The 44,054-nt window shown below is 37.4% G+C and carries 35 protein-coding genes, 10 tRNA genes, 3 rRNA genes and 1 other annotated feature (1 of these 49 cut by a window edge); of the genes, 8 read left to right on the plus strand and 40 right to left on the minus strand.

The window, feature by feature from the left end; translation table 11 throughout:
* Both AC4BD1_RS11975 and AC4BD1_RS11980 read left to right on the plus strand, forming a co-directional pair.
* Positions 1-214, plus strand: the 3' end of a protein-coding gene (locus AC4BD1_RS11975; protein WP_071869254.1) for a Gx transporter family protein. Its footprint begins 353 nt before the window's first position; the window shows 214 of its 567 coding nt (coding positions 354-567); the start codon falls outside the window, past its left edge; its stop codon occupies positions 212-214.
* A 21-nt stretch (positions 215-235) separates the two neighbouring features.
* Positions 236-1,222: a polyprenyl synthetase family protein gene (locus AC4BD1_RS11980; protein ID WP_490466648.1), complete on the plus strand. Its 987-nt coding sequence runs from the start codon at positions 236-238 to the stop codon at positions 1,220-1,222.
* A gap of 64 nt (positions 1,223-1,286) precedes the next feature.
* Here the strand turns inward: AC4BD1_RS11980 and gor are convergent, their stop codons facing one another.
* The 18 genes from gor to AC4BD1_RS12070 all read right to left on the minus strand — a co-directional run bounded on the left by gor (position 1,287) and on the right by AC4BD1_RS12070 (position 13,978).
* Entirely contained in the window at positions 1,287-2,633 is a 1,347-nt protein-coding gene (gor, locus tag AC4BD1_RS11985) for a glutathione-disulfide reductase (protein WP_490485651.1), read from the minus strand.
* Between the two features lie 36 nt (positions 2,634-2,669).
* Positions 2,670-3,914, minus strand: a complete 1,245-nt coding sequence (locus AC4BD1_RS11990; protein ID WP_490466650.1) for a peptidase U32 family protein — start codon at positions 3,912-3,914, stop codon at positions 2,670-2,672.
* Positions 3,915-3,933: 19 nt separating this feature from the next.
* Positions 3,934-4,857, minus strand: a complete 924-nt coding sequence (locus AC4BD1_RS11995; protein ID WP_206911219.1) for a peptidase U32 family protein — start codon at positions 4,855-4,857, stop codon at positions 3,934-3,936.
* A gap of 167 nt (positions 4,858-5,024) precedes the next feature.
* The gene (locus AC4BD1_RS12000) at positions 5,025-7,511 is read right to left on the minus strand and encodes an ATP-dependent Clp protease ATP-binding subunit (RefSeq protein WP_206911217.1); all 2,487 of its coding nucleotides are present in this window, start codon (positions 7,509-7,511) and stop codon (positions 5,025-5,027) included.
* A 6-nt stretch (positions 7,512-7,517) separates the two neighbouring features.
* Positions 7,518-7,985 (minus strand): CtsR family transcriptional regulator, encoded by a 468-nt coding sequence (locus AC4BD1_RS12005; RefSeq protein WP_206911215.1) that lies wholly within the window; start codon positions 7,983-7,985, stop codon positions 7,518-7,520.
* A gap of 145 nt (positions 7,986-8,130) precedes the next feature.
* Positions 8,131-8,204, minus strand: a tRNA-Arg gene (locus tag AC4BD1_RS12010).
* 54 nt (positions 8,205-8,258) lie between these two features.
* Positions 8,259-8,332, minus strand: a tRNA-Pro gene (locus tag AC4BD1_RS12015).
* A gap of 17 nt (positions 8,333-8,349) precedes the next feature.
* Positions 8,350-8,423: transfer RNA gene (locus AC4BD1_RS12020), tRNA-Arg, on the minus strand.
* An 11-nt stretch (positions 8,424-8,434) separates the two neighbouring features.
* Positions 8,435-8,520 (minus strand) — tRNA-Leu (locus AC4BD1_RS12025).
* Between the two features lie 16 nt (positions 8,521-8,536).
* A tRNA-Gly gene (locus tag AC4BD1_RS12030) sits at positions 8,537-8,608 on the minus strand.
* Positions 8,609-8,618: 10 nt separating this feature from the next.
* Positions 8,619-8,691: transfer RNA gene (locus tag AC4BD1_RS12035), tRNA-Thr, on the minus strand.
* 22 nt (positions 8,692-8,713) lie between these two features.
* Positions 8,714-8,795, minus strand: a tRNA-Leu gene (locus AC4BD1_RS12040).
* Between the two features lie 7 nt (positions 8,796-8,802).
* A tRNA-Lys gene (locus tag AC4BD1_RS12045) sits at positions 8,803-8,875 on the minus strand.
* Positions 8,876-8,878: 3 nt separating this feature from the next.
* Positions 8,879-8,951 (minus strand) — tRNA-Val (locus AC4BD1_RS12050).
* A 13-nt stretch (positions 8,952-8,964) separates the two neighbouring features.
* Positions 8,965-9,080: ribosomal RNA gene (gene rrf / locus AC4BD1_RS12055) — 5S ribosomal RNA — on the minus strand.
* Positions 9,081-9,172: 92 nt separating this feature from the next.
* A 23S ribosomal RNA gene (locus tag AC4BD1_RS12060) occupies positions 9,173-12,086 on the minus strand.
* 173 nt (positions 12,087-12,259) lie between these two features.
* Positions 12,260-12,332 (minus strand) — tRNA-Ala (locus tag AC4BD1_RS12065).
* Between the two features lie 86 nt (positions 12,333-12,418).
* Positions 12,419-13,978 (minus strand): 16S ribosomal RNA (locus tag AC4BD1_RS12070).
* The 16S, 23S and 5S rRNA genes sit together here with 10 tRNA genes alongside, the layout of an rRNA operon.
* A gap of 720 nt (positions 13,979-14,698) precedes the next feature.
* Between AC4BD1_RS12070 and croR the strand changes: the two genes are divergently transcribed.
* The 3 genes from croR (at position 14,699) to serS (ending at position 18,146) form a co-directional block, all read left to right on the plus strand.
* Positions 14,699-15,388: a response regulator transcription factor CroR gene (gene croR / locus AC4BD1_RS12075; protein WP_067483692.1), complete on the plus strand. Its 690-nt coding sequence runs from the start codon at positions 14,699-14,701 to the stop codon at positions 15,386-15,388.
* Positions 15,375-16,565 carry a sensor histidine kinase gene (locus AC4BD1_RS12080; RefSeq protein WP_206909715.1) on the plus strand — a complete coding sequence of 397 codons (1,191 nt, stop codon included), beginning with the start codon at positions 15,375-15,377 and terminating at the stop codon, positions 16,563-16,565. The genes croR and AC4BD1_RS12080 overlap by 14 nt, the downstream gene beginning before the upstream one ends.
* Before the next feature lie 51 nt (positions 16,566-16,616).
* Positions 16,617-16,825 (plus strand) — a binding site (T-box leader).
* A gap of 49 nt (positions 16,826-16,874) precedes the next feature.
* A complete protein-coding gene (gene serS, locus AC4BD1_RS12085) occupies positions 16,875-18,146 on the plus strand; it encodes a serine--tRNA ligase (RefSeq protein WP_206909714.1) in 1,272 nt (423 codons plus the stop codon).
* 69 nt (positions 18,147-18,215) lie between these two features.
* On the opposite strand, the gene guaB is transcribed toward serS, so the two are convergent.
* The 14 genes from guaB to AC4BD1_RS12155 all read right to left on the minus strand — a co-directional run bounded on the left by guaB (position 18,216) and on the right by AC4BD1_RS12155 (position 33,594).
* Positions 18,216-19,700 (minus strand): IMP dehydrogenase, encoded by a 1,485-nt coding sequence (gene guaB, locus AC4BD1_RS12090; protein WP_490466652.1) that lies wholly within the window; start codon positions 19,698-19,700, stop codon positions 18,216-18,218.
* A 188-nt stretch (positions 19,701-19,888) separates the two neighbouring features.
* Positions 19,889-20,584: a DUF1129 domain-containing protein gene (locus tag AC4BD1_RS12095; RefSeq protein WP_206907839.1), complete on the minus strand. Its 696-nt coding sequence runs from the start codon at positions 20,582-20,584 to the stop codon at positions 19,889-19,891.
* Positions 20,585-20,673: 89 nt separating this feature from the next.
* Positions 20,674-21,774, minus strand: a complete 1,101-nt coding sequence (gene ychF / locus AC4BD1_RS12100; protein WP_067483682.1) for a redox-regulated ATPase YchF — start codon at positions 21,772-21,774, stop codon at positions 20,674-20,676.
* An 8-nt stretch (positions 21,775-21,782) separates the two neighbouring features.
* Positions 21,783-21,974 (minus strand): DUF951 domain-containing protein, encoded by a 192-nt coding sequence (locus AC4BD1_RS12105; protein ID WP_067483680.1) that lies wholly within the window; start codon positions 21,972-21,974, stop codon positions 21,783-21,785.
* 17 nt (positions 21,975-21,991) lie between these two features.
* On the minus strand, positions 21,992-22,882 hold the full coding sequence (locus tag AC4BD1_RS12110; RefSeq protein ID WP_206907836.1) for a ParB/RepB/Spo0J family partition protein: 891 nt from the start codon (positions 22,880-22,882) through the stop codon (positions 21,992-21,994).
* Positions 22,869-23,636: a ParA family protein gene (locus AC4BD1_RS12115; RefSeq protein WP_206907835.1), complete on the minus strand. Its 768-nt coding sequence runs from the start codon at positions 23,634-23,636 to the stop codon at positions 22,869-22,871. The genes AC4BD1_RS12110 and AC4BD1_RS12115 overlap by 14 nt, the downstream gene beginning before the upstream one ends.
* A gap of 11 nt (positions 23,637-23,647) precedes the next feature.
* Positions 23,648-24,361: a 16S rRNA (guanine(527)-N(7))-methyltransferase RsmG gene (gene rsmG / locus AC4BD1_RS12120; protein ID WP_490466653.1), complete on the minus strand. Its 714-nt coding sequence runs from the start codon at positions 24,359-24,361 to the stop codon at positions 23,648-23,650.
* A gap of 879 nt (positions 24,362-25,240) precedes the next feature.
* Entirely contained in the window at positions 25,241-28,390 is a 3,150-nt protein-coding gene (locus tag AC4BD1_RS12125; RefSeq protein ID WP_490485652.1) for a type I restriction endonuclease subunit R, read from the minus strand.
* 12 nt (positions 28,391-28,402) lie between these two features.
* The gene (locus AC4BD1_RS12130) at positions 28,403-29,656 is read right to left on the minus strand and encodes a restriction endonuclease subunit S (protein WP_490485653.1); all 1,254 of its coding nucleotides are present in this window, start codon (positions 29,654-29,656) and stop codon (positions 28,403-28,405) included.
* Entirely contained in the window at positions 29,646-31,241 is a 1,596-nt protein-coding gene (locus tag AC4BD1_RS12135) for a type I restriction-modification system subunit M (protein ID WP_490485654.1), read from the minus strand. The genes AC4BD1_RS12130 and AC4BD1_RS12135 overlap by 11 nt, the downstream gene beginning before the upstream one ends.
* Positions 31,242-31,738: 497 nt before the next feature.
* Positions 31,739-32,464, minus strand: coding sequence for a hypothetical protein (locus AC4BD1_RS12140; RefSeq protein WP_104760330.1), 726 nt, complete (start codon positions 32,462-32,464; stop codon positions 31,739-31,741).
* 153 nt (positions 32,465-32,617) lie between these two features.
* Positions 32,618-32,944: a hypothetical protein gene (locus tag AC4BD1_RS12145; protein ID WP_002287730.1), complete on the minus strand. Its 327-nt coding sequence runs from the start codon at positions 32,942-32,944 to the stop codon at positions 32,618-32,620.
* 36 nt (positions 32,945-32,980) lie between these two features.
* Positions 32,981-33,343 carry a zinc ribbon domain-containing protein gene (locus AC4BD1_RS12150; protein WP_104760332.1) on the minus strand — a complete coding sequence of 121 codons (363 nt, stop codon included), beginning with the start codon at positions 33,341-33,343 and terminating at the stop codon, positions 32,981-32,983.
* A 38-nt stretch (positions 33,344-33,381) separates the two neighbouring features.
* A complete protein-coding gene (locus AC4BD1_RS12155) occupies positions 33,382-33,594 on the minus strand; it encodes a helix-turn-helix transcriptional regulator (RefSeq protein ID WP_104760333.1) in 213 nt (70 codons plus the stop codon).
* 129 nt (positions 33,595-33,723) lie between these two features.
* Here AC4BD1_RS12155 and AC4BD1_RS12160 point away from each other — a divergent pair, with 129 nt between their 5' ends.
* Positions 33,724-34,053 carry a helix-turn-helix domain-containing protein gene (locus AC4BD1_RS12160; RefSeq protein WP_104760334.1) on the plus strand — a complete coding sequence of 110 codons (330 nt, stop codon included), beginning with the start codon at positions 33,724-33,726 and terminating at the stop codon, positions 34,051-34,053.
* A gap of 22 nt (positions 34,054-34,075) precedes the next feature.
* Here AC4BD1_RS12160 and AC4BD1_RS12165 read toward each other — a convergent pair whose 3' ends face one another.
* Together AC4BD1_RS12165 and AC4BD1_RS12170 are read right to left on the minus strand one after the other, a co-directional pair.
* Positions 34,076-34,795 carry a hypothetical protein gene (locus AC4BD1_RS12165; protein WP_174124822.1) on the minus strand — a complete coding sequence of 240 codons (720 nt, stop codon included), beginning with the start codon at positions 34,793-34,795 and terminating at the stop codon, positions 34,076-34,078.
* A gap of 336 nt (positions 34,796-35,131) precedes the next feature.
* Positions 35,132-35,392, minus strand: coding sequence for a helix-turn-helix domain-containing protein (locus tag AC4BD1_RS12170; RefSeq protein WP_002341121.1), 261 nt, complete (start codon positions 35,390-35,392; stop codon positions 35,132-35,134).
* Between the two features lie 254 nt (positions 35,393-35,646).
* Between AC4BD1_RS12170 and AC4BD1_RS12175 the strand changes: the two genes are divergently transcribed.
* Both AC4BD1_RS12175 and AC4BD1_RS12180 read left to right on the plus strand, forming a co-directional pair.
* A complete protein-coding gene (locus AC4BD1_RS12175) occupies positions 35,647-36,249 on the plus strand; it encodes a helix-turn-helix domain-containing protein (protein ID WP_131774668.1) in 603 nt (200 codons plus the stop codon).
* A gap of 88 nt (positions 36,250-36,337) precedes the next feature.
* Positions 36,338-37,501 (plus strand): site-specific integrase, encoded by a 1,164-nt coding sequence (locus tag AC4BD1_RS12180; RefSeq protein ID WP_490485655.1) that lies wholly within the window; start codon positions 36,338-36,340, stop codon positions 37,499-37,501.
* 76 nt (positions 37,502-37,577) lie between these two features.
* Here the strand turns inward: AC4BD1_RS12180 and mnmG are convergent, their stop codons facing one another.
* From mnmG to rpmH, 6 genes are all read right to left on the minus strand, one after another.
* Positions 37,578-39,473, minus strand: coding sequence for a tRNA uridine-5-carboxymethylaminomethyl(34) synthesis enzyme MnmG (gene mnmG / locus AC4BD1_RS12185; RefSeq protein WP_490485656.1), 1,896 nt, complete (start codon positions 39,471-39,473; stop codon positions 37,578-37,580).
* A 14-nt stretch (positions 39,474-39,487) separates the two neighbouring features.
* Positions 39,488-40,885 carry a tRNA uridine-5-carboxymethylaminomethyl(34) synthesis GTPase MnmE gene (gene mnmE, locus AC4BD1_RS12190; protein WP_490466655.1) on the minus strand — a complete coding sequence of 466 codons (1,398 nt, stop codon included), beginning with the start codon at positions 40,883-40,885 and terminating at the stop codon, positions 39,488-39,490.
* Between the two features lie 445 nt (positions 40,886-41,330).
* Positions 41,331-42,095: an RNA-binding cell elongation regulator Jag/EloR gene (jag, locus tag AC4BD1_RS12195; protein WP_206907826.1), complete on the minus strand. Its 765-nt coding sequence runs from the start codon at positions 42,093-42,095 to the stop codon at positions 41,331-41,333.
* A gap of 14 nt (positions 42,096-42,109) precedes the next feature.
* Positions 42,110-42,931, minus strand: a complete 822-nt coding sequence (locus AC4BD1_RS12200) for a membrane protein insertase YidC (protein WP_206907825.1) — start codon at positions 42,929-42,931, stop codon at positions 42,110-42,112.
* Positions 42,928-43,284 carry a ribonuclease P protein component gene (rnpA, locus tag AC4BD1_RS12205; RefSeq protein ID WP_067483666.1) on the minus strand — a complete coding sequence of 119 codons (357 nt, stop codon included), beginning with the start codon at positions 43,282-43,284 and terminating at the stop codon, positions 42,928-42,930. The genes AC4BD1_RS12200 and rnpA overlap by 4 nt, the downstream gene beginning before the upstream one ends.
* A 117-nt stretch (positions 43,285-43,401) precedes the next feature.
* Complete coding sequence (rpmH, locus tag AC4BD1_RS12210) at positions 43,402-43,536, minus strand: 50S ribosomal protein L34 (RefSeq protein WP_002293121.1); 135 nt, start codon at positions 43,534-43,536, stop codon at positions 43,402-43,404.
* Positions 43,537-44,054 lie beyond the last annotated feature (518 nt).

The raw sequence follows: 44,054 nt of genomic DNA on the forward strand, positions 1-44,054 counted from the left end.
TGTAGGCCAATTAGTCACTGCGTCCTTTATTGCTCAATCTTGGACAGTTATGCTGTACCTACCTGTCCTTTCAATTTTTGGCATTTTATCTGGAATCGCAATTGGTATTGCCGCAAATTATTTATTACAGCATGTCCAAACACTTCAACGATTCCAACTGGATTATGAACGGGAAACCAAACAAAAATGGAGTCCAGTGTTTTTAAAAAAATAATCGTTATACGAGGAGTTTTTTATGAATCTACATCCAATGTGGAAAAATTACCCAACTTTAGCTTTAGAACTAGAAGCTACATTAACCAAAATGGAAAAAATCATCAATCTTAAAAATAAACCTGTCGAACAAGCAATTCGCGAAACAATTCATGCTGGTGGAAAATTATTACGACCAGCTTATCAATTACTTTTTTCACAATTTGGATCAGAACGTGATCGTGACAAAGCAATCTCACTTGCTGCGTCAATTGAAATGTTACACACAGCGACACTCATTCACGATGATATCGTTGATGAATCAGATTTACGCCGGGGAAAGCCCACTTTACGTAATCAATTTGGGAACACCGTTGCCGTATATGCAGGCGATTATTTATTTGTTTGTTGTTTCAAGTTATTATCAGACTACTCAACATCACTTAAAAGTTTACAACTTAACTCAAGAAGTATGGAAAAAGTCCTTGATGGTGAACTTGGCCAAATGGATGATCGTTATCAATACAATTTATCTGTAAAAGAGTATTTAGAAAATATCTCGGGAAAAACAGCTGAACTCTTTAAATTAAGTTGTTTTATTGGTGCCTATGAAAGTGGTACATCTGAATATTTTGCTAAAAAAGCAGGTGAAATTGGCAAAAATATCGGCATTGCCTTTCAAATCATTGATGATATCTTAGATTACACACAGGACAGTGAGGAAATTGGTAAACCCGTTTTGGAAGACATGCGTCAAGGTGTCTACTCGCTACCATTGATTTATTCTTTGCAAAAGGAACAGGCTGCTTTACTCCCTTATTTAGAAAAAAGAACGAATATGACCCTTGAAGATGTCAATAAAGTTCGACAACTAGTTCATGAATTTGGTGGTGTCAAACAAGCGCAACAACTAGCTACTAAATATACAGAGGCTGCTTTGAAAGACATTCAAAAATTACCTCAAACAACCGAGCAAACCAAAGAAAATTTATTAACTTTAACACAAACCATCTTGACTAGAACAAATTAAAAACGTTCAAGCAAAAAATCAATAAAGATTTTTTTGCTTGAACGTTTTTAATTTTGTAAATTTTCTAACGCATAGTCACAAATTCTTCTGCACCAGTAGGATGAATAGCTACTGTGTTATCAAAATCCGCTTTTGTTGCGCCCATTTTGATAGCAACAGCAAAACCTTGTAACATTTCATCTACACCTACACCAATCGCATGTAACCCAACAATTTTCTCTTCTTTTCCAGCACAAATCAGTTTCATTTCACATTTTTGACGATAGTCACTTAAGGCAAAGTACATTGGCGTAAAACGTGAGCGATAAACTTTGATTTCTTTTTCGCCATATTTTTCTAGCGCCTGTTCTTCTGTCAAGCCAATCGTAGCAATCGGTGGATGTGTAAAGATAACTGTTGGAACCAAGTTATAATCTAAATACTCATCTTTCTTGCCATTAAACAAACGCTCTGACAAGCGACGACCTGCAGCAATCGCTACTGGTGTTAGATCGATTTTTCCAATGACATCCCCTACAGCAAAAATATGTTCATCTGTTGTATTTTGATATTTGTCGACTTGAACAAAACCTTTTTTTGTAAGTGTCACATTTGTATTTTCTAGTCCAAGATTTTTAGTATTAGGTACGCGACCACCAGCAAATAGTACACAATCACCCGTTAATGTATTACCATTATCAAAAATAACAGTATAGTCTTCATTATTTTTGATAATCTCAACAGCTGTATGGTTAGCAAAAGTTTTCATTCCTGCTGCTTGGTATATTTCAATCAAGTTATCTGATAGCATCTTATCAAATGTTCGTAGAGGCCTTTCTTTACGATAGGCCCACATTACTTCGCTGCCAAAACCTTGTAATACGCCAGAAAGCTCTGCAGCAATATATCCTGCACCAAGCACAATTGTTCGCGCTGGTAACTCAGTCAATTCAAAGAATCCGTTAGAATCGATCGCGTATTCACCACCAGGGATTGTCATTTGACTCGCACGACCGCCTGTCGCAATTAAAATTCTAGGTGCTTGATATCGTTGACCATTTACTTCAACTGTTTGACTATCAATAAATGTTGCATATCCTTTAACTGCATCTACTTGATTACTATCTAATCCTCGTTGATAAGCTCCATGTAAAAAGTCGATATATTTTTGACGTTTTTCTACTAATTCGGAAAAGTCGACCTTCATTACATCTGCTTGAATCCCATAGCTTGATGCATCTCGTTCAATTGTTTCTAAAATCGTGCTTGCTTGCCACATCACTTTTTTAGGTACACAACCAACATTTACGCAAGTCCCACCAAGTTCATTACTTTCAATCAATAAAACTTTCGCGCCATACATACCCGCACGGTTTGCAGAAGCAATCCCTCCGGATCCTCCACCAACCACGATATAATCATAGGTTTTCATTTCGTTCCTCCTAGAAAAGACGAGTTTCCCCGGTCATTATTCTTTCTTTTTACGAATCATATCACCTGGTTTAACTGGTTGCTCAACCGGCATTGTTAAAATCATCATTGGATTTGGTGCACGGTCAATTGATTCGCCGTCCTCATTATACATAACTTCTACCGTTTGATAGAAATGATTGAACCCAGGACCATAAAACTCGATTTCATCATCAATAGAAAATAAGTTTCTTTGACGAATTGTTGCCATCTTCGTTTCATCGTCATAAGCTAAAACTTCTCCAACGAATTTATAAACAGGGATTTTACGTCGTGCACCAAATAATTGTTCATTCTCACTTGGTGTATCATAATAAAAACCAGTTGCTAATTCTCTTTGTGCAACTTTCCACAATTCATCAATCCACTCTTGCTTGCATACATAATTTTCTGGATCAGCCATATAGCTATCTACTGCTGCCTTGTAAACATTTGAAACCGTAGAAACGTAATGAATTGATTTCATTCTACCTTCGATTTTAAAGCTATCTACCCCGTTTTCGATTAGTTCAGGGATATGCTCAATCATAGACATATCTACAGCACTCATTGAAAACTCTTCTTCAATTTCTCCGGAATCTGTCAAACTATTACGCTCTTGCCCAAACGGCATATCAAACAACCCATATTTCCAACGACATGATTGTGAACATCCACCACGGTTGGCGTCACGCATCGACATGTGATTAGAGAGCGTACAACGACCAGAATACGAAATACACATGGCGCCATGGATGAATGCTTCTATTTCAATGTCCGTGTTTTCACGAATAACTGCAACTTCTTCCATTGATACTTCACGAGCCAAGACAACGCGTTCTAACCCTTCTTCTTTCCAGAATTCCAAAGTTTCAAAATTGGTGGCAGAAGCTTGTGTTGATAAATGTATTGGTAAACCGGGTGCTTCTGTCGCACAAATTTCAATTAATGCTGGATCAGAAACAATCACAGCAGAAATACCCACATCACGTAAACTGCGGAAAAATTCTCCTGCTCCTTCTTCATTTCCTTCATGTGTCACCATATTTGCAGCTACATAAACTTTTGCTTGATGTTCTTTTGCAAAAGCAACACCTTCAGCCATTTCTTCATAAGTGAAGTTACCCGCACGACTCCTTAATCCATAAGCATTTCCACCGATATATACAGCATCAGCACCATAATGAATAGCAGTTTTTAATTTTTCTAATGTTCCAGCCGGAGCTAGGACTTCCGGACGTTTTAATTTCTTTTTGGTTGTCATTTTTCTTTCGTCATACTCCTTATTTGATTGAAGTAGGATCAATATAAAAGAATCCTGTATCCAATTCTCGATTTTCTGGATGCAATTTACGAACCTTCTCTGTTAATTCGATTGCTATTTCTTCGTTCCAACTTCCTGCTAAAATATAATTTTTTGCTTCGACAAATAACTCAGCAATTTCAACGAAAGCATCTCCTGAAGTAAATAAACCATCTAATTTCCAAGTTCGATAATGATAAGTATTTAATTGTTCCAACTCATTCATTAAATTCAAATCATTACTTGCAAAGATATGTGTACCGTGACTATCCTCATAAATCGAATAGTGAGTTTCTTCTTTTTTAGGTTCAGAAATGAAAAGACCTCTTTCACGTCCAACTTCCTCTGTTTGTTGTGTGTAATTATAATAATTTTGTAATAATGGTCGTTTGGATTGATGGATACAAGTTGCTCCGTATACTAAAATTTCTGTTGGAACTACTAGTGATTCTGCCATCGATTTCATTTCATCAAAAGGAACTTCCCTCGATAAAACTGCACCAACTGCTCCTTTTTTACTCCAAAAATTGATTTGGCGTGAGCTCGTTACAAGTGTTTCGCCATCATAGACAAATGGCAAACGTAACTCTGGATTTTTCTTCATCGTATAAATAATTCCAGTGTCGCCTACTGTAATGACATCTGTTCCAATTTCTTTTAAAAATTGAAGATATTCTGGCACTTTCTTCATTTTTTCAGGATGAATAATGCCGTTGACAGCGATATTCGCTTTTTTTCCATATTTATGTGCTAATTCAACTAATTCGCGCTGTTCATTTCTAGTAAATGAAGCGGGCAAACGTAAACCGAATTGTTCTTCTCCAAAATATAAAGTGTCAACTCCAGCGTTTAATAATTCTTCTGCTTGATTAAATGATTCAACAGTAGTTATGATTTCGATCATAGTTACCTCCTTCTACAACCTCATAATAGTAGCATAGGTCTAAAAACTTTCCAATAGTCCTTATATTTAAAGTTGGATTTTCGAAAATATATTTTGGTCTTTAGTTAAACAGTAAAAAATGGCACAAAAATCAAAATTGATTTTTGTGCCATTTATCAAAGTTAAATTCAGACAGAAACGATTTCCTTTTTAATTTTTGGTTCTCTAACATTCAAAGTGATTTTTCCTTTTGAACCACCAATAGTTACTCGATCACCTAGATGAATTTCTCCACTAAGCAAAGCTTCACTTAATCGATCTTCAACTTCTTTTTGAAGTGCACGACGGATTGGACGAGCACCATACTCTGGATCAAAACCAGCTTTACCAATGATATCAATCGCTGCTTGGGTAATTTTCACTTCAATGTCTTGGTCTGCTAAACGTTTTACAATCGCTTTGCTCATAATTTGAACAATTTCACGAATTTCTTCTTTGTTCAGAGAGTGGAAGACTACTGTTTCATCAATTCTGTTCAAGAATTCGGGGCGAAAAGCTTTCTTTAATTCTTCTAAGATTCTTTTTTGCATTGCTTTATGATCTTTCGTTACATCTTGGACATTAAATCCGACATTTTTTTCTTCTCTAATTTGTGTCGCACCAATGTTCGATGTCATAATTAGAATTGTATTTCTAAAATCAACTTTTCTTCCCTTAGAATCTGTCAAATGACCATCATCAAGTACTTGCAATAGTAAATTAAAAACATCTGGATGTGCTTTTTCAACTTCATCTAACAAGATAACTGAATAGGGTTTTTGACGAATTTTTTCTGTTAATTGTCCACCTTCATCATAACCAACATATCCTGGAGGCGAGCCAATCAAACGACTAGTACTATATTTTTCCATAAATTCAGACATATCTACACGAATTAATGATTCTTCGCTACCAAACATCACTTCAGATAATGCTTTTGCAAGTTCTGTTTTCCCGACACCTGTTGGCCCAAGAAACATGAATGAACCAATCGGTCGTTGTGGATCTTTCAAACCACTTCGTGCACGACGGATTGCTCTAGAAACTGCTTTAACCGCTTCATCTTGTCCTACTACTCGTTCATGTAATAATGCTTCTAATTCTAATAAACGTTCGCTTTCTTTTTTCTCCAGTTGCTGTAATGGAACGCCTGTCCATTCAGAAACTACTGTTGCGACATCTTCATCAGTCACTCGATTGGCATAACCATTCGTATTTTTTTCTTCAATCAATAAAAGTTTTTCAAGTTTTTGTGTAGCTTTCTTTTCTTTATTACGCAAAAGGGCCGCGGTTTCAAAATCTTGTTTCTGAATGGCTCTTTCTTTCTCAATAACCAAACGCTCAATCTCAGCTTTAACTACTGTAGTCTCGCTTACATCACTTGTTTGATCTAACCGAACTTTTGCTGCAGATTCATCAATCAAATCAATTGCCTTATCTGGAAGTTGCCTTGAATTGATGTAGCGAACAGAAAGAGTAACGGCGGCACGCAAAGCTTCGTCTGTAATTGCTACACCATGATGCTCTTCATAACGTGAACGTAGACCTCGCAAAATTTCTTCTGCTTCTTCAGTTGAAGGTTCATCGACTTGAATACGCGCAAAACGTCTTTCTAAAGCAGAATCTTTTTCAATATATTTTTGGTATTCATCTAAAGTTGTCGCGCCAATTGTTTGAAGCTCACCACGCGCTAACGCTGGTTTTAAAATATTTGATGCATCAATTGCGCCTTCCGCACCACCTGCACCTATCAGTGTATGCAACTCATCAATGAACAAAATAACTTGACCATCATTGTAAATTTCATCAATTACTTTCTTCATACGATCTTCAAATTCACCACGATATTTTGTTCCTGCTACTAAAGAACCCATATCTAACATCATCAAACGTTTTGAACGCATTTCTTCAGGTACTTCACCTAGAATAATTTTCTGAGCCAATCCTTCGGCGATAGCTGTTTTACCTACACCTGGTTCCCCAACAAGGACTGGATTATTTTTTGTTCGTCGACTTAATACTTGGATTACTCTTTTTACTTCTTTTGAACGACCTACAACAGGATCTAATTTATTTTCTTTAGCTAGTTTGGTTAAATCGCGAGCTAACGAGTCTAAAGTTGGTGTTCCTTTAACAGTTTGGCGCTTGTCTTGTGGATTTCTGCGACGACTAGCATTATTTTTAAGACCTTCATTCATGCCCATTTTTCGTTTAAGCATTTGACGAACAGTAGCAACATCTACTCCTAAGTTAATAAGAATACGTGTAGCCATAATACTCTCATCTTTCAACAAACTAGATAAAATTTGTTCTGTACCTATTTTTTGAATATTCATTTTTTTTGCTTCGCTATTTGCTAGTGCAAAAACTTGTTTCATTCGTGGTGAGTATGGAAGATAAATTCCTTCTACATACTTATTTACGCCACCATAACCAATTAAATGTTCAATTTCTTCATAAATATCTGTTTCATTTACGCCTAACTCACGTAAAACTTTCCCAGCAATTCCATTAGGTTCTAAAACTAAAGCTAATAAAATATGCTCAGAACTAACAGATTGGTGTTTTAATCTTTTTGCTTCATCTTGTGCGATTTCCAAGACTACTTGGGCCCGTTCATTAAAAAGTTCTTCCATCAATCTTCACTTCCCATCTTCATAACTTAACCGTTCTAAAAAAGCTCGTAGAATTCTAGCACGAATATGACCTTCCAGGTCACTGTAATTTAGAGTGCTTTTTGCAATAGCACTAAGCATTAAATTTCCTTCTTTTTTTGTAATCATTTTATCCTCATATAATTTTTGGATAATTGAAAATGAATCTTTTTCACTGATTGTTTCATCAAATAGCTGATTAATTTGGTCTAACATATGTCTCTTGTCAGAAATTCGAACTTTTGCAATTCTAATATAGCCACCACCGCCGCGTTTACTTTCTACTAAATAACCGCGTTGAATAGTAAAGCGAGTGTTTATAACATAATTTATTTGCGAAGGAACGCAGTTAAAGAGGTCTGCCATTTCAATCCTTCGAATCTCAATCATTTCATTTTCTTCTAAAATTTTTTTTATATATGACTCAATTAAATCCGAGGTATTTTGATGTGCCATCTTCTTCATTCCCTTTGACTAATATTGACCTTAATTATAGCTAATTTAAACAAAGAATGAAAGGAGAATGCCTTTAGTTAATAAAAGTTTCAATAAAATACCATTTTAAACCAAAAAAAATACGGAATAAACTATTCCGTATTAACGCGCCCAAGAGGAGTCGAACCCCTAACCTTTTGATCCGTAGTCAAACACTCTATCCAGTTGAGCTATGGGCGCATATTCAATTTATAAAAATTATAAAACGAATTCAACAAAAAATCAATAAAAAAATCGGGAAGACAGGATTCGAACCTGCGACCCCTTGGTCCCAAACCAAGTGCTCTACCAAGCTGAGCTACTTCCCGAAAAAATAAAAAGACTACGCGCCCAAGAGGAGTCGAACCCCTAACCTTTTGATCCGTAGTCAAACACTCTATCCAGTTGAGCTATGGGCGCATATGTGTTAATGCCGAGGACCGGAATCGAACCGGTACGGTGATCACTCACCGCAGGATTTTAAGTCCTGTGCGTCTGCCAGTTCCGCCACCCCGGCGTTTTGATAATGGCAAAGCGGAAAACGGGGTTCGAACCCGCGACCCCCACCTTGGCAAGGTGGTGCTCTACCACTGAGCTATTTCCGCATAAACTTGATGCCGGCTAAAGGATTTGAACCCTCGACCCTCTGATTACAAATCAGATGCTCTACCAACTGAGCTAAGCCGGCTTGAATAGATATATTCATATAATGCGGGTGAAGGGACTTGAACCCCCACGCCGTAAGGCGCTAGATCCTAAATCTAGTGCGTCTGCCAATTCCGCCACACCCGCAAAAATATGAGCCGTACAGGGCTCGAACCTGTGACCCTCTGATTAAAAGTCAGATGCTCTACCAACTGAGCTAACGGCTCATATGGAGGTTAACGGGTTCGAACCGCTGACCCTCTGCTTGTAAGGCAGATGCTCTCCCAGCTGAGCTAAACCTCCATTGATAACTTAAGCGTGGCGACGTCCTACTCTCACAAGGGGCAACCCCTCACTACAATCGGCGCTAAGAAGCTTAACTTCTGTGTTCGGCATGGTTACAGGTGTATCCTTCTCGCTATCGCCACCACACTGTGGTGTTATCTTATTGAGTTTGCTTTTGCTCACTCAAAACTGGATTTGAAGTAATCTCAAACTCTTCCGAGTTTTTTCTTTTACCATTCTTGGTTAAGTCCTCGATCGATTAGTATCAGTCCGCTCCATACATCACTGTACTTCCACTTCTGACCTATCTACCTGATCATCTCTCAGGGATCTTACTTTCTTAAAGAAATGGGAAATCTCATCTTGAGGTGGGCTTCACACTTAGATGCTTTCAGCGTTTATCCCTTCCCTACATAGCTACCCAGCAATGCCCTTGGCAGAACAACTGGTACACCAGCGGTAAGTCCATCCCGGTCCTCTCGTACTAAGGACAGCTCCTCTCAAATTTCCAACGCCCGCGACGGATAGGGACCGAACTGTCTCACGACGTTCTGAACCCAGCTCGCGTGCCGCTTTAATGGGCGAACAGCCCAACCCTTGGGACCGACTACAGCCCCAGGATGCGACGAGCCGACATCGAGGTGCCAAACCTCCCCGTCGATGTGGACTCTTGGGGGAGATAAGCCTGTTATCCCCAGGGTAGCTTTTATCCGTTGAGCGATGGCCCTTCCATGCGGAACCACCGGATCACTAAGCCCGACTTTCGTCCCTGCTCGACTTGTTGGTCTCGCAGTCAAGCTCCCTTCTGCCTTTACACTCTTCGAATGATTTCCAACCATTCTGAGGGAACCTTTGGGCGCCTCCGTTACCTTTTAGGAGGCGACCGCCCCAGTCAAACTGCCCATCTGACACTGTCTCCCACCACGATTAGTGGTGCGGGTTAGAGTGGCCATAACGCAGGGGTAGTATCCCACCAGCGCCTCCATCGAAACTAGCGTTCCGATTTCTACGGCTCCTACCTATCCTGTACATGCGGTACAGACACTCAATATCAAACTACAGTAAAGCTCCATGGGGTCTTTCCGTCCTGTCGCGGGTAACCTGCATCTTCACAGGTACTAAAATTTCACCGAGTCTCTCGTTGAGACAGTGCCCAAATCGTTACGCCTTTCGTGCGGGTCGGAACTTACCCGACAAGGAATTTCGCTACCTTAGGACCGTTATAGTTACGGCCGCCGTTTACTGGGGCTTCAATTCGTACCTTCGCTTACGCTAAGCACTCCTCTTAACCTTCCAGCACCGGGCAGGCGTCAGCCCCTATACTTCATCTTACGATTTTGCAGAGACCTGTGTTTTTGATAAACAGTCGCTTGGGCCTATTCACTGCGGCTGATCTGACGATCAGCACCCCTTCTCCCGAAGTTACGGGGTCATTTTGCCGAGTTCCTTAACGAGAGTTCTCTCGCTCACCTTAGGATTCTCTCCTCGACTACCTGTGTCGGTTTGCGGTACGGGCCATTGTTTTCTCACTAGAAGCTTTTCTTGGCAGTGTGACATCAGGAACTTCGGTACTATTATTTCCCTCCCCATCACAGCTTGTCCTTAAAAGATTAAGCATTTGACTCAACCTAAGACTTACTGCTTGGACAGACATTTCCAATCGTCTGCTTTCCTTAGCCTCCTGCGTCCCTCCATTGCTCAAACAAAAACAACGGGTACAGGAATATCAACCTGTTATCCATCGCCTACGCCTTTCGGCCTCGGCTTAGGTCCCGACTAACCCTGGGCGGACGAGCCTTCCCCAGGAAACCTTAGTCATTCGGTGGACAGGATTCTCACCTGTCTTTCGCTACTCATACCGGCATTCTCACTTCTAAGCGCTCCAGTAGTCCTCACGATCTACCTTCAACGCCCTTAGAACGCTCTCCTACCATAACACCATAGGTGTTATCCACAGCTTCGGTAATATGTTTAGCCCCGGTACATTTTCGGCGCAGGGTCACTCGACTAGTGAGCTATTACGCACTCTTTAAATGGTGGCTGCTTCTGAGCCAACATCCTAGTTGTCTGTGCAACCCCACATCCTTTTCCACTTAACATATATTTTGGGACCTTAGCTGGTGGTCTGGGCTGTTTCCCTTTCGACTATGGATCTTATCACTCACAGTCTGACTCCCGGATATGAATGAATGGCATTCGGAGTTTATCTGAATTCGGTAACCCGAGATGGGCCCCTAGTCCAAACAGTGCTCTACCTCCATCATTCTCAATTCCGAGGCTAGCCCTAAAGCTATTTCGGAGAGAACCAGCTATCTCCAAGTTCGTTTGGAATTTCTCCGCTACCCACACCTCATCCCCGCACTTTTCAACGTACGTGGGTTCGGTCCTCCAGTGCGTTTTACCGCACCTTCAACCTGGACATGGGTAGATCACATGGTTTCGGGTCTACGACTACATACTCAAACGCCCTATTCAGACTCGCTTTCGCTACGGCTCCGTCTCTTCGACTTAACCTCGCATGCAATCGTAACTCGCCGGTTCATTCTACAAAAGGCACGCCATCACCCATTAACGGGCTTTGACTTGTTGTAGGCACACGGTTTCAGGTTCTATTTCACTCCCCTTCCGGGGTGCTTTTCACCTTTCCCTCACGGTACTGGTTCACTATCGGTCACTAGGGAGTATTTAGCCTTGGGAGATGGTCCTCCCGGATTCCGACGGAATTCCTCGTGTTCCGCCGTACTCAGGATCCTCCTAGGTGCTTTCCAAATTTCATCTACGGGGTTTTTACCCTCTTTGACTGACTTTTCCAAGTCATTCGATTATCTGAAAAAACTACCATATCGGAGTCCTACAACCCCAACAAGCAAGCTTGTTGGTTTGGGCTTTTCCCGTTTCGCTCGCCGCTACTCAGGGAATCGAATTTTCTTTCTCTTCCTGCAGGTACTTAGATGTTTCAGTTCTCTGCGTCTACCTCAAATATGCTATGTATTCACATATTTGTAACATCCTATAAAAGATGCTGGGTTCCCCCATTCGGAAATCTCTGGATCATAGCTTACGTACAGCTCCCCAAAGCATATCGGTGTTAGTCCCGTCCTTCATCGGCTCCTAGTGCCAAGGCATCCACCGTGCGCCCTTATTCACTTAACCTTATCAACCTTACGGTTGGGTTTTGACTTCATTTCTAGCGATAGAAACGTGTCAAGAAAAATAAGCAATTGAACTTATTAAAAAACTCATTCAACGCGGTGTTCTCGGTTTGTTTTGATCTTACTTCAAATATCCAGTTTTCAATGAACAAAATTAACAACTAATGTTGTTAATGGAGCCTAGCGGGATCGAACCGCTGACCTCCTGCGTGCAAAGCAGGCGCTCTCCCAGCTGAGCTAAGGCCCCAAGTATTAAAAATAATAAGAGTAAACCTCTCAAAACTGAACAAAGTAATAATGACAAACCTGTGTAGTCTCCGTAATATTCCTTAGAAAGGAGGTGATCCAGCCGCACCTTCCGATACGGCTACCTTGTTACGACTTCACCCCAATCATCTATCCCACCTTAGGCGGCTGGCTCCAAAAGGTTACCTCACCGACTTCGGGTGTTACAAACTTTCGTGGTGTGACGGGCGGTGTGTACAAGGCCCGGGAACGTATTCACCGCGGCGTGCTGATCCGCGATTACTAGCGATTCCGGCTTCATGTAGGCGAGTTGCAGCCTACAATCCGAACTGAGAGAAGCTTTAAGAGATTAGCTTAGCCTCGCGACTTCGCGACTCGTTGTACTTCCCATTGTAGCACGTGTGTAGCCCAGGTCATAAGGGGCATGATGATTTGACGTCATCCCCACCTTCCTCCGGTTTGTCACCGGCAGTCTTGCTAGAGTGCCCAACTTAATGATGGCAACTAACAATAAGGGTTGCGCTCGTTGCGGGACTTAACCCAACATCTCACGACACGAGCTGACGACAACCATGCACCACCTGTCACTTTGCCCCCGAAGGGGAAGCTCTATCTCTAGAGTGGTCAAAGGATGTCAAGACCTGGTAAGGTTCTTCGCGTTGCTTCGAATTAAACCACATGCTCCACCGCTTGTGCGGGCCCCCGTCAATTCCTTTGAGTTTCAACCTTGCGGTCGTACTCCCCAGGCGGAGTGCTTAATGCGTTAGCTGCAGCACTGAAGGGCGGAAACCCTCCAACACTTAGCACTCATCGTTTACGGCGTGGACTACCAGGGTATCTAATCCTGTTTGCTCCCCACGCTTTCGAGCCTCAGCGTCAGTTACAGACCAGAGAGTCGCCTTCGCCACTGGTGTTCCTCCATATATCTACGCATTTCACCGCTACACATGGAATTCCACTCTCCTCTTCTGCACTCAAGTCTCCCAGTTTCCAATGACCCTCCCCGGTTGAGCCGGGGGCTTTCACATCAGACTTAAGAAACCGCCTGCGCTCGCTTTACGCCCAATAAATCCGGACAACGCTTGCCACCTACGTATTACCGCGGCTGCTGGCACGTAGTTAGCCGTGGCTTTCTGGTTAGATACCGTCAAGGGATGAACAGTTACTCTCATCCTTGTTCTTCTCTAACAACAGAGTTTTACGATCCGAAAACCTTCTTCACTCACGCGGCGTTGCTCGGTCAGACTTTCGTCCATTGCCGAAGATTCCCTACTGCTGCCTCCCGTAGGAGTTTGGGCCGTGTCTCAGTCCCAATGTGGCCGATCACCCTCTCAGGTCGGCTATGCATCGTGGCCTTGGTGAGCCGTTACCTCACCAACTAGCTAATGCACCGCGGGTCCATCCATCAGCGACACCCGAAAGCGCCTTTCAAATCAAAACCATGCGGTTTCGATTGTTATACGGTATTAGCACCTGTTTCCAAGTGTTATCCCCTTCTGATGGGCAGGTTACCCACGTGTTACTCACCCGTTCGCCACTCCTTTTCTTTCAGTGGAGCAAGCTCCGGTGAAAGAAAAAGCGTACGACTTGCATGTATTAGGCACGCCGCCAGCGTTCGTCCTGAGCCAGGATCAAACTCTCATAATAAAAGTTAGAACAATCTTTCGATTGTTAAGCTCAATTTGTTTGCTAGCATATTGCTTGCTGTTTAAAAATGTTTGTTGTCTTGAATTGAATCAAGACGCCCTACACATTTGGTTTGTCTTACTTTGTTCAGTTTTCAAAGGTCTACTTGAATTGCCGTAGCAACTTTTATATCATATCAGAGCGACGTTTAAATGTCAACTCTTTTTTGAAAAAGTTTTTCCGATTTCGTTTAAGAAATCTTTCGGCAACTCATTTATCATATCGCATCGTTTGTTATTTGTCAAGAATTTTTTTGAAGTTTTTCTTGATGAAATCAAGCTTCATAAGAGGTTCTTTCTAAACGACTCAGTTATCTTATCACGTGACAATTCACATGTCAATAACTTATTTAACAATTGCTCAACAAAATTACGACAACTCTGTTGAACAAATAATAATATACCAACTTAAAATTCTAAAGTCAACAAGAAAAAAGCTGTTTTGACAACATTTATAGCAAGATCGATTATTCTTTAATTCTGTTTTAAATTCATTCGCTTTTTACACTATTTTTGCTCAATTATATGTTATATCTGAAAAAATTGTTCAGTTTTTTTTATTATATTTGATTTACAGTGATTTCTTCTAAATTTTTTGTTAACAAAGTGTTGCTTTTATCTATTTCTGCTTTTTTTTGCTAGAATAATGGTAAACATACTTATATTCTGGAGGATTCACTATATGAAAATTTTAATTGCAGATGACGATAAAGAAATTGTAGAGTTATTGAGTATCTATGTACACAATGAAGGATACGAAGCGGTAAAAGCTTATGATGGAAAAGAAGCACTATCAAAAATCAGAACCATTCCAGATATTGAACTACTTATTTTAGATATCATGATGCCTGAAATGGACGGGATGCAAGTTGTGAAAGAATTACGGAAAGAATCTCAAATTCCAATTATCATGTTAACAGCAAAAACAACTGATATGGATAAAATCAAAGGATTGGTTGCTGGTGCAGATGATTACGTAACTAAACCATTTAATCCATTGGAAGTTATGGCGCGTGTAAAATCTTTACTACGTCGTACAAAAATGCAAATAACTGCTGAACAACCAGATGTACTAGAAGTAAACTCGTTGATAATCAATAAAGACTCTCATGAGGTAAAAACAATTGACGGGAAAGAAATCCAATTAACTGCTCTAGAATTTGGAATTTTATATCTTTTAGCAAGTCATCCAAATCGTGTTTTTAGTGCGGATGAAATTTTTGAACGTGTTTGGAAACAAGAAAGTATTGTCTCAGCAAAAACAGTTATGGTACATGTGAGCCATTTACGGGATAAGATTGAAGAAGCTACAGGTGGAGAAAAAGTCATTCAAACTGTTTGGGGGGTTGGATATAAAATTGACGCAAGATAAGAGCGTAGGAAAAGAAAAGCGCCGACGTATCATTTTAACCTCCAAAGAAATTAGTGAACTTTTAGCAGAAGGAATCATCACAGTTATTCTTTTACTTCTATTAAATGTTGCTATTTTAGTAGTAATTAGTTCTGTCATTAACAGCTCCCCTTCTCTCACAAATGCAATTTGGGACTCCAAAAATATTTTTGCTCAACGACTTGGATCTGACCTTTTTTGGAATGGTAGGAATTTTATTATTCCGCTTTTCTTACTATTAGATATAGCAGTTTTATACTGGCGCTTGATTCGTCGCTATCGGCAAATGCAGTTACGTCATATTATTAGTGAACTGCATTTCATTGCTAATGGCAACTATGATCACCGAATCCCTTTTGAACTCAGTGGAGATCTTAGTAGAGTTGTCACTAGTATCAATGGATTAGTAGATAGTACTGTCGCCGCTATTGAAGATGAACGAAAAATTGAAAAATCAAAGGATGAACTAATTACAAATGTAAGCCATGATATTCGTACCCCACTAACATCCATTATTGGCTACTTAGGTTTGATTGAAGATGGACAATATCATTCTCAAGAAGATCTTTTGAAGTACACACATACTGCTTATGTAAAGGCGAAACAAATGAAGTCTTTAGTTGAAGATCTTTTTGAATATACAAAAGTACGACAGCCTGCTGTACCTGTTAACTTTTCAGCATTTGATTTAATTCAATTAATCGAACAACTTGCTGCTGACTTTGAGTTGGAAGCGGCAAAAAAAAATATCCAAATACTTGTCCAATCTAAAGAGTCTTCTTTGATTATGGATGGAGACACAGAAAAATTGGTTCGTGTCTTTAATAATTTAATTACAAATGCTTTGAAGTACGGTAAAGGAGCTACAAAGATTATTATTGAAGTCGAGCGTATTGGAACAGAAGTTGTAGCTGTCGTCAAAAATAATGGTGCAATGATTCCAAAACAATCGCTTGATAATTTGTTTGACCGTTTTTATCGAGTGGAAGAATCTCGATCACAAGCAACTGGTGGAACAGGACTTGGGCTAGCAATTGCTCAAAGTATCGTTGCATTACATGGCGGCTACATTTATGCAAAATCAGATCAAAGTTGGACTTCATTTATTATGCACCTACCTTTGAAAAAAAATAGTAAACTTCCTCAAGACAAAAAATAATCAGTTGACGAACATCCTATTTTTCGATATTCTTAAGTCAATTAGTGAATACTAAACACTGAACCCAGTACACTTTATTTTTTTTACAGAGAGCTGATGGTCGCTGCAAATCAGTAAAAAATAATTTGGAAGTTCCAGTTCTATAATGTGTGCTTTTTGAAATAAAAAAAGCCGGTTAGCAGCCGTTATCTGTAAACAAGAGCAGCCGTTGATGCTGAACTCGGGTGGTACCGCGAATACAAGACTATTTCGTCCCAAGATTTTTTGGGAACAAATAGTCTTTTTTTATTTATAAAGGAGGAATTAGTAATGTTAGATGTGAAAATGATGCGTCAGAACTTTGACTCAGTCCAAGAAAAATTAATGACACGTGGCGTAAAAAAAGAAACTTTGGCTGAATTTATGGAATTAGATGAAAGTCGTCGTAATTTGCTTGTAAAAAGTGAGGAATTAAAAAAATATCGAAATGATGTTTCTGCAGAAATTGCGCAACTAAAACGTAATAAAGAAGATGCTTCTGCAAAAATTTCAGAAATGAAAGAAGTTGGTGGTAACATCAAAGCCTTAGATACAGAAATTGCTGATGTTGATGAAAAACTTACTCAGATTGCTACTACCTTACCAAATTTACCTAATGAATCAGTCCCAATTGGAAAAGATGAAGAGGATAATGTCGAAGTTCGTCGTTGGAGCAATCCACGAAACTTTTCTTTTGAACCTAAACCACACTGGGAAATCGCAGAAAATCTTGATATTTTAGATTTTGAACGTGGCGCGAAAGTTTCAGGAAGTCGTTTTGTTTATTACAAAGGGTTAGGCGCGCGTCTAGAACGTGCGGTATATAATTTTATGCTAGACCAACATATTTATGAGCACGGCTATACTGAAATGATTACTCCATACATCGTTAACAGTCGTGCAATGTTTGGGACAGGTCAATTTCCAAAATTTAAAGAAGATGTATTCCAATTGGAAAATACTGATTTAACATTGATTCCTACTGCAGAGGTTCCTTTAACTAACTATTACAATGATGAAATTTTAAATGGAAAAGATTTGCCAATTCGCTTTACCGCTCTTAGCCCTGCTTTTCGTTCAGAAGCTGGCAGTGCTGGTAGAGATACTCGTGGTTTGATTCGCTTGCATCAATTTAACAAAGTCGAAATGGTTAAGTTTTCTGATGCTGAACATTCTTATGAAGAACTAGAAAAAATGACTAATGATGCTGAAGATATTTTGCAAAAATTGAACTTACCCTATCGTGTCGTTGCTTTATCAACAGGGGACATGGGCTTCTCTGCTGCTAAAACTTATGATTTAGAAGTTTGGATTCCTGCACAAGATACTTTCCGTGAAATCAGTTCATGTTCAAATTGTGAAGATTTCCAAGCACGTCGAGCAATGATTCGCTACCGCGATGAAGATGGAAAAATTCATTATGCACATACATTGAATGGTTCTGGTTTAGCTGTTGGCCGCACAGTCGCAGCAATCTTAGAAAATTATCAAAATGAAGATGGCTCAGTAACTATTCCTGAAGTCTTAGTGCCATATATGGGAAATTTAAGAGTAATCAAATAAATTTACTTTATAAAACAAAAAACCATCCACCAAAATCATAATTGATTTTGGTGGATGGTTTTTTGTTGTTTATGATTCAACTGAATAGTTTGGTGCTTCTTTAGTGATTTGAACATCATGTGGATGTGATTCTTTTAGTCCACTGCCACTCATTTGGATGAATTGTGCATCATCTCTTAATTGTTGTAAGTTTGCAGCACCAACATAGCCCATTCCAGATTTTAATCCGCCAATCATTTGGAAGATGATATCTGCTACGCTTCCTTTATAAGCTACACGGCCTTCAATACCTTCAGGAACTAATTTATTTGCTTCATTAATGCTACCTTGGAAATAGCGATCTTTTGATCCTTTTTCCATTGCACCTAATGAACCCATTCCACGATATGTTTTGAAACGACGACCTTGGAAAATTTCAAATTCACCTGGTGATTCATCTGTCCCGGCTAGCATACTACCTAACATAACCGCATGTCCTCCAGCAGCTAAAGCTTTAACAATATCACCTGAATATTTGATCCCACCATCGGCAATAATTGTTTTACCATATTGACGTGCAACGGAAGCTGCATCATAAATGGCTGTTAATTGAGGAACACCGACACCTGCAACAACCCGAGTTGTACAAATCGAACCAGGTCCAATCCCAACTTTAACAACATCAACACCAACATCATAAAGTGCTTTGGTTGCTTCAGCAGTTGCTACGTTACCAGCAATCAATGTTGCTTCTGGGAAAGTTTCACGAATTTCTTTAATCTTACGAATCACACCTGCACTGTGACCGTGAGCTGTATCAATGATGATTGCATCTACACCAGCAGCTAATAAAGCATCCGCGCGCTCAAAAGTATCACTTGTTACACCTACTGCAGCGGCAACGAGTAAACGACCATGTTCATCTTTCGCAGCATTAGGAAATTCGATTACTTTTTCAATATCTTTAATGGTAATCAAACCACTTAAGCGACCATCTTCATCAACGATTGGTAATTTCTCAATCTTGTGTTTCTGTAAAATTTTCTCTGCATCTTTTAGAGAAGTTCCTTCTGGGGCAACAACTAAGTTATCCTTTGTCATCACATCGTCAATCGGAATATGATAATTTGTTACAAAACGCATATCACGGTTAGTGATGATTCCTACTAATTTTCTATTTTCTAAAGTTTCAACAATTGGAACACCACTAATGCGATATTTACTCATTAGTTCTTCGGCATCAGCAACTAGATGTTGTGGTGTTAAAAAGAATGGATCAATGATAACGCCACTTTCTGAACGTTTCACTTTGCGAACTTCTTCCGCTTGCTGGTCAATTGTCATGTTTTTATGAATAACACCTAGACCACCTTGACGAGCCATTGCAATTGCCATTTTACTATCAGTTACCGTATCCATACTTGCGCTCATAATTGGAATGTTTAACTTAATATTTTTTGCTAGTTGTATGCTCATATCCACTTCGTTTGGTAACACGTGACTTTCTGCTGGTATCAATAAGACATCATCAAAAGTAAACCCTTTTTTCGTGAACTTTGTTTCCCAGTTGGACATTGTTAGTACCACTCCTCTAATTTAGTTTATCTATTAAAATAAGCGATTTTAACCTTTAAGTCAATAACCAAGCAGAAACTGCTGCTTTATTTCTCATAAAACAACGATTTTCTTTCGATTATTCTCATTGTTACGAAAGAAAACAAAAAAAAACAACGCACAAATAAATTCGTGCGTTGTTCGTTCATTTATCTTCTTGGAACAGATAAGCTGCCTACAATTTCATATTTTTTCTTCAAATAGTAACGTAGTGCTAATGCCCCGGCACCAATAACAATTACTATAATTGGATTCAATACAGGATTAAGAACAGGTGGAAGTAAAGTTGTCGCTGAAAATGCGATTACCCACACAAGTGTTGAGCCACCTAAAATCAATAAAGTTTTTAACATTCCTGGTTTCTTACTTCTATCTGCACCTGGATATTCATATTGATAAATATATTTATACATCATATAAAACACCCAACCACCAATTGCTGACCCGAATAGAAGCGTAGAAATTCCATAAGCTGGAGCTGTTTCACGTGAAAAGAAACCTGTAATTGCAATCATGATGCTCAGTAGACCTAGTAACAATAATGTATTATCTAGCCACATCAAAACTGGTGTAGAAGATTTCTTTGGCGCTACTGGCTTACTAATAATTGATTCTGTTCGCTCAGAAACCGTTCCAAAAAGTTGACGTGCAGTTTTACCGCCTTTTTGTTCTTTCACCAAGACTGGTAGCATATCATGAAGCGCATTAACTTTTTCTGCCTCAGATAAGTTTGCCGCCTCTAAAGATTTCTTCAAATCAAAAATATACTGTTGGTTTCGCTTCGTTAATTGTGTTTCTAAATGATTATTTTCTTTCACCATTTCACGTAATTGCTCTGGTTCCATGATCTAGTAGTCCTCCTTAGCCGTTAGTTTGCTTAACGGTTGTCACAAAAAATATTTTAACATATTTTTAGCAAACTATGATAGCCCTTTTATACATTAAAACGGAACAACATAACATCTCCATCTTGCACAATGTACTCTTTACCTTCTAAACGAACACGACCAGCTTCTTTAGCTGCGTGCATATTTCCATATTTATTCAAATCATCAAATGAAACTGTTTCTGCACGAATAAAACCACGCTCGAAGTCCGTATGGATAATTCCAGCTGCTTGTGGTGCTTTGATTCCCTTTCTGAAAGTCCAAGCACGCACTTCTTGTTCGCCTGCTGTGAAATAAGTTGCTAGTCCAAGCAATCCGTAAGCTGCACGAATCAATTGATCTAAACCAGATTCTTCAATCCCTAAAGCTTCTAAGAATTCTGCTTTGTCTTCTTCATCTAGTTCGGCAATTTCTTCTTCTGCTCGGGCACAAACTACGATAACTTCTGCATTTTCTTCAGCTGCAAAATTACGGACTTCTTGAACATAATGATTTGATTCTGCATCCGCAACATCATCTTCTGATACATTTGCAACATATAAAATAGGTTTAGTTGTTAGTAAAAACAGACTTTTAACGATTTTTTGTTCTTCTTCAGTGAATTCGATTGATCGAGCAGAACGACCTTCTTCTAAAACTGGTTTGATTTTATCCAATACAGCTAGCTCTGCTACGGCTTCTTTGTCTTTTGTTTTTGCTACTTTAGCCACACGTGTATAACGTTTAGTAATCGACTCTAAATCAGCTAAGACCAATTCTAAGTTGATTGTGTCAATGTCCCCTAAAGGATCCACTCGACCTTCAACGTGAGTGATATTGTCATCATCAAAGCAACGAACAACATGACAAATCGCATCTACTTGGCGAATGTGGCTTAAAAATTTATTTCCTAATCCCTCACCTTTACTTGCACCTTTAACAATACCCGCAATATCGGTAAATTCAAATGTCGTTGGTACGGTTTTTTTCGGTTGTACAAGCTCTGTTAAACGTTGTAAACGCCAGTCTGGTACTTCTACCATTCCAATATTTGGATCAATTGTTGCAAAAGGATAGTTCGCTGCTTCTGCTCCAGCTTTGGTAATTGCATTAAATAAAGTTGATTTTCCTACGTTGGGTAACCCAACGATTCCAGCAGTCAATGCCATAAATTAATTCACTCTTTCTTTGCCTTTTTTTCAAGTATTTTTTTTAATTTTTTTTCAAAATCGCGACGTGTCATCATCACGATATGGCCACAGTTTACACACTTGATTTTGATATCTGCTCCCATACGAATGATTTCCCAACGATTTGTTTGACAAGCATGAGGTTTTTTCATTTCAACAATATCGCCTAAATCATACATAAAATAGCCTCCTGTTTCTATTCTTCATCAAATTGAATGTTAAGAATATCAAGAATCCTTGTTAAATCTTTTTGTGAAAGATATTCGATTTCAATTTTCCCTTTGCCATCTTTTTCTTGAATTGCAACACTCGTACCAAATTTATCCATCAAGCGATCTTCACTTTCTCGAATATAATAAGGTTTTTCTTTTGCCAAACGTGGAATTTTTTTCTTTTCTTTTCCATCATTTTGATTCAATTCAGATACTATTTGTTCTAATTGACGAACAGTTAAGTTCTCCGATACTACACGATTGGCTAATTTCAAAATAAGATCTTTATTTTTTAGACCTAATAATGTTCTAGCTTGCCCCATTGACAAACGATGATCTTGGACCATTTCCTTCACCAAATCTGGTAAAGATAACAATCGTAAGTAGTTCGCAATGTAAGGACGACTTTTACCCAAACGATTAGCTACTTCTGCTTGTGTCAAATTCAAATTCTTCATCAACATTTCGTAAGCTTCTGCTTCTTCTAATGGATTTAAGTCTTCTCGTTGCAAGTTTTCTAAAACAGCAACTTGCATCATAGCTTCTTCATTGAATTCTCGTACAATTGCTGGAATTGTTTCTTTTTCAGCTAATTTTGAAGCACGAAAACGTCGCTCACCAGCGATGATCTCATATCCTTTTACTGCAGATCTTCTTACAATAATTGGTTGGAACACACCAGATTGTTCAATTGAATTAGCTAATTCCTGTAAAGATACTTCTTCAAATGTTTTTCGTGGTTGATAAGGATTCGGACGTAGCTCATTCAAAGGTAATTGAATAACTACTTCGTCTTTCACATCAACACTTTCTAAATTTTCTAAATCTTGAAATAGTGCGTTGATTCCTCGACCTAAGCCTTTATTTTTCTTCACGATCAACCACTTCCTTTGCCAATGCTTGATAAACTTCTGCTCCTCGAGAACGTGGATCATAGTCAATAATTGGTAGACCATGACTTGGAGCTTCTGATAAACGAATATTTCTTGGAATAATCGTATCATATACTTTTTCTCGGAAATACTTACGGACTTCTTCCACAACTTCTGTTCCAAGATTTGTTCTTGCATCATACATTGTCAATAAAACACCAGCAATTTCTAAATCAGGATTGAAATGTTTTTGTACCAAACGAACGGTATTAAGTAGTTGGCTCAGTCCTTCTAAAGCATAATACTCACATTGAACAGGTATTAAAATTGCATCACTGGCAGTAAAAGAATTGATTGTTAAGTGACCTAAAGAAGGTGGACAATCAATCAAAATATAGTCATATTGATCTTTCACTTCTGCTAAAGAACCCTTTAATCGAGACTCTCTAGCCATCATAGAAGTTAATTCAATTTCTGCTCCAGCTAATTGGAGAGTAGCAGGCACGATATTTAAATTTTCATGTTCTGTTACAATTGTTGCTTCTTCAATTGGCAATTCGTTCACCAATACATCGTAAATATCTTGCTTGACATCCGGTTTTCGGACACCCACACCACTGGTAGCATTTCCTTGTGCGTCCATATCAACTAAGAGTACTTTTTTTCCTAGGCTAGCAAGACAAGCACCTAGATTAACTGTAGTTGTCGTTTTACCAACTCCACCTTTTTGGTTTGCAACAGATATAATTTGTGCCATCTCTTCTCCTCCTACTTAATGGGTTGCTTATTAGGCAATCCAGGTTTTCTTGGATATTTTTTGGGTGTGATTTTTTTCTTTTCTATAATAAGAATATGACGTTGATCCGAAATTTTTGGTAAATCAACTGCTGCCTCTTTGATAAATTTACCACCTAAGAGTGCAATTGCATGTTTCGCTTCAGTCAGTTCTTCTTCACTTTTAGCAGCCTTTAGTGCATAAAAATGTCCACCTAACTTCACTAGTGGCATACATAATTCTGCCAGTACATTTAACCTAGCGACAGCTCTTGCAGTAACTAAATCAAAAGATTCACGAAACTCCATGTTTTGACCAAACGTTTCTGCACGATCATGGTATAAAGAAGCACTGATGCCTAATACGTTCGTTAATTCTGTTAAAAAAGTGATTCGTTTATTTAATGAATCAACAATGGTGATTTGTAACTCTGGAAAAACAATTTTTAATGGGATACTTGGAAAACCTGCGCCTGATCCAACATCACACAAAGAAAGTCTCTCGGTGAAATCAACTTCAAAAGCCAGTGTCAGTGAATCATAAAAATGTTTCAAATACACTTCATTTTCATCTGTAATAGCTGTTAAATTCATTTTTTCATTCCACTCGACCAGTGTTTTAAAATATGTAGCAAATTGCTCCATCTGATGATCCGATAAATGAATTTGTTTTTCTGCTAATGCTTGGCGAAATTCTTCTGGTGTCATAATTAGTCCTTTCATTGTGAAACAGAAATTGTTTCACAGAATCTTCTCCTACTTTAACGCAATTTACTTTTTCTTGCAATGCTTCCAGGTACAATCTTAAAAAAATTCGCACTAAAAAATAAATAAAAAAGAACTCGAGGAAGCATAGAAATTATTCCCCACTCAAGTTCTTTTTTAGTTCTCTTTTTATTTTAAAAATTTATTGGGCAGATACGTCCACTTTCGCGATCTTCCCTTGTTCGATATAGACCCAAATTGATCTATCAATAATTATCAAACTGAGTCATATAGAGACAAAAATTTCAAAAATGACCTGTTAAATGGTCATCGAATATCATTTAAAATCAATACGACGGAGTCAGACACGGAGTCAAAACAAGCCCGCTGAGAGTAAAATATACAGTCCCATAGGTAAAGTGCCACAGGACTGTATATTTTTTTATTTGAGATTACCTGAAATGATTCCATTTACTTTTTATCTCATTTTTTCCTACTAGTTAGTATCAAATACTCTCCTATTTTATCAATAAACTATTTTGGGATACATGGTATCTGAAACAGCTAAAACCTTGTCATTACAGCAAAAAATCACTTTATCTCCGTTTCATTTCAGATACATTTCACTTAAGCGGATTCCAAAAAAACAAAAGAAAAAGGAACCCCTAGTTAGCCTATGCTTTTTATTGGTTCCTCTCAAAACACGGTCATATAACAACGGGGTGGGGTAAACGAATGAAAAAGGTGGAGGAAACATTATTCAATAGCTGTCTTAAATACTTCGTTATAAAATGTGAACAAATAAAAGACATCTATCCCTATTTTCTACACTTCCACTTTACTACCATCTTTGAATCGTACAATTTTCTTAACTCTTCTCGTTTACCTCAATTCATTCTCAAGTGGAATCAACTCATCATCTAACATTTTACGCCATGCTCGCTTCATTTCTTGTGGGTATTTAAATGGCTTCGCTTCTGGATGCTTAGCTTTATATCCTTCGTAATCCTTACTGTTGATAATTGCTTTCATATTAGGGATTGGATCTTCACCTGGCATATATTGCAGATTAGAAGCATGTAATTCTTTCTCAGAAACAAACCACTCATTGGAAAAGGCATGAATCAAATCATCACTTGCTTGTGTAAAATAGCGACGTTTAATGACAAAGATATCTTCATTACTATCTAAAGTCCCCACATCAAATGCATTTAGAATTTGTCGGTAAACTTCTTTGACTCCTTCTGTTTTATTCAATTTAGCCAAAGCTTTTTCAATTTCTTCTCGTGCATCTGAACTATTCGCAGCATAAGTTCCTAGTAATTGATCAATATAAGTAGAATCAATATCATACAACTTAGTGGTATTTTCACTATAAAATTCGATCGTTGAAAAATCTTCTCCCTCTTTTTCTGGTTCTTCCTCCATCAATGAACCCTTCACGGTCTCGTACACGCCAATTTGTTCTTCCAAAAGTTGAATTTGATTGTTCAAAGTTGGAGATTTCACCATGTCATCATTGTAATCGTCATAAGTCACTAACGATTCATACGCACGATTCAATTCTTGGAATGCTTTGACATATTCGATACGGATTTCAAGTGGCGTATGTTCATCAATGGATTCCATCGATGAAACCTCCTTTAACTTACCATATGCTTGCTTGAATCTTTTTTTGGATTCCTGATAACTTGGATAAATCAAACCCGATTCTTCTTTAGCTTCTGAATACAGTTTTGTCGCATCCTCGACATTCTTCTCCATTGTCGCTGGCTTTCGGAAAGTAACAATTAGTCCTTTTGTTTTTTCAGGATACGTACGGTTCGTACGTGAAAAGGCTTGGATCAATCCTGCATACTCTAGATTACGATCCACAAATAGGGTTTGAATCGTAGGGGCGTCAAAACCTGTCAATAGACGATCCACTACGATCACTAAATCAATTTGTTTCCCAAATTGTTTGAATTCCGCTCTTTTTCGTGCCAAACGATTATTGATGTCTCCGTTATAACGCTCAATGTCTGCTAATGACCAGGAAGTATCATAATACTGATTATATTCCTCAATAATTTTTTGCATTTCTTCTTGTTGGGCACTTGAATCTCGGCTATTTTCTTCTAATGAATAGGTAATAGCGATCCTTGGGAAATCAGGATCCTCCATCGTTCGTCCTTCACGAATGGGATGATTGGGAAACTCTTTTGTTAACCAATCAGGCTCTTTCATCATCTCTTTAATGGCCTGATAATACTTTTTGGCCATGTCAATAGAACTCGTAGTTAAGATTGCAGACTTCGTTGGACGGCCATTTCGAAAATCAAATTTTGTATAGGCATTATCTGGACGGAACATTTTATGAATGACTTTTTGGATATGTTCATCTGCTTCAAAAACAGCAGGGTCCAAATAACTTTCTTTTTTGATTGACTCCATTTGATCGATCATACGATTGATCTGTTCCGGTGAATACTCTGCATATGTTTCTACTTCTTTTAATTTCCGATAGATTTTATTCTCTAATGAAGTCGGCTCAACGGTATTTTCATGCTCTACTTGAAATCCTAAAACAGAGCCATCTTCTAGCGCATTCTTGATGGTATAGGTGTGCAAGACTTCCCCATACTGATCATGGGTCGTACGTGCCAATTGCCCTTTGGCTTGTTTCCGATTCTCAGGGAAAATCGGTGTACCTGTAAAGCCAAACCAAGTGGATTTCGGAAACATTTTTTTGATTTCTTCCATATTTTCAGCACTTAACGCTCGATGACACTCATCTACTACAAACACGATATGTTGCCCCATTAATTTTTGGAAGCGATTGGTTCCTTTTTTCTCCTCTTGTTTCTTTGCATATTTCAATGCGGCATCCAGCTTTTGACGGGTTGTAATGATCACAACATTCGCATTGGCATCCGCCAACAGGGTTTCACTTAATTCTTTGGCACTTCCCGTTCCAACAATCAAGCTATTTGCTTTGGCATTCCCAGAAGAAATCCCCGTATTAAATTCCGAAGCAAATTTCGTAAACTCTGTGGTGGTCTGATTATCTAAATCTTTGCGGTCCACTAACATGATCGTTCGATCGATCCCCGATTTTCGTGCTAAAAGCTTAGTAGATACAAAACTAGTCAACGTCTTTCCTGAACCAGTCGCATGCCACACATACCCTGATTGATGTTTATTTGCGGCAATAAACAAGGCTTGAATCGCATGCACTTGATAAGGATGTAACACCATGAGGGCTTTATTGTCTTGATCTTCACTGACAATCGTATAATCCGCAATCAAGCGATGGGCATCCGGGATATTTAGCACTTGTTTGCAAAACTCATATAAGTTTTCTACCTTTTTATTATCTTTCGTTCGCCAACTAAATAAAAACTTAGGGTGCAAGTCTTTCGGTAAGGCATTTGCAAAATACCGGGTCGTTTGTTCATTGGAAACCACAAACAACTGCAAGGTCGAAAAGATATTGTTCCGAAACATGCCTTCTTCTGCATACTTTTTGATTTGGTTAAACGCCTGATAGACGCCATCTTTTGCGGTTACTTGTTTCAACTCGATTTGGACAATCGGTAATCCATTGATTAATAAGGTAACATCAAAACGTCGATCCCGTGCTTCTATGTTACTTCCACGTTTTGCAATTTGATGGACCACTTCATAGGTAGAGATTCCTCCACCAATGTCTTGATTGGAATAAAGAATGAGCGAGACAGAACCCAATTGCGGATCTTCCCGTTCAATCGTGATCCGAGCCATCCCATTTTCACCTTTTAACCATTTCGCAGCATCAAATGGGGTTTTCGTCCGTAGCAATAATTCCGTTTTGATCGTTTCAAATTCTTTATCGGTCAAAGGAGAATCATTCAGTTCTGCTTGATTATTTGAGATGATTTTTTGACGTAAATTGACCCAAAGATCTTCTTCTGATTTTAGATCCGGACGATACGTCCACTGATTATGTCCTTCCCCCAGTACACGAATCAACTGTTCTTCGACTTCCGCTTCCTCACGGTGACTAATTTTCATTCTTCTTCCCTCCTAGACAAACATCTTTTGTAAAAAGCCTTTTTTCATTTCTTTTAGTAAATCTAACTTACGTTGGTGAAGGGTAATGGTGTCATCGAGTTGTTTAAAGAAGTTACCGATTTTTTGTTGTTCTTCAATATTTTTTGGAAAAAATAACTTCAAATCTCCAAATTCAGAAAAACTTATAGATTTTCCATCTCTAATTCCAAACGTGACTGTTTTTAATGATTCAATAAAAGTAAATGTTTTAAACTTAGTTTTCCAAAATAAATTATCTTGACTATCCATATTTTTAGGAACAAATATAGTATATGCGGGGCTAGTAATACCAAGCTTGTCAGAGAGTTCAAATCCCCCCTGAAAAGATCGTAAGCTGATTACAAAATCGCCTTGGTGAATAACCTTATAATTTTTAAGAGTTGCCTTATCATACTTAATATCAATTCCCACTTGCTCTCGATATACGACTCCATGATCTTGTGTAACTGATAGGACTGGCAGTTCAGGTTGATTTTTCTCGGCTTTAGGAATAAATAGTTCTTTTGCCTTACGCTGTTCCCAATCTTCCGTAAAACCAGGAAACCGGATTTCTGGCACTTTTGCTCCGTTTTTAGGGAACATTTTTTGTAAGAATCCTTTTTTCGTTTCCTTCAGCAAATCTAACTTACGTTGATGAAGAGCGATCGTGTCGTCGAGTTGTTTGAAGAAAGTGCCGATTTTTTGTTGTTCTTTCATTCGATTTGGAAATGAGACATTAGTTTTTTGTAGATTTCCTTTGCTGATTGCCGATACTTTAGATCCTTGCATCAATCTTAAAAGTTGTCTGTGGTAAATGTCTGAGTTGATATAATATCCCCAAAAAAAGGGAGCTTTTTCTCCTTTAACTCTTGCAACTATAGTATGGAGCCCTGATACAAGATTCTCATTGGTGATTCCACTAACTTCAACAGCTTTTCCTACACTCTCATCTTCAGCTGCATCTGCAAAAATTAAATCTTGATTCTCTAATAAATTAGATTTATATTTTTCTAACTCTCCTCCAGTGATATATGGAATCTCATCTTCTTTAACATTCAGAATAGTAGAATATTTAATTAAAATATCTCCGTAGTGAATATTCTTAATTTCTCCATTATCATAATTCAACATTGCCCGTGATAATGAATTGGTAGATACAGGAAAATTAAAGCAGTTGTTAAACTTACGCTGTTCCCAATCTTCCGTAAAACCAGGAAAACGGATTTCTGGTTGTGTATTATTGCTCATGTTTGAACACCTCCAGCGCACCTTGTAACCACGCTTCATTTTCAGGTGTTGTTTGCAGGGAAGAGATAGCTTCTAAAAGTTCTTTTTCTAGCACTTGCTGTTCTTGTCGTATTTTCTTGATGTCATTTCCGACATGAACCATCTCAATTGGTTCTTCTTCTTCAAACGTATCTACATAGCGTGGGATATTTAAGTTATAGTCATTTTCTTTGATTTCATCAAAGGTTGCCAAATGAGCGTATTTCTCGACATCTTTTCTTTCAGCGTAGGTTTCGAGGATTTTTTGAATGTTTTCTTCCGATAATTTATTCTGATTTTTTCCTTTGACAAATTCTCGACTAGCATCAATGAATAATACATCTCGAGTTTGACGATTCTTCTTCAATACAATCACCGTCGTTGGAATCGATGTACCAAAGAACAAGTTCGCAGGCATACCGATCACAGCATAAATACTGCCGTCTTCTAATAATTTTTGACGAATGACCCCTTCTGCAGCGCCACGGAATAAAACTCCGTGTGGTAAGACGATGGCCATAGTCCCTGTTTCCTTCAAATGATAGAAACCATGAAGAAGAAACGCAAAATCTGCTTTGGATTTTGGCGCTAATTTCCCATAACGATTAAACCGAGAATCATCTAAAAAGGTCGTATCTGCTGACCAGTTAGCCGAATAAGGTGGGTTCATCACTACTGCATCAAATGTGTAAGGTTCATCTGTTGGCCAGTCCTTATTCAACGTATCCCCATTGCGGAGATTCATTTCTTCGGCGTCGACACCATGTAAAATCAAGTTCATTTTTGCTAGATTGTATGTCGTTGTATTTAGTTCTTGCCCATGATATTTAACGTTATCTGGGTGTGTTAAGTAGTTACGTACGTTTAACATCAATGAACCTGAACCCATCGTTGGATCAAAAACACTAAAGAATCGTCGTTCTTTTTGATCTAGTGTCACGATTTGTGCCATCATATCAGAAACCATGTGAGGTGTATAAAATTCTCCGGCTTTCTTCCCTGCTTCTGAAGCAAATTGACTGATCAGAAATTCATACGCATCCCCGATCACATCCCCATCGTGACCTAAAACTTCCACGTCATTCAATTTCTTGATAACTTCGGTAATCGTCACATTTCGTTGTTGCTCATCTGTTCCTAGTTTTTTTGATTGGAGATCCACATCATCAAATAACCCATTAAATTGATTGTAGGTAGATGCCAATTGCACAAAGGCTTTGTTTAGATCGTTCAATTGGAACGTTGCTTGTTTTGCTTGATCCGCTAAGACGTTGAAAAGATACTCTGGTGCAATTGCATATCCCAAAATATCAACGATTGTGGCAATCAGATCTTCTTTTGATTCTTCATCTGAAAGTAATTCACGATACAACATTGTTTGTTTGCTTACTGTGTCATATTCCTCTAAGGATTCATCTGCTAAAAGAACCACTTGTTCCAGCAAACGGTCGGATAAATATTTATAGAAAATCAGCCCCAATAAATAATTTTTATATTCTGACGCATCCATTTTACTACGGAGATTATCTGCCGCACTAAATAACTTCTGATTTAATTCTGCACCCAAAAGATACACTCCTATCTCCTATTTAAAGTTGCTATATACCCTCTTATTTTAGCACACTCCCTTTTAGAAAAAGAAAAAAACTTATTCTTGCTAATAAACTACGTGAAAGGAGTCTAACGTTGTTTGATATAACTTAGACTGATCGTTAACTTATTTTTTATATTTCTACATAGTTATCTTTAGAACCATTTCAGATACATATAAAACAATTACATATGATTTTTTCATAAAAAAACAGTACTGTCTAGTAGTATAAAATATACAAATTTCTTAAAAATTTTTTCACTAAAATCACTACCTGAAACAGTCTAAAACACTTATATATCAACGTTTAATGAAACTATCTCCGTTTCATTTCAGATACAAATAAATATAGTCGGGCTCCAAATCCGAAAAAAAAAATACCCCCAGTAGCTTATCCTAAGCTACTGGAGATGTATAAGTACGGTCATATAACAACGGGGTAGGGTAAATGAATGAAAAAGATGGAAGAATCATTATTCAATAACTTTTTTAAATACTTCGTTGTAATCAGTTACCTGTCCGTTCTTAAATACTACAGAATAATCTTTTTTCCCATTTTCAAGTAACCTAAGTGGAATATCTTTACCAACTTGCTCTGTCACTGCATTACTGATACCTGTTAGATTAGCTAATAAATCTGATAAAGATTGAGTATCTGCAGAAATCTCTGTATCAGTATTTATCGTGATTCCTTTATCTTCATTTACAAGTTTCCAAGTAGGTGGTATAGCTGTGTATGTTTCTACAAATGAATTAAGTTTTTCATTAAGTGGCTTCTCTTTTATATTTCCATCTAAAAACTCTATATATATGGCTTGAGCCATACTAAAACAAAGCTGACCTTGTTCCAATAATTTTACATCGTTAGTTAGTAAAGCTGTGTTCACTTTATCTATCGCTTCAAGAAGAGTATCTTTGGTGTCCCTAACAGCTTTAGGCGTGCCTTCTGGAATTTCTCTACTTGATACCTCGTCCACTTTATCTTCCATAAAACCCTTAAATTCGTATCTTTCTCCCAAATCCATAAAATTTTTTGATAAAGTTTTCATTTCTGAGTCTATTTCTTCAATAATATTTAACATGTCTGATACATATTGTTTAGGCTGATTCGTTTTTAATCTATATGTGGTAAATATCTCAATTCCTCCAATTATCAATAAAATTGCCAAACAAATCCATAATAATTTTTTCTTTTTCATTTTTCCTCCTATACACTGCTGTTATAACAGTAACTAATGTAAAGATTTTCCCAGCAATCATCAGACTATTATTTACAGGGAATCAAAAAAACTCCTTAGTAAGCTTACACCTTTAGGAGTTCCTGTTTGGACAGTATGCATAATACATTTAAATCAATTTAACATTAACACCTCAGTATATGGTATCTCTACATATACACGGTCTTTTTTTGGATAGTACTCGACATTTATATTGATAGCACTTCCATTGTCTAACGTAGCTTTAGCCCGGTACGTGTTATCACCATTATCATGAGTGATCGTCACATCATCACATGTCCGATTTAAGTTATACTGTTCTTGTAAAATCTGAGTTACCAATGGTACAGATGACTTCTCTAGTCCAGATGAACCCGTCATTCTTGAAAAAATTATACCTATAATAGCCAATACGACGATACCTATAATGACAAACTTCTTGTTCATATTTACTTTATTCAACTTTTTATCTCCTATCTCCAAAATAATTTGCTCTTATCAGTACATTGACATCCCTAAAAGTACACCAAAGATGGCTCCAGCTACCCCTGCTATCATCAAAATCGTACCCATTTGTTCATCTTTCTCTCGATATAAGTAACCCATAATAACAGCAACAGCACCAAATACAACAGGAATAAATGCTAACGATACTACCATAGAAATCCAACCAATAATCAAATACAGCTTCCCTGTTTCTTGTCCATGTACGATTCGTTCCTTCATTTCATTAATTGTCTGCTCAGTACTTTTCTTTACTACGTCTGCTCCGGTTGTCTCATCTGTTTCTTGTAGTGCTCCGCAAAACTGGCAATACTTACTTTCATCTGCTATTTCTTTACCACACTTCCTACAATACATGTCTTTCCCTCCTAAAATCGTTTAATTTTATTACCAAACTACATTGCTTTGTTAAACACCTCAGAAAACAACTCATTTATTGGTACACTTAATATCTCAGAAAGCATTTTCATTTGATAGGGTTTAGGAATCGTTCTCCCTATTTGCCATGAACTTATACATTGTTGTGTAACATTCATCTTCCTTGCTAACTCAGTTTGAGAAAGTCCTCTTTCTTCTCTATATCGGCTGAGATTACTTGTTTTTTTCATATCCTCACTCTCTGTTTCTCATTATATACAACGATATGATGTATATCAACTCATAAAATACATAAAACTTTATATATCATTACAAATACAACAAGTTGTTGTACCCTAATGAGAAAGGAGGTGTAATTATTGAAACAGAAACATTATGCAAAAGTCATTAAAGAGAAACGAAAAGCTCTAGGGTGGACACAAAAAGAATTAGCGGAAAAAATCTTCTCTACACAGCAAGCTGTAGCAAGATGGGAAAATTCTGTAACAGAACCTAATCTAGAAAGCCTCATCGCTCTTTCAAAAGCACTTGGAGTCCCTGTAAGCCATTTTTTAGATGAAGAGATGATTGAAGCGGAGAAAGATTTTGTGACCTTGTATCGATCACTCAGCCCCCATGATAGAGAAAGAACGATTGATTATATGAAATTACTAAAAAAGCAAGAATTTGAACGAAATGAATTTGCTTAAAGAAAGTGCCTACTACGAAATGTTAGGCACTTTCTTTTAGTATATTGATGACTTTATTGCGCAATCGGGCAATCTGTCTGTTGACTGACTCCAGTTTTATACCTTGTTTTTTTGCGATTTTTTCTGGTAACATCGTTACTATATATGTTAGAAGTATAATGTCTTTTGTATTTAATCCATTCATAATGTCCTCTCTCATTTCTATATTTCTTTGGTGACTAGATACATTGTCAGAAAGAACATCGTTTGATACATTGTCTGATGTACTAACTGTAGGCAGTCTCTCCTCGTATCTATTTATACTAGATAAATGATTTTTTTTGATCCTGTCTTGCTTCTCAATTGATAAATTGCCATATCTTTTTTCAAATTCCTTTTCTCGATCTTTTTGACTTCGCCTTTTCATGTTAAGTTCCATTTCGAAAAACCTGTCTTTTGTTGCACGTTGCGAATTTGACAATATTCTTTTTATTTCAAGTTCACTTTCTGAACAATCCTTTAAAAGAAAATCCTCATAAGAAAGTCCGTAACTTAAAGTACTATACCGCTTTTTTCCATTGTTTAACTCATAGAATAAACTATAATCAAATTCCGCCTTTATAGTCTCTCTGTCCCAACGTTGATATGGGAGAAAAAGTGAAATAAGATGTTTGAGAACCCACTTACCTTTTTTTGTCTTCTTTATTTTCCAAATGATATCTTGGAATCGTCCTGTATCTATCTTAGTGATATTTTTTTTCATTTTTTTACCTACTTTCTGTCTGTTTTTATGTTTTTTCGCCCCTAGTAATTATGAAAAGGTCAATAAATAATAAGAACAATATTTAATTTAGTAACTTCATACATATATAAATATCCCTTCTGTTATTAAACTATGAGATAAATACCTAGTTAAATATTTAATTTCTATATATATCAAAAAATTATTATACTCAGGAGGGGCTCTGCCCCTCCCTCGGTCAATCTGAAAGATTGTGGGGGTTTGGGGCGCATAGCCCCAAGGTCTTAAAAGCCCTTATTCTGTTTTTAAGAAAACATATTCATTTGATCAATTATAAATGGTTGATTCATCAGTTACCTAATACTTATTTTCATCTAAAAACTGAATGATATCAGTTTTTTTATAAAGACATAAACCATCTATAGTAACCCGTTTTAAACCTTTTCTTCTTAGCTTAGTCAAGCTATTAGTAGATATACCCCCTAAATAAGCTTTAGTCTCCTCCGTAGTCAAATACTCTCTATACCGAGAACTATCTTGATTCCATGATTCAAATATAATGCTTATCTCTTTTTTCATTTCCTCTAACAGCCCGTCAGTGTTTACTAACAACTCCATAAAAAACCTCCTAAAAATCAATTAAAAGAACAACTTCCATGCCAACATAATATACTCATACGGTTTACTACGCAAGCCTGTTTTTTATAAAAAAACGCACAAAAATAGGGCTATTGTTTTTTGTCAATAGCCCTAATCTGTCTCACCCAAACCCTTATTTATTAAAAATATTATATAACAAAAATTTTTTTGTGTCAAAAAAATATGTTTACAAAGTAAACAGTAATATGCTATCGTAAATACAGGTGATGAATATGAAAGAACACAAATATTATTTCTTTGACAAATCTGCTATCGGTAAGAGAATCAAAGCTATACGTGAAAGTTTTGATTGTACGATGGAACAGTTCGGTCGATTGGTCGGAACAACTAAAGTAGCGGTCTATAACTGGGAAACAGGAAAAAGGTTCCCTAGCGATGATAGTCTTGAATGGATCGCTCTTTTAGGTAAAAAGACTGTGGAGTGGATCATATATGGAGATATAGAAGAATACGTATTATCTTTATCAATAATAGAATCTCCAATCTACACTCAGGTAAAGGATTTCTATACGAACCACCATGCAAATAATTCAAGTTTATTTGAACGATATGAGAAGGCTACGACAGAAACAAGAACAGATATAGTCAAGCAAGTGGTCAACGACTATGCTAGAAGAAATTTATTAATCTACTCACAATTGAAACACATTTTTGACTCATTCATGTCGACTATGGAAGATGCGTTGTCCAAACAAGACACAGTAGAACTACCTGATGAGCTAAAGAATTCATTATCAAAAATAAAAAAGAAAAATTTATCTGAAAAAGGAATAGATTCTTTATTAGAATCCATCCGTGCTTACTTAGAATATTGATTTGAAAGGTGGGATGCGATGAATTGATTCCTTTATAGCTGACGAGCTCTCAGCGGGCTTTTGTGGCTTCGTCAAGGAGGAATTATTAATGGCAACTATACAACAGTACAAAAAAAGTGATGGTACCACAGCTTGGCTTTACAAAGTGTATATGGGTAAAGACCCAGTGACAGGTAAAGAAAAACGGACGACACGTAGAGGATTCAAAACAAAAAAAGAAGCCTCTTTAGATTTAGCTCGATTCCAGATAGAAATCGAATCTAATGGAATAAGTCAACACTCTATCAAGACGTTCAGTGAGTTATATGATCTATGGATGAGCCAACACGTTAAAAATATTCGAAACACAACAGAACAACGGATCAAGAATCACTTCACGAACCAAATCCTTCCCTCTTTTGGAAAAATGAAGTTAGAGGCTATCACTCCTGCTATATGTCAAAAAATACTAACTGAGTGGTCAATGAAGTATCATTCTTACCAGAAAATAAAGAGTTACACTTCACAAGTATTCAACTACGGTATATTGATTGGCGTGATCAAGACCAACCCCATGGAACGTACCATTACACCCAAGTCTAATCATAACTCTGCTGAGATCGAAACGGAGTTTTACACGAAAGAAGAGCTTCGACAATTCTTTGATTGCTTGCAAGAGCTAGAAGATGATCGTGCTCTAGCATTTTTTAGACTAGCTGCTTACACAGGAGCTAGAAAAGGGGAAATACTGGGGCTGACGTGGAAAGACATCGACTTTGATAAAAAGGCTGTGCAGTTTAATAAAACGCTAGTAGAGCTATCTGATGGCTCTCTATATATCAATCCTACAAAGACAGAGTCATCCAAGAGAACAATCACAATAGACGACGGGACTTTGACCATACTTAAGAAGTGGAAACGTACCGTCATAAAAAAGAATCTTTCTAGAGGTATCAGAATCGATAATATGGATGATGTACCTGTTATCAGCACTATTAAAGCAAATAAAAAAAGGGACTTCCTGTATAAGGGCTACCCTAATCATGTAATGAGTAAAGTAGCTAGGAAGTTCCCTGATATGAAAATAATCAAAGTCCATGGCTTTAGAAAGACCCATGCCACATTGCTTTTTGAAGCAGGGGCTCAAGTAAAAGACGTGCAAGATAGATTAGGGCATTCTTCATCTAAGACAACCATGGACATCTATATCCAAGTATCGAAAAATCGACAAGAAGAAACAGTTGAATTGTTCGACTCCTACATGAATGCGTGATATACGGAGTCAAAAACGGAGTCAGCGTATACTAAAAGGACTCATTTTTTAACATGAGTCCTTTCGTATCAATGCTTTAAGCCTGCACTTTCGCAATCTTCCCTTGTTCGATATAGACCATCAAGATACTTAAATCTGCAGGATTTACCCCACTGATTCGACTTGCTTGAGCAATCGTTTCAGGTTGAATTTTTTGCAACTTTTGTTTTGCTTCTGTGGCTAAGCCATTGATTGCTGCGTAGTCGATATTTTCTGGGATTTTTTTAGCTTCCATACGTTTTAGTTTTTCAACTTTTTCCATTGCTTTTTTGATGTAACCTTCATATTTGATTTGTATCTCCACTTGTTCAATTTCTTTATGTGTCAATGTATCGTTTTCTGGAATAAATTTTAACAAATCTGCATAAGAAATCTCTGGACGCTTCAAGAAATCACTTGCTAGGACGCCATCCTTTAATGGAGCTGCTTCAATACTACTCAAGAAAGCTTGGACTTCCGCAGTAGGCTTGATTCGAACGCTCATTAATCGTTTGATTTCTTGCTCAACTGCTGCTTTCTTCAATAGATAAGACTCATATTGTTCTTCTTTTACTAATCCAATTTGGTGACCCATCTCAGTCAAACGTAAATCTGCATTGTCATGTCGTAAAATCAAACGATATTCTGCACGAGAAGTAAGTAAACGATAAGGTTCATTTGTTCCTTTTGTCACCAAATCATCAATCATTACACCAATATACCCATCACTGCGCTTGATTACGAGTGGCTCTTTTTCTTGAACTTTTAATGATGCATTGATCCCAGCAATCAGACCTTGCCCTGCTGCTTCTTCATATCCACTTGTTCCGTTTGTTTGACCAGCTGTATACAAATTTTCAACTACTTTTGTTTCAAGTGTTGGACGTAGTTGATGTGGTTCAATGACGTCATACTCAATGGCGTATCCCGTACGCATCATTTCAACTTTTTCCAAACCAGCAATTGAATGCAATACATCTACTTGAACATCTTCTGGTAAAGAGGTTGACAACCCTTGGACATATACTTCTTCTGTATTTAATCCTTCTGGTTCTAAAAACAATTGATGACGTGGTTTATCAGCAAAACGAACAATTTTATCTTCAATTGATGGACAATAACGCGCACCCACACCTTCAACGATCCCAGTAAACATCGGTGCACGATGTAAATTGTCACGGATAATTTGATGGGTTGACTCACCAGTATAAGTTAACCAGCACGATTCTTGGTCAATTTTATATGCACTGTCGGGTGTGCTAAAACTAAAATGATTAGGCTTTTCATCTCCAGGTTGTTCTTCTGTGACTGAATAATCAATTGTACTTGATTTTACACGCGGTGGCGTTCCTGTTTTAAATCGTTCAATCTTAAATCCTAATTCTTTTAGATTATTGGCTAAGCCTACTGATGGCTGTGAATTATTGGGACCTGATGAATACTTTAATTCACCAATGATGATTTCACCACGAAGAGCTGTCCCAGCTGTGATAACGACAGCTTTTGCGTTATAACGTGCGCCTGTCGAGGTAACGACACCTCGACAGACACCTTCTTCAACGATTATTTCTTCAACAATTCCTTGGCGTAGTGTCAAATTAGGTTCTTTTTCAATTGTATGTTTCATTTCTGACGCATAGGCATGCTTATCAGCTTGTGCACGTAACGCACGCACTGCTGGTCCTTTTCCGGTGTTCAACATTCTCATTTGAATGTACGTTTTATCAATATTTTTCCCCATTTCTCCGCCTAGAGCATCAATCTCGCGAACAACCACTCCTTTAGCTGGTCCGCCAACTGATGGATTACAAGGCATAAATGCAACCATATCTAAATTAATTGTTAATAATAATGTTTTCGATCCTAATCTAGCTGAGGCTAATGCTGCTTCAGATCCAGCATGGCCCGCTCCGACAACGATAACATCATATGATTCTGCTTGATATTGATTCAAAAGATGTTCCTCCTCTATTTTCCTAAACAAAATTGACTAAATAACTGTGTTATCAATTCATCTTGAACACTATCTCCAACTACTTCTCCAAGGTAGTCCCAACAACGGGTCATATCAATTTGAACCAAATCAACAGGCATACCCGCTTCTATCCCTGTAACCACTTCATCTAATGAAAGAGCTGCTTTTTCTAATAATGCGATATGTCGTGTATTGGAAACATAAGTTGCATCTTTCTCACCTGTTTTTCCACCGAAAAACAGTTCAGTAATAGCAAGCTCTAATTGATCCAAGCCATCATTTTTTGTGACTGAAACTGGAAAAACAGGCTCACTATCAATAAACATTGCTAATTTATCTAGTTCAATTTTTGCAGGTAAATCAGTTTTATTTAAAAGAATAATTCTCTTTAAGCCATTTGTTGCTTCCAGTAACTGTTCATCTTCTGATGTTAAAGCTTCACTTTGATTTAAAACTAATAAGATCAAATCAGATTCAGACAAAGCTTTTCTACTTCGCTCTACACCGATTCGCTCTACAACGTCCTCTGTTTCGCGAATTCCAGCTGTATCAATCAATTTTAAAGGTACGCCACGAACATTGACATATTCCTCAATCACATCACGTGTCGTTCCAGCAATGTCAGTTACAATTGCTTTTTCTTCTCGTAATAAATGATTTAGCAAACTTGATTTTCCTACGTTAGGACGTCCAATAATCGCAGTGCTTAACCCTTCTCGCAAAACTTTCCCTTGTTTTGAAGTTGCTAAGAGTTCTTCAATTTTTTGATGAACCATTCTTGCTTTTTCGAGTAATAATTTAGTTGTCATTTCTTCAACATCGTCATATTCTGGATAATCAATATTGACTTCAACTTGTGCTAATGTTTCTAAAATTTCTTGGCGCAATGCGCGAATTAATGAAGAAAGGTTCCCATCTAATTGATTAATTGCTAAATCCATTGCTTTATCTGTTTTCGCACGAATTAAATCCATGACAGCTTCTGCTTGTGATAAGTCCACACGACCATTTAAAAATGCACGCTTTGTAAATTCCCCTGGCTCTGCTAATCGTGCGCCTTCTCTAAGTAAAAGCTGAAGCACTTGATTGACAACAACAATTCCACCATGACAATTAATTTCTACCACATCTTCGCGAGTAAAGGTTTTTGGTGCTAACATTACTGAGACCATTACTTCATCCACTAGATGATTATCTCTTGGATCAGCTATATGGCCATAATGAATCGTGTGGCTAGGTACATCGAGTAAGTTTTTTGCTCCACTGCGATAAACTTTATTGGCAATTTGAACTGCTTGATCACCACTTAGACGTACAATACTAATTGCACCTTCACCTGGGGGCGTCGAGATTGCTGCGATTGTGTCAAACTCCAAAGTAATTTCAGCCATTTTTTCACTTCTCCTTTAATTTTACGCACAAAAAAAGCGCCCACTCCACCCCTTACATAAAAAGGTGAACTTAGCACTTTGACTGCTTGTTCTTGATTAAATTCTTGTCATAGACTATCACATTTCTAAAAATGAATCAAGTTCTTTTGATTGACTAGTCTCTAACCTGATTTTTAAATAAAAAAAGCACAAAGCAAATGCTTTGTGCTTCTTTCTATCAAAGTTAGACTACTACGATCGTATACTTCGATAAGAATGATTTCTAGTAAAATATACTTGGTTTAAAAAATTTTGTCAATCTGATTTTGTTTCTTCACACCAATTAGCCATAAAAACATATTTTGGCATACTTTTTTATCTTCTACGCTATATAGAATAGAAAACAAAAAAGGGAGCGTCATAAGCCAACTGACTTCTGACATTCCCTTTTTGTTGTTTATTTCATTTAGTAGAATTTTTTTGCTGGCTCAACAACTAAATATCGATAAGGCTCTTCGCCCTCAGAGTGTGTTTTTACTCCATCATTTTTACTTAGCACTGCATGAATCTGCTTTCGTTCAAAAGCCGGCATTGGTTCTAGAAATACTGGCTGACCTGTACGAATGACTTTATCAGCAGTTCGCTCAGCTAAACGCTGAATAATTTCTTGACGTTTTTCGCGATAGTTTCCTACATTTACAACAATTGATAGTTTGTTTGTAGCCACCCGATGGATAAATACTTGTGCTAAATATTGTAAAGCATTCAGCGTCTTTCCATGTTTACCAATTAAAATTCCTTGCTTTTGCGTTTCTAAGTGAAAAACAATTAAGTTCGCTTCTCTCTCCATTTTTACTAGCGCGGGCGCATCCAAATGTTTAGAAATTTCAGTAAGATAAAGTGCCAATTCCGTTAAAGCTGCTTCATCATCCAAGTCACTTAATTCTTGTTCTACTGAATTTTCTTCAGACTCGGCTTCAAATTCATCAATCACTGTAATTTCTACAGGAGTTTCCTCTAGGACGTCTTCTACTGTTTCTTCCACTACTTCTGAAATAGTTTCACTAACAGATGGCTCAATAGAAACTTGAGCAGCTTTACGACCCATTCCAAGGAACCCTTTTTTTCCTTCGTCAAGTATCTCAATTTCAACTTGATCTTTAGTCAAACCTAATTGATCCAAACCATTTTGAATGGCTTCATCTACTGTTGCAGCTTTATAAATCGGCATTAGCATTACCTCCCTTATTTTTTACGTTTTTTCTTAGGATTTGTAGCTTTTTTCAATGCTTTTTCTTTTTCACGAATCTTCATTGCTGCTTCTTCGCGTTCTTTACGAATCTTAAACGGATTGTTAATCAACAATGTCTGAACAACTTGAAAAGCATTTGAAACTACCCAGTATAATGAAAGACCACTCGCCAAGTTAACACCCATAACTAAAATCATCACTGGCATAGCAAAGCTCATAATTTTCGTTGTTGGGTTCGACTCAATTTGACTCATACTAGATAGGTAAGTACTTGCAAAAGTAAAAATTGCAGCTAAAATTGGCAAAATAAATGTTGGATCTGCTTCACCTAAATTAAGCCAAAGGAAATGTCCCTGTTTCAATTCTGGTACACGAGAAATCGATTGCCATAATGCCATCAAAATTGGCATCTGTACCAGTAGAGGAAGACATCCAGCGTATGGATTTACACCATTTTCAGCATAAAGTCGTTGTTGTTCTTCTCTTAATTTGCTTTGAGTTTCAGGGTCTTTAGAAGAATATTTCTGTTGTAACTCTTTTAATTTGGGTTGAACTTCTTGTGTTTTTCGCATACTTTTTGTTTGAAAATGCATTAGTGGTAATAATATTACCCGAATCACTAATGTAAATAGGATTATCCCGATTCCAGCATTCCCAAAAGATAAGCCTTTAATTGCTTGAGCAAAATTATAAACAATGTAGCGATCCCAAATTCCTGTACTTTGTGCACTCACTTCCCCAGTTCCACAACCAGACAAGATGACAACTAAACTAATTATGCCAGCCATCAAAAGTAAACGTTTGTATTTCTTCACGTACTCGTTACCTCTCTATCGATTATTTTTGCAAGCTTTAAGACATGGACTAAATTTGAGCGAATCTCATCGTAAGTTAGTCCTTTAACACTTGGTCTTGCAATTACAATAAAGTCTAATTCTGGATCGATTTCATCTTTAAAAGAATAAATCGCTGCACGAATTTTTCTTTTTACATCATTGCGGGAAACTGCATTTCCAACTTTTTTACCTACTGAAAGCCCAACTCTAAAATGAGGTTGGTCTTTTTTATCTAATCGGTAAACAACAAACTTACGGTTAGCAAAGGAAGCCCCTGTTTTAAAGACGGCTTGAAACTCTCGTTCTTTTTTTACTCGATACGCTTTTTTCATTAGTTTTCTTTCCTTTTCTATCTCTCACTTACGTGAACCATCATACCATATTTACTGTTATCAGTTCATCATTTCCCTAAAAAAGGACATAAAAAAAACCACTGAAACCCCAGTGGCCTAAGCTGAAAGAACTTTTCTTCCTTTACGACGACGGCTTGCTAAAACACGACGTCCATTTTTAGTACTCATACGTTTACGGAATCCGTGAACTTTTTGACGTTTACGTTTATTTGGTTGGTATGTTCTTTTCATGTATTCCACCTCCAAAATTTCTTATCTAATTATAAACACAGACATACTTTGATAGTATACCGACTAGAATGCTGTTTTGTCAATATAAAATAATATTAACTCATTCAAAACTTATCCACAACATTCTTTTTTGCTGTGTGATTTTTTTGTGGAAAAAGTTATCAACAGCAATTATCCACAATTTTTTTACCATGCTTTTTACACAGAATAAACACATGTAAAAAAAGAAATCCACAGGGTTTCATTTTTCTGTGAATTGTTTCGTGAATCACTAGTATATATTCATTTTTTTATACACACATACTTGTTGAAAACTTTTTTATATCGTAACTTATCCACCTGTTAATTACTCCTGTGGATAAGTTTTTTCCTCCCTTGTGATTTTCTCTTTTTTCTTTGAGTTAATTTTGTGGATAATACAAATAAATTTATTTTTTTCTTTTCTTTCTGTGGAAAACTATCTAAAAAAATGCTAAATTAGTACTAGTTATTCACTTTTTAATGAAGGAGGAAGCCTT

Source organism: Enterococcus sp. DJ147D b, assembly GCF_058216655.1.

Coding starts and splice junctions, on each gene's coding strand:
- AC4BD1_RS11980 (WP_490466648.1), top strand. CDS start 236: ATGAATCTACATCCAATGTGGAAAAATTACCCAACTTTAGCTTTAGAA.
- gor (WP_490485651.1), bottom strand. CDS start 2,633: ATGAAAACCTATGATTATATCGTGGTTGGTGGAGGATCCGGAGGGATT.
- AC4BD1_RS11990 (WP_490466650.1), bottom strand. CDS start 3,914: ATGACAACCAAAAAGAAATTAAAACGTCCGGAAGTCCTAGCTCCGGCT.
- AC4BD1_RS11995 (WP_206911219.1), bottom strand. CDS start 4,857: ATGATCGAAATCATAACTACTGTTGAATCATTTAATCAAGCAGAAGAA.
- AC4BD1_RS12000 (WP_206911217.1), bottom strand. CDS start 7,511: ATGGAAGAACTTTTTAATGAACGGGCCCAAGTAGTCTTGGAAATCGCA.
- AC4BD1_RS12005 (WP_206911215.1), bottom strand. CDS start 7,985: ATGGCACATCAAAATACCTCGGATTTAATTGAGTCATATATAAAAAAA.
- croR (WP_067483692.1), top strand. CDS start 14,699: ATGAAAATTTTAATTGCAGATGACGATAAAGAAATTGTAGAGTTATTG.
- serS (WP_206909714.1), top strand. CDS start 16,875: ATGTTAGATGTGAAAATGATGCGTCAGAACTTTGACTCAGTCCAAGAA.
- guaB (WP_490466652.1), bottom strand. CDS start 19,700: ATGTCCAACTGGGAAACAAAGTTCACGAAAAAAGGGTTTACTTTTGAT.
- AC4BD1_RS12095 (WP_206907839.1), bottom strand. CDS start 20,584: ATGGAACCAGAGCAATTACGTGAAATGGTGAAAGAAAATAATCATTTA.
- ychF (WP_067483682.1), bottom strand. CDS start 21,774: ATGGCATTGACTGCTGGAATCGTTGGGTTACCCAACGTAGGAAAATCA.
- AC4BD1_RS12105 (WP_067483680.1), bottom strand. CDS start 21,974: ATGTATGATTTAGGCGATATTGTTGAAATGAAAAAACCTCATGCTTGT.
- AC4BD1_RS12115 (WP_206907835.1), bottom strand. CDS start 23,636: ATGGCACAAATTATATCTGTTGCAAACCAAAAAGGTGGAGTTGGTAAA.
- rsmG (WP_490466653.1), bottom strand. CDS start 24,361: ATGACACCAGAAGAATTTCGCCAAGCATTAGCAGAAAAACAAATTCAT.
- AC4BD1_RS12125 (WP_490485652.1), bottom strand. CDS start 28,390: ATGAAAATTAGTCACCGTGAGGAAGCGGAAGTCGAAGAACAGTTGATT.
- AC4BD1_RS12130 (WP_490485653.1), bottom strand. CDS start 29,656: ATGAGCAATAATACACAACCAGAAATCCGTTTTCCTGGTTTTACGGAA.
- AC4BD1_RS12140 (WP_104760330.1), bottom strand. CDS start 32,464: ATGAAAAAGAAAAAATTATTATGGATTTGTTTGGCAATTTTATTGATA.
- AC4BD1_RS12150 (WP_104760332.1), bottom strand. CDS start 33,343: ATGTATTGTAGGAAGTGTGGTAAAGAAATAGCAGATGAAAGTAAGTAT.
- AC4BD1_RS12155 (WP_104760333.1), bottom strand. CDS start 33,594: ATGAAAAAAACAAGTAATCTCAGCCGATATAGAGAAGAAAGAGGACTT.
- AC4BD1_RS12165 (WP_174124822.1), bottom strand. CDS start 34,795: ATGAAAAAAAATATCACTAAGATAGATACAGGACGATTCCAAGATATC.
- AC4BD1_RS12170 (WP_002341121.1), bottom strand. CDS start 35,392: ATGGAGTTGTTAGTAAACACTGACGGGCTGTTAGAGGAAATGAAAAAA.
- AC4BD1_RS12175 (WP_131774668.1), top strand. CDS start 35,647: ATGAAAGAACACAAATATTATTTCTTTGACAAATCTGCTATCGGTAAG.
- AC4BD1_RS12180 (WP_490485655.1), top strand. CDS start 36,338: ATGGCAACTATACAACAGTACAAAAAAAGTGATGGTACCACAGCTTGG.
- mnmE (WP_490466655.1), bottom strand. CDS start 40,885: ATGGCTGAAATTACTTTGGAGTTTGACACAATCGCAGCAATCTCGACG.
- jag (WP_206907826.1), bottom strand. CDS start 42,095: ATGCCGATTTATAAAGCTGCAACAGTAGATGAAGCCATTCAAAATGGT.
- rnpA (WP_067483666.1), bottom strand. CDS start 43,284: ATGAAAAAAGCGTATCGAGTAAAAAAAGAACGAGAGTTTCAAGCCGTC.
- rpmH (WP_002293121.1), bottom strand. CDS start 43,536: ATGAAAAGAACATACCAACCAAATAAACGTAAACGTCAAAAAGTTCAC.